At 69.5% G+C, this 56,037-nt stretch carries 54 protein-coding genes (1 of these 54 only partly in view); 27 read left to right on the top strand and 27 right to left on the bottom strand.

Features of this window, described 5'->3' with window-relative positions; translation table 11 throughout:
• Nucleotides 1–119 carry the 3' end of an iron-containing alcohol dehydrogenase gene (locus tag U5771_RS21985; protein ID WP_322025935.1) on the top strand. Its footprint begins 1,039 nt before the window's first position, so the window shows 119 of its 1,158 coding nt (coding positions 1,040–1,158); its start codon lies off the left edge, out of view; it ends in the stop codon at nt 117–119.
• 70 nt (nt 120–189) lie between these two features.
• On the opposite strand, the gene U5771_RS21980 is transcribed toward U5771_RS21985, so the two are convergent.
• Complete coding sequence (locus U5771_RS21980) at nt 190–1,098, bottom strand: LysR family transcriptional regulator (RefSeq protein ID WP_322025934.1); 909 nt, start codon at nt 1,096–1,098, stop codon at nt 190–192.
• A 181-nt stretch (nt 1,099–1,279) separates the two neighbouring features.
• Between U5771_RS21980 and U5771_RS21975 the strand changes: the two genes are divergently transcribed.
• Complete coding sequence (locus U5771_RS21975; protein WP_322025933.1) at nt 1,280–1,864, top strand: putative glycolipid-binding domain-containing protein; 585 nt, start codon at nt 1,280–1,282, stop codon at nt 1,862–1,864.
• A gap of 20 nt (nt 1,865–1,884) precedes the next feature.
• Here U5771_RS21975 and U5771_RS21970 read toward each other — a convergent pair whose 3' ends face one another.
• A complete protein-coding gene (locus tag U5771_RS21970) occupies nt 1,885–2,877 on the bottom strand; it encodes a sulfonate ABC transporter substrate-binding protein (RefSeq protein WP_322025932.1) in 993 nt (330 codons plus the stop codon).
• Between the two features lie 214 nt (nt 2,878–3,091).
• On the bottom strand, nt 3,092–3,499 hold the full coding sequence (locus tag U5771_RS21965; RefSeq protein ID WP_322025931.1) for a DUF427 domain-containing protein: 408 nt from the start codon (nt 3,497–3,499) through the stop codon (nt 3,092–3,094).
• A 369-nt stretch (nt 3,500–3,868) separates the two neighbouring features.
• On the opposite strand from U5771_RS21965, the gene U5771_RS21960 reads away from it, so the two are divergent.
• A complete protein-coding gene (locus tag U5771_RS21960) occupies nt 3,869–5,530 on the top strand; it encodes an ABC transporter substrate-binding protein (protein WP_322025930.1) in 1,662 nt (553 codons plus the stop codon).
• 43 nt (nt 5,531–5,573) lie between these two features.
• Here the strand turns inward: U5771_RS21960 and U5771_RS21955 are convergent, their stop codons facing one another.
• The 6 genes from U5771_RS21955 to U5771_RS21930 all read right to left on the bottom strand — a co-directional run bounded on the left by U5771_RS21955 (nt 5,574) and on the right by U5771_RS21930 (nt 11,498).
• Entirely contained in the window at nt 5,574–6,521 is a 948-nt protein-coding gene (locus U5771_RS21955) for a TauD/TfdA dioxygenase family protein (protein WP_322025929.1), read from the bottom strand.
• A 186-nt stretch (nt 6,522–6,707) separates the two neighbouring features.
• Nucleotides 6,708–7,664, bottom strand: coding sequence for a TauD/TfdA family dioxygenase (locus U5771_RS21950; protein ID WP_322025928.1), 957 nt, complete (start codon nt 7,662–7,664; stop codon nt 6,708–6,710).
• A gap of 162 nt (nt 7,665–7,826) precedes the next feature.
• Complete coding sequence (locus U5771_RS21945) at nt 7,827–8,678, bottom strand: ABC transporter ATP-binding protein (RefSeq protein ID WP_322025927.1); 852 nt, start codon at nt 8,676–8,678, stop codon at nt 7,827–7,829.
• Nucleotides 8,679–8,713: 35 nt separating this feature from the next.
• Nucleotides 8,714–9,538: an ABC transporter permease gene (locus U5771_RS21940; RefSeq protein ID WP_415859425.1), complete on the bottom strand. Its 825-nt coding sequence runs from the start codon at nt 9,536–9,538 to the stop codon at nt 8,714–8,716.
• A gap of 22 nt (nt 9,539–9,560) precedes the next feature.
• A complete protein-coding gene (locus U5771_RS21935) occupies nt 9,561–10,400 on the bottom strand; it encodes an ABC transporter permease (protein ID WP_322025926.1) in 840 nt (279 codons plus the stop codon).
• A 15-nt stretch (nt 10,401–10,415) separates the two neighbouring features.
• Entirely contained in the window at nt 10,416–11,498 is a 1,083-nt protein-coding gene (locus U5771_RS21930; protein WP_322025925.1) for an ABC transporter substrate-binding protein, read from the bottom strand.
• An 814-nt stretch (nt 11,499–12,312) separates the two neighbouring features.
• On the opposite strand from U5771_RS21930, the gene U5771_RS21925 reads away from it, so the two are divergent.
• The 12 genes from U5771_RS21925 (at nt 12,313) to U5771_RS21870 (ending at nt 22,832) form a co-directional block, all read left to right on the top strand.
• Entirely contained in the window at nt 12,313–12,495 is a 183-nt protein-coding gene (locus U5771_RS21925; protein ID WP_124450135.1) for a Flp family type IVb pilin, read from the top strand.
• A gap of 88 nt (nt 12,496–12,583) precedes the next feature.
• Nucleotides 12,584–13,063 carry a prepilin peptidase gene (locus U5771_RS21920; protein WP_322025924.1) on the top strand — a complete coding sequence of 160 codons (480 nt, stop codon included), beginning with the start codon at nt 12,584–12,586 and terminating at the stop codon, nt 13,061–13,063.
• A 20-nt stretch (nt 13,064–13,083) separates the two neighbouring features.
• On the top strand, nt 13,084–14,112 hold the full coding sequence (gene cpaB / locus U5771_RS21915) for a Flp pilus assembly protein CpaB (RefSeq protein WP_322025923.1): 1,029 nt from the start codon (nt 13,084–13,086) through the stop codon (nt 14,110–14,112).
• A gap of 54 nt (nt 14,113–14,166) precedes the next feature.
• Nucleotides 14,167–15,546, top strand: a complete 1,380-nt coding sequence (locus U5771_RS21910) for a type II and III secretion system protein family protein (RefSeq protein WP_322025922.1) — start codon at nt 14,167–14,169, stop codon at nt 15,544–15,546.
• 14 nt (nt 15,547–15,560) lie between these two features.
• Nucleotides 15,561–15,944, top strand: a complete 384-nt coding sequence (locus tag U5771_RS21905; protein ID WP_322025921.1) for a CpaD family pilus assembly lipoprotein — start codon at nt 15,561–15,563, stop codon at nt 15,942–15,944.
• 22 nt (nt 15,945–15,966) lie between these two features.
• On the top strand, nt 15,967–17,190 hold the full coding sequence (locus U5771_RS21900) for an AAA family ATPase (protein ID WP_322025920.1): 1,224 nt from the start codon (nt 15,967–15,969) through the stop codon (nt 17,188–17,190).
• Nucleotides 17,187–18,605: a CpaF family protein gene (locus tag U5771_RS21895; RefSeq protein WP_322025919.1), complete on the top strand. Its 1,419-nt coding sequence runs from the start codon at nt 17,187–17,189 to the stop codon at nt 18,603–18,605. The genes U5771_RS21900 and U5771_RS21895 overlap by 4 nt, the downstream gene beginning before the upstream one ends.
• Nucleotides 18,602–19,579, top strand: coding sequence for a type II secretion system F family protein (locus tag U5771_RS21890; protein ID WP_322025918.1), 978 nt, complete (start codon nt 18,602–18,604; stop codon nt 19,577–19,579). The genes U5771_RS21895 and U5771_RS21890 overlap by 4 nt, the downstream gene beginning before the upstream one ends.
• Entirely contained in the window at nt 19,576–20,520 is a 945-nt protein-coding gene (locus U5771_RS21885) for a type II secretion system F family protein (protein ID WP_322025917.1), read from the top strand. The genes U5771_RS21890 and U5771_RS21885 overlap by 4 nt, the downstream gene beginning before the upstream one ends.
• A complete protein-coding gene (locus U5771_RS21880) occupies nt 20,517–21,374 on the top strand; it encodes a tetratricopeptide repeat protein (protein ID WP_322025916.1) in 858 nt (285 codons plus the stop codon). The genes U5771_RS21885 and U5771_RS21880 overlap by 4 nt, the downstream gene beginning before the upstream one ends.
• Nucleotides 21,371–21,799: a TadE family protein gene (locus U5771_RS21875; protein WP_322025915.1), complete on the top strand. Its 429-nt coding sequence runs from the start codon at nt 21,371–21,373 to the stop codon at nt 21,797–21,799. The genes U5771_RS21880 and U5771_RS21875 overlap by 4 nt, the downstream gene beginning before the upstream one ends.
• Nucleotides 21,792–22,832 (top strand): TadG family pilus assembly protein, encoded by a 1,041-nt coding sequence (locus U5771_RS21870; RefSeq protein ID WP_322025914.1) that lies wholly within the window; start codon nt 21,792–21,794, stop codon nt 22,830–22,832. Before U5771_RS21875 ends, U5771_RS21870 begins: the two co-directional genes overlap by 8 nt.
• Here U5771_RS21870 and U5771_RS21865 read toward each other — a convergent pair.
• Nucleotides 22,796–24,058 carry a glycosyltransferase family 87 protein gene (locus tag U5771_RS21865; protein ID WP_322025913.1) on the bottom strand — a complete coding sequence of 421 codons (1,263 nt, stop codon included), beginning with the start codon at nt 24,056–24,058 and terminating at the stop codon, nt 22,796–22,798. The two genes, U5771_RS21870 and U5771_RS21865, sit on opposite strands and share 37 nt — an antisense overlap.
• Before the next feature lie 15 nt (nt 24,059–24,073).
• Complete coding sequence (locus U5771_RS21860; RefSeq protein ID WP_322025912.1) at nt 24,074–25,150, bottom strand: glycosyltransferase family 2 protein; 1,077 nt, start codon at nt 25,148–25,150, stop codon at nt 24,074–24,076.
• A 288-nt stretch (nt 25,151–25,438) separates the two neighbouring features.
• On the opposite strand from U5771_RS21860, the gene U5771_RS21855 reads away from it, so the two are divergent.
• Nucleotides 25,439–25,813, top strand: coding sequence for a phage protein NinX family protein (locus U5771_RS21855; protein ID WP_322025911.1), 375 nt, complete (start codon nt 25,439–25,441; stop codon nt 25,811–25,813).
• Between the two features lie 16 nt (nt 25,814–25,829).
• Here the strand turns inward: U5771_RS21855 and U5771_RS21850 are convergent, their stop codons facing one another.
• Both U5771_RS21850 and U5771_RS21845 read right to left on the bottom strand, forming a co-directional pair.
• On the bottom strand, nt 25,830–26,819 hold the full coding sequence (locus tag U5771_RS21850; RefSeq protein WP_322025910.1) for an ABC transporter substrate-binding protein: 990 nt from the start codon (nt 26,817–26,819) through the stop codon (nt 25,830–25,832).
• 334 nt (nt 26,820–27,153) lie between these two features.
• Nucleotides 27,154–28,032 carry a LysR family transcriptional regulator gene (locus U5771_RS21845; protein WP_322025909.1) on the bottom strand — a complete coding sequence of 293 codons (879 nt, stop codon included), beginning with the start codon at nt 28,030–28,032 and terminating at the stop codon, nt 27,154–27,156.
• Between the two features lie 100 nt (nt 28,033–28,132).
• Here U5771_RS21845 and U5771_RS21840 point away from each other — a divergent pair, with 100 nt between their 5' ends.
• Nucleotides 28,133–29,701 carry an MFS transporter gene (locus U5771_RS21840; protein ID WP_322025908.1) on the top strand — a complete coding sequence of 523 codons (1,569 nt, stop codon included), beginning with the start codon at nt 28,133–28,135 and terminating at the stop codon, nt 29,699–29,701.
• A gap of 46 nt (nt 29,702–29,747) precedes the next feature.
• Here the strand turns inward: U5771_RS21840 and U5771_RS21835 are convergent, their stop codons facing one another.
• The 3 genes from U5771_RS21835 to U5771_RS21825 are packed head-to-tail and all read right to left on the bottom strand — an operon-like array spanning nt 29,748 to nt 33,222.
• Complete coding sequence (locus U5771_RS21835; protein WP_322025907.1) at nt 29,748–30,914, bottom strand: LysR family transcriptional regulator; 1,167 nt, start codon at nt 30,912–30,914, stop codon at nt 29,748–29,750.
• Between the two features lie 24 nt (nt 30,915–30,938).
• Nucleotides 30,939–31,667: an aspartate/glutamate racemase family protein gene (locus tag U5771_RS21830; RefSeq protein ID WP_322025906.1), complete on the bottom strand. Its 729-nt coding sequence runs from the start codon at nt 31,665–31,667 to the stop codon at nt 30,939–30,941.
• Nucleotides 31,668–31,689: 22 nt separating this feature from the next.
• A complete protein-coding gene (locus U5771_RS21825; RefSeq protein WP_322025905.1) occupies nt 31,690–33,222 on the bottom strand; it encodes an NCS1 family nucleobase:cation symporter-1 in 1,533 nt (510 codons plus the stop codon).
• A gap of 246 nt (nt 33,223–33,468) precedes the next feature.
• Between U5771_RS21825 and U5771_RS21820 the strand changes: the two genes are divergently transcribed.
• Together U5771_RS21820 and U5771_RS21815 are read left to right on the top strand one after the other, a co-directional pair.
• A complete protein-coding gene (locus tag U5771_RS21820) occupies nt 33,469–33,735 on the top strand; it encodes a hypothetical protein (protein ID WP_322025904.1) in 267 nt (88 codons plus the stop codon).
• Between the two features lie 208 nt (nt 33,736–33,943).
• Entirely contained in the window at nt 33,944–34,492 is a 549-nt protein-coding gene (locus tag U5771_RS21815) for a DUF3005 domain-containing protein (RefSeq protein ID WP_322025903.1), read from the top strand.
• A gap of 54 nt (nt 34,493–34,546) precedes the next feature.
• Here the strand turns inward: U5771_RS21815 and U5771_RS21810 are convergent, their stop codons facing one another.
• Nucleotides 34,547–35,311, bottom strand: coding sequence for a DUF4397 domain-containing protein (locus U5771_RS21810; RefSeq protein ID WP_322025902.1), 765 nt, complete (start codon nt 35,309–35,311; stop codon nt 34,547–34,549).
• A 425-nt stretch (nt 35,312–35,736) separates the two neighbouring features.
• The gene (locus U5771_RS21805) at nt 35,737–37,044 is read right to left on the bottom strand and encodes an MFS transporter (RefSeq protein ID WP_322025901.1); all 1,308 of its coding nucleotides are present in this window, start codon (nt 37,042–37,044) and stop codon (nt 35,737–35,739) included.
• A 535-nt stretch (nt 37,045–37,579) separates the two neighbouring features.
• Here U5771_RS21805 and U5771_RS21800 point away from each other — a divergent pair.
• Nucleotides 37,580–38,026: a MarR family winged helix-turn-helix transcriptional regulator gene (locus U5771_RS21800; protein WP_124488416.1), complete on the top strand. Its 447-nt coding sequence runs from the start codon at nt 37,580–37,582 to the stop codon at nt 38,024–38,026.
• 36 nt (nt 38,027–38,062) lie between these two features.
• Here the strand turns inward: U5771_RS21800 and U5771_RS21795 are convergent, their stop codons facing one another.
• From U5771_RS21795 to U5771_RS21775, 5 genes are all read right to left on the bottom strand, one after another.
• Nucleotides 38,063–40,342, bottom strand: a complete 2,280-nt coding sequence (locus U5771_RS21795) for a xanthine dehydrogenase family protein molybdopterin-binding subunit (protein WP_322025900.1) — start codon at nt 40,340–40,342, stop codon at nt 38,063–38,065.
• Nucleotides 40,343–40,560: 218 nt separating this feature from the next.
• Entirely contained in the window at nt 40,561–41,208 is a 648-nt protein-coding gene (locus U5771_RS21790) for an isochorismatase family protein (RefSeq protein WP_322025899.1), read from the bottom strand.
• A 19-nt stretch (nt 41,209–41,227) separates the two neighbouring features.
• A complete protein-coding gene (locus tag U5771_RS21785; protein ID WP_322025898.1) occupies nt 41,228–42,268 on the bottom strand; it encodes a 2,5-dihydroxypyridine 5,6-dioxygenase in 1,041 nt (346 codons plus the stop codon).
• Nucleotides 42,269–42,312: 44 nt separating this feature from the next.
• Entirely contained in the window at nt 42,313–43,143 is an 831-nt protein-coding gene (locus tag U5771_RS21780; protein WP_322025897.1) for an alpha/beta hydrolase, read from the bottom strand.
• Nucleotides 43,144–43,170: 27 nt separating this feature from the next.
• Nucleotides 43,171–43,923: an Asp/Glu racemase gene (locus tag U5771_RS21775; protein WP_322025896.1), complete on the bottom strand. Its 753-nt coding sequence runs from the start codon at nt 43,921–43,923 to the stop codon at nt 43,171–43,173.
• A gap of 298 nt (nt 43,924–44,221) precedes the next feature.
• On the opposite strand from U5771_RS21775, the gene U5771_RS21770 reads away from it, so the two are divergent.
• From U5771_RS21770 to U5771_RS21755, 4 genes are all read left to right on the top strand, one after another.
• Nucleotides 44,222–45,385 (top strand): FAD-dependent monooxygenase, encoded by a 1,164-nt coding sequence (locus tag U5771_RS21770; RefSeq protein WP_322025895.1) that lies wholly within the window; start codon nt 44,222–44,224, stop codon nt 45,383–45,385.
• Nucleotides 45,386–45,581: 196 nt separating this feature from the next.
• Nucleotides 45,582–46,088 carry a (2Fe-2S)-binding protein gene (locus U5771_RS21765; RefSeq protein WP_322025894.1) on the top strand — a complete coding sequence of 169 codons (507 nt, stop codon included), beginning with the start codon at nt 45,582–45,584 and terminating at the stop codon, nt 46,086–46,088.
• Entirely contained in the window at nt 46,078–48,531 is a 2,454-nt protein-coding gene (locus tag U5771_RS21760; protein WP_322025893.1) for a c-type cytochrome, read from the top strand. The genes U5771_RS21765 and U5771_RS21760 overlap by 11 nt, the downstream gene beginning before the upstream one ends.
• A gap of 232 nt (nt 48,532–48,763) precedes the next feature.
• Nucleotides 48,764–49,096 (top strand): hypothetical protein, encoded by a 333-nt coding sequence (locus tag U5771_RS21755; RefSeq protein WP_322025892.1) that lies wholly within the window; start codon nt 48,764–48,766, stop codon nt 49,094–49,096.
• A gap of 112 nt (nt 49,097–49,208) precedes the next feature.
• Here the strand turns inward: U5771_RS21755 and mmsB are convergent, their stop codons facing one another.
• The 3 genes from mmsB to U5771_RS21740 all read right to left on the bottom strand — a co-directional run bounded on the left by mmsB (nt 49,209) and on the right by U5771_RS21740 (nt 53,076).
• The gene (mmsB, locus tag U5771_RS21750; protein WP_322025891.1) at nt 49,209–50,099 is read right to left on the bottom strand and encodes a 3-hydroxyisobutyrate dehydrogenase; all 891 of its coding nucleotides are present in this window, start codon (nt 50,097–50,099) and stop codon (nt 49,209–49,211) included.
• Between the two features lie 16 nt (nt 50,100–50,115).
• Nucleotides 50,116–51,642: a CoA-acylating methylmalonate-semialdehyde dehydrogenase gene (locus U5771_RS21745; RefSeq protein ID WP_322025890.1), complete on the bottom strand. Its 1,527-nt coding sequence runs from the start codon at nt 51,640–51,642 to the stop codon at nt 50,116–50,118.
• A 114-nt stretch (nt 51,643–51,756) separates the two neighbouring features.
• The gene (locus U5771_RS21740; protein WP_322025889.1) at nt 51,757–53,076 is read right to left on the bottom strand and encodes an MFS transporter; all 1,320 of its coding nucleotides are present in this window, start codon (nt 53,074–53,076) and stop codon (nt 51,757–51,759) included.
• A gap of 154 nt (nt 53,077–53,230) precedes the next feature.
• Between U5771_RS21740 and U5771_RS21735 the strand changes: the two genes are divergently transcribed.
• On the top strand, nt 53,231–54,184 hold the full coding sequence (locus U5771_RS21735; RefSeq protein ID WP_322025888.1) for a LysR family transcriptional regulator: 954 nt from the start codon (nt 53,231–53,233) through the stop codon (nt 54,182–54,184).
• A gap of 143 nt (nt 54,185–54,327) precedes the next feature.
• Nucleotides 54,328–54,603, top strand: a complete 276-nt coding sequence (locus tag U5771_RS21730; RefSeq protein WP_322025887.1) for a hypothetical protein — start codon at nt 54,328–54,330, stop codon at nt 54,601–54,603.
• A gap of 25 nt (nt 54,604–54,628) precedes the next feature.
• Here U5771_RS21730 and U5771_RS21725 read toward each other — a convergent pair whose 3' ends face one another.
• On the bottom strand, nt 54,629–55,351 hold the full coding sequence (locus U5771_RS21725; RefSeq protein WP_322025886.1) for a haloacid dehalogenase type II: 723 nt from the start codon (nt 55,349–55,351) through the stop codon (nt 54,629–54,631).
• Between the two features lie 306 nt (nt 55,352–55,657).
• Here U5771_RS21725 and U5771_RS21720 point away from each other — a divergent pair, with 306 nt between their 5' ends.
• Complete coding sequence (locus U5771_RS21720) at nt 55,658–55,885, top strand: hypothetical protein (RefSeq protein ID WP_322025885.1); 228 nt, start codon at nt 55,658–55,660, stop codon at nt 55,883–55,885.
• The last annotated feature ends 152 nt before the right edge of the window (nt 55,886–56,037 follow it).

Below are 56,037 nucleotides of genomic sequence, written 5' to 3'. Positions count from 1 at the left end.
GCGAGGGCGACCTGCCGAGGATGGCATCGGATGCGATGCTGCAGACGCGCCTGCTCGTGAACAATCCGCGCGAGGTGACGGAAGCCGACGCGCTGGCGATCTATCGGCAGGCGTGGTGATGCGGCGCGCGTGACCGCGCGGCGGTCGACGGCGTGACGCCGCCGGCCGCTGCCACGCGTGACGCCGCGCTCAGGGCTTGCGCCGGTTCAGCAGTGCGGGGATTTCCTGCTTGAGCAGATCGACGACGACCCGCACGCGCGGCGGCAGCGGCCGTTGCGCCTGGACCAGCGCGTTGAGCGCGAACTCGGGGATCGTGTACTGCGGCAGGATTTCGACGAGCTTGCCGTGCGCGAACGCATCGACGCAGGCCGGCGCCTGCACGACGCCGATGCCGCCGCCGGCCAGGATCGTGTCGAACATCGGGCGCCAGTGGCTCGTCGTCATCACCGTCCGGATCCGTGCGTATTCGAGCGTCTGGTCTTCGCTTTGCAGCGGCAGTTGCTCGTTCGCGAAGATGCCCTTGACGCGGATGAACGGGTGGTTCACCAGATCGGCCTTGGTTGCGATCGGGCCGTAGCGGTCGAGATAGGCGGGGGCGGCCACGAGCACGCGGCCGACCTTGCCGAGCGGATGCGCGACGAAGCCGCCGTCGCCGAGCTGGCCGACGCGGATCGAGATGTCGACCCCTTCCGTGACCGGATCGACGATGTTGTCGTTCAGTACCAGGTCGATGCGCAGGTCGGGATAGACGGTGCGGATCCGTACCAGCGCGGCCGGCATGACGACTTCGCCGAAGCACTGCGGCGCCGCGAGCCGGATCGTGCCGTCGAGCGCGTTCCCCGTGTTCGATACCGATGCGATCGACGCTTCGGCCGCTTCGAGCAGCGCCTTGCTGTGTTCGTAGAAAATGCGGCCTTCGTCGGTGCACGTGAGCGTGCGCGCGCTGCGCATCAGCAGACGTGTGCCGAGACGTTTCTCGAGCTTGTCGACGCGCTCGCTGACGGCCGGCTGGCCCATGCCGAGATCCCGGGCGGCACCGGACATCGTTCCGCGCTCCACGACCCTCACGTAGATGCGCATCGTCGCCAGCAAATCCATGGAATCTCGCCCCTTGTCCGGTTCGGGTGATGCCGAACGACGATGGTACCAAAGCAGGATCGGTACCGAAGGTGCGCGACGAACCGATACTCGGTATCGGTACGGAGGCACGCGCCAAACGCCCATGAGATCATCGGCGCCATGAGCGAACATCCGGCTCATGCGATCGACGGGAGACGACATGACGCAACGGGACGAAGCGGCGCACACGCGCTGCGTTGCATGGCAGATCGCGCAGACCTGGCAGGCGGCCGAATGGTGCCGGCTCGCCGAGACGCGCGCGGGCATCGACCTGTCGGGGGCGGTAGCGGGCGCGATCGACGGCACGCCGTTTCGCGTCGACTATGCAATCGCTTGCGGCGCCGACTGGCTGACGCGCTCGGTGCGCGTGACGCATTGGCTCGGCACGTCGCCGCCCCGGCAACGCGAGATCGAATGCGACGCGGGGCGCTGGACGGTCGACGGCGTCGACGCGCCGGCCCTCGCGGGCGCAACCGACATCGATCTCGGCTTCAGTCCGTCGACCAATACGCTGCCGATCCGGCGTCTCGGGCTGGCGGTCGGCGAATCGGCCGTCATCCATACCGCGTGGCTGCGTTTTCCGGCGTTCGAGTTCGTGCGCGGCGAGCAGCGCTATACGCGCACTGCGGAACACGTGTACCGCTACGAGAGCGGCACCTATGCGGCCGATATCGCGGTCGACGATGCGGGCCTCGTCACCGATTACGACGAATGGCGGCGAATCGGCGCGATGTGTTCGCCGTAACGCGTCGCAGCGGCGGCGCGTCAGCGCGCGTTGGCGACCGTCACCTTGCCGGGAATCAGTTTCAGCGTGCTGAACGCGTCGGCGATGTTCTGCTGATACGCGAGCGTCGCATCGGTGACGGGCTGCACGCCGTAGCCGGCGCGCTTGAGCGCGACCTCGAGCGTCTGCGCGTCGAGGCCGACGAGCGGCGACAGTTGCGCGGCGACTTCCGGAACATGGTCGCGTCCCCAGCGATCGACCGCGTCGACTTCCTCGAGCAGCGTGCGCAGCACCTGCGGCTGCGCGGCCGCATACTTGCGCGCGGCGAGGTAGTACTGCGTGTTGCGGACGAGCCCGTCGCCGTTCGCGACCACGCGCGCGCCGAGCTGCCGTTCGGCGGCCGCCAGGTACGGATCCCAGATGACCCACGCGTCGACGTTGCGCTGCACGAACGCGGCGCGCGCGTCGGCGGGCGTCAGGTAGATCGGCTGGATGTCGGTATACGCGAGGCCCGCATGCTCCAGCGCCTTCACGAGCAGGTAGTGGACGTTCGAACCCTTGTTGAGCGCGACCTTCTTGCCGCGCAGCTGCGCGACGGTGCGGATCGGCGAATCGGGCAGCACGACGATCGCCTCGCCGTGCGGCGCGGGCGGTTCGTTGCCGATATAGACGAAATCGACGCCTGCGGCCTGCGCGAAAATCGGCGGCGTTTCGCCGACCGTGCCGACGTCGATCGCGCCGGCGTTCAGCCCCTCGAGCAGTTGCGGGCCAGCCGGGAACTCGAGCCATTGGACCGTCACGCCCTGGCTCGCGAGCCGCTTCTCGAGCGTGCCGCGTGCCTTGAGCACGACGAAGTTGCCGTATTTCTGGAAACCGATGCGCAGCCGCTTGTCGCTGCCCTGGGCCCGTGCAGGCACGCCCGCGAGCGGGCCGAGCGCGAGCCCGGCCAGTCCGGCGGCCGCGCCGTGCAGCCATTGGCGGCGGCGCGGGTTTGCCGGGGTCGTTTCAAGGTTTGCGTGCGGTGTGTCGTTCATCGAGGCGTCCTGCTGGCGGGTTCACGGGTCGCGCGGGCTGGCGGCGCGATCGGCACGGGACGCAGCCGGATGCGGGCGATGCGCGCGGCCGGCCGGCCCGCGCCGGACTCACGACGATACGGCCGCGCGGGTCGGCGGCCAACCAATGAATCCGCATATGCAAATCAGCGGCGCGGCGATACGTGAACGACGGGCCGGCAGTGCGCCGCCGCGCTCAATCGGTGCCGAGCGGGCTTTCCTCGATCGAGTCGACGCGATCCGGATAGAACGCGAGGTGCGCGCGAATCGATTCGACGGCCGGGTATGGATGCTCGTACGTCCACACCGCGTTGGTCGCGCGTTCGCCGCCTGCGGGAATCGAGTAATACGCGCAATCGCCCTTGTACGGGCAGTAGGTTGCATGGTCGGTGCGTTGCAGCAGCGCCATGTCGGCGTCCTCGCGCGGAATGTACAGCACGGCCGGATAGCTGGCCTCGCGCAGCGCCAGCGCGCGGCGCGAATCGGCGACGACCCTGCCGGCCACCTTGACCACGACGCGCGACGGATGCGCTTCGATCGTGATCGGGTGATCGGGGCCCGGCGACTTCACGGGACGGGTGGGCGTATCGGGACTGATCGACATCGTGGGTCCTCCAGGAAGGGGCGGCGCGCCGGCAGGCACGCCGGGCCGGAACGTGCGCGCCGGGAGAATCCCCGCGCGCCGGTGCAGGCGTTGACCAACCGATACGATGCGCTAATTCCGGAGAACCTGCAGGGGGCCGGAAGACGGTGCGCAACGGTGCCGCGAACGGCGTCGATGCATGACGCTGGGCGGGCCGCTGCAGCATCTGCGCGGGCATGTCCCCGCCGCTCGCGTGGACATTTTCATGCAGCGGCAGCGGGATGCGTTCACCGCGATAAGCAACGCGGAATTAATTGGTAAGCGATCGGCGGGCGGCGCGCGAAGATCGGCGGTCGTCATTCGCATGACAGTCCTTCCCTGACCGCCACCATGAAGATTCCATTCGTTTCATCGGCCGCGCATCGCGCGCGGCGCACCTCCGTTGCCGTTGCAGCGCTGCGTGGCATGGCCGCGTCGCTGCTGCTCGCCGGCGCGGTCACGCACGTGTTCGCGGCGCCGGCCGGCAAGACGCTCGTGTACTGCACCGAAGGCAGCCCGGCCGGCTTCGACCCGGGCCAGCACACGACCAGCACCGATTTCGACGCGAGCACGTACACGGTCTACAACGGGCTCGTGCAGTTCAAGCGCGGCACGCTCGATCTCGTGCCGTCGCTCGCGACGCGCTGGGACGTGTCGCCCGATCAGCGCGTCTACACGTTCCACCTGCGGCGCGGCGTGGAGTTCCAGACGACCGCGTGGTTCAAGCCGACGCGCCCGTTCCAGGCGGACGACGTGGTGTTCACGTTCCGCCGGATGCTCGATCCCGCCGATCCGTTCCGCAAGGCCTATCCGGTCAGCTTTCCGTACTTCAGCGATCTCGGTTTCGATCGCAACATCGAGCGCATCGACAAGGTCGACGACGACACGGTGCGCTTCGTGCTGAAGTCGCCCGACGTCGTGTTCGTGCGCAATCTCGCGATGGCGTTCGCGTCGATCCTGTCGGCCGAATATGCGTCGCAGCTGACGGCACGCCATCGCGAGGCCGACATCAACCAGTTCCCGGTCGGCACGGGGCCGTTCCAGCTGCGCGCGTACCAGAAGGACGCGGTGATCCGCTACGACGCGAACCCCGACTACTGGAAGCCGGACGACGTGAAGCTCGCGCATCTGGTGTTCGCGATCACACCCGATCCGGCCGCGCGCCTGCAGAAACTCACGGCCGGCGAGTGCCAGGTGTCGGTGTTCCCGCGGCCGGCCGATCTCGAGACGGTGCGGCGCGATCCGAAGCTGACGCTGTTTTCGGGAACGGGCTTCAACGTCGGCTTCGTCGCGTACAACACGCAGCATCCGCCGCTCGATCGCGTCGACGTGCGGCGCGCGCTCGACATCGCGATCGACAAGACGGCGATCATCAAGACCGTGTTCAACGGCGACGCGACGATCGCGACGAACCCGATGCCGCCCGCGCAATGGTCGTACAACCCGCGCCTGAAGGACGCGCCACGCGATCCGGCCGCCGCGAAGGCGCTGCTCGCGCAGGCGGGATTCCCGAACGGCTTCGACCTGACGCTGTGGGCGATGCCGGTGCAGCGCCCGTACAACCCGAACGCGCAGTTGATGGCGCAACTGATCCAGCAGGACTGGGCGAAGATCGGCGTGCGCGCGAAGATCGTCAGCTACGAGTGGGGCGAATACAACCGCCGCGCGAAACGCGACGGGCAGCACGACGCGATCCTGTACGGCTGGTCGGGCGACAACGGCGACCCCGACAACTGGCTCGGCACGCTGCTCGGCTGCGAGGCGGTGCACGGCAGCAATCTCGCGAAGTGGTGCAACGCGGATTTCGAGCGGCTCGTCAGCGCGGCGCGCACGAACGCGGACGTCGCGAAGCGCACGTCGCTCTACGAGCAGGCACAGGTCGTGTTCAAGGATCAGGTGCCGTTCACGCCGATCGCGACGTCGATCGTGTCGCTGCCGGTCTCGAAGCGCGTGCACGGGCTGACGTTCTCGCCGCTCGGCGGGCACCGGTTCGACGGCGTGTGGCTGGATTGAGGCAGGGAGGCCGGCGCGCGTGCGCCGGCTGTCGGCGCGGTGGTCAGTTCAGCGCGACCGCGGCCGCTGTTTCGACCGGCGAACCTTCGAGCGCGACGGAGGCCCGGCCGTCGGGGCCGACCGGCACGTCGCCGACGAGCGTCGTGCGGTAGAGCTGGCGATCGAAGTCGAGATCGAAGATGTCGACCGGCGCGAGATGCGCGGTCGCGCGGTTGTCCCAGAACGCGATGCTGCGCGGCTCCCACTTGAAGCGGATCGTGAATTCCGGCCGCGTCACGTGTTCCCACAGCAGTTCGAGCAAGGCCTGGCTCTCGCGCGGCGACAGCCCGACGATCGACTTCAGGAAACTCGGGCTCACGTACAGCGCGCGTTCGCCGGTCTCCGGATGCACGCGCACCAGCGGATGCTCGGTCACGAGCGGGCGGCGCTCGACGGCTTCGTCGAACGCACCGGTGGCACGGACACCGGCCGGCGGCGTGAAACGATGGATGCCGCGCAAGCTGTCGACGAAGCCGCGCAGCGGCGCCGACAGCGTTTCGTACGCCCGCACGAGGTTGGTCCAGTGCGTGTCGCCGCCGTACGGCGGAATCGTCACCCCGCGCAGGATCGACGCCCACGGTGGATTGACGGCGGCCGTCACGTCGGTGTGCCAGCCGGTCCACGGCCGGCGCACCGGCTCGCCTTCGAAACGCGTCGCCTTGCGATGCTTCGCGATCGAATAGACGGCCGGATGACCGTCGACGTGGCCGAACACCGGGTGGCCGACGGTCGGCTCGCCGAACTGCGCGGTGAACGCGACATGCTGCTCGTGCGTGAGGAACTGCTCGCGGAAGAAGATCACGCGCCATTTCAGCAGCGCGGCGCGAATCGCGGCGATCTGCGGCGTGGTCAACGGCTGGGTGAGGTCGATGCCGCGGATCTCCGCGCCGATGTGGGCGGACAGCGGAATCACATCGACCGGCTGGGCCGCGGGTTCGGGTAGGGCGCTCATGCGACGCTCCTGGCGGAAGTGAACGGGATGGACGGCCGGCGACATCGTGGCGCATGCACGCGTCGGCCGGGTGGCGGGAAGGTTATGGTCGGATCCTCCGGTCGGGAAGGCAGGAATGCGAGAGTGCGGGCGTACGGAAATGGCGCCGGCACGGCGGCGGCCGAAGCCGCCACCGTGCGGCGAACGTCATTGCAGCGTCGCGCCCGGCCCCTTCAGCACGACGCTGCGGCGGCCGTCGATGCCGACCGGCACGTCGCCGTGAACGGTCGCGCGACGCACGACGCGGCGCGCATCGCCGTAGTCGTTGATCGCGTAGTGCTGCGTCGCGCGGTTGTCCCAGATCGCGACGTCGCCTTGCTGCCAGTTCCAGCGCACGGTGTTCTCGAGGCGCGTCACGTGTTCGTGCAGGACCTGCAGCAGATGCGCGGAATCCTGCGACGACAGCCCCTTGATCTTCTGCACGAAATGTCCGAGCACGAGCGTGCGTTCGCCGGTCTCCGGGTGCACGCGCACGACCGGGTGTTCGGTTTCGTAGACGGTCGACGTGAACACTTCGCGATAGCGCTTCAGTTGCGTGTCGTCGGCGTGCGCGTGCGTCGACGCGTAGTCGTAGGCGTTCGTGTGCACCGCCCACAGCGTGTCGGCGAGCGCACGCAGCGGGTCGGGAAGATGCGTGTATGCGGCCGCCGTGTTGGCCCACACCGTGTCGCCGCCGAACGGCGGAATCACGACCGCGCGCAGGATCGACACCTTCGGGTACGCGTCGACGAAGGTCACGTCGGTGTGCCACGAATTGGCGCGCGCGCCGTGCGCGGAATCGAGTTCGAGCAGGTGCGCGCTGCCGTCGACGGAGGGCACGGTCGGGTGTGCGACCGTCTCGCCGAAGCGGCGCGCGAATGCTTCCTGCGCGGTGTCGTCGAGATGGCCCTGGTTGCGGAAGAACAGCACCTTGTGGCGCAGCAGGGCGGCGTGGATGGCGTCGAAGGTCGCGTCGTCGAGCGTGTTCGACAGCCGGACGCCGGCGATCTCGGCGCCGATCCGGCCGGCGACCTGGCGAAGCTGAAGCGGAACGGCGGCCGTGCGCGGCGCGGCGGCGTGCGAAGCATGCGATGACGGGTGAGCGGCGTGCTGGACTTCGGACATCGGGAGTCTCCTGGGTCGGGTCGGTCGAGTCTCCATTCAAGCAGGGACCGCGCGGAACCGGAACCGATGAATCGTCACAACCTTAGCGCGTGCGGCGATGATCGATATGTGTCGTCATGCTGAGCGATTGGTGAACGGCATCGGGCCGGCCGCGTTACTGCGTTACCACGCGAGACGCCATTGGCCGATCCGGTGCGTCGCGGCCGCATCGACGCGTCTTGCACTGCCGCCCCTGTCGCCGTCGCCCGGCGGATCGCGATCGTCGAAACCGGCGAGCACCGTGTCGCGCAGCCGCGCAAATTGGGGCGAGTCGCGCCGACGCGGCCGCGGCAACGCAACGTCGACGATGCGCTCGATGCGCCCCGGGCGCGGCGCCATCGTGACGACGCGATCGCCGAGATAGACGGCTTCGTCGACATCGTGCGTGACGAGCACCATCGTGATGCGTTCCTGCTCCCAGATGCGCAGCAGTTCGTTCTGCATCCGCGCGCGCGTTTGCGCATCGAGTGCGCCGAACGGTTCGTCGAGCAGCAGCACGCGCGGCCGGTTCACGAGGCCGCGCGCGATCGCGACGCGTTGCGCCATCCCGCCCGACAGCTGGTTCGGGTACGCATGCTCGAAGCCGTTCAGTCCGACGAGCGCGATGTGCTCGGCCACTGCACGCCGCTTGGCCGGCGCGTCGAGCGGCGCGTTGCGCAGCGCGGCCTCGACGTTCTGCGCAACCGTCAGCCACGGGAACAACCGATGATCCTGGAACACGATCCCGCGCTGCAGCGACGTGTCGCGCACCGGTTCGTCCCCGGCGCGGATCTCGCCGGCGTAATCGGTATCGAGCCCGGCGATCAGCCGCAGCAACGTCGATTTGCCGCAGCCGCTCGCGCCGACGATCGTGACGAACTCGCCGGCACGCACGTGCAGCGACACGTCGTCGAGCACGGCGAGCGATGTGCCGCGTTGCGCATAGCGCTTGCTCACGTGGAGGATATCGAGCGAATCGGAAGCGAAGGTCGTCATGGCGGGAAGGGCAGCAACGGGAAAGAAGAGGGCGATCAGCGGCGCAGGTCGCCGCGCCGGGCCAGCACCTTGCGTTCGATCGCACGCGCGATCGCGTTCAGCGCCCAGCCGGTCACGCCGACGACGATGATCCCGAACAGCACGAGGTCCATCCGGAACTGCTCGCTGCCGTCGATCAGCGTGTTGCCGATCCCGCTGCCCGCGACGAGCAGGTACTCGGCGCCGAGCGTCGCGAGCCACGAGTAGATGAGGCCGAGATAGAGCCCGGTGAAGATCGACGGCAAGGCGGCGGGCAGGATCACGTGACGCACCAGCTGAAGCCGCGAATAACGCAGCGCGCGGGCCACGTCGACATACGTGCGCGGTACCGCATGAATGCCGTCGCACGTATGCGCGGCGACCGGCAGCAGCGCGGCGAGCGACAGGAACACGACCTTGGCGACGTCGCCGAGGCCGAACCAGACGGAAATCAGCGGAATCCACGCGAACAGCGAGATCTGCTTGAACGTGTCGAAGCTCGGGCCGATCACGCGCGCGGCGATGCGCGACAGTCCGAGCGCTGTGCCGAGCAGCAGGCCGCCGGTCGCGCCGATCGCGAAGCCGCACGCTTCGCGTGCGAGCGATGCCGACAGGGCACGCGCCAGCGCGCCGCTGGTCGTTTGGGCCCACGCGGTGTGCAGCACGTCGGCCGGGCCGACCAGCAGCCCGCTCCTGACGAGGTGCGCGGACGAGACGGCCCACCAGAGTGCGAGCACGGCCAGCGGCAGGACGAAACCGCGCCAGTCGGGCAGCGGAAGGCGACGGGCGATCGCGCCGGCGGGCGATGGTGGGGCGGGTGTCGACGTGGCGGTGAGCGGCACGGCAAGGCTCCTTGAATCGGGTTCAGCCGCGGAACGCGGACGGCACGCCGCGGCGCAGCCGTGCTTCGAGCGCGTCGAGCAGCCGGTTGATCACGAGGCCGACCGCGCCGACCACGATCACCGCGGCCATCACGAGATCGAGCTGGAACAGCTGGCGGCCGTACACGATCAGGTAGCCGAGCCCTTCCGACGACGCGACGAGTTCGACGACGACGAGCGCGAGCCACGATTTCGTGAACGCGAGCCGCACGCCGGTCGCGAGCGTCGGGATCGCGGCCGGCAGCACGACGTGGACGATGCGCTGGCGGCGCGTGTAGCCGAACACGCGCGCGGCTTCGTCGAGTGCGGGCGGCGTCTGGCGGAACCCCTGCAGCGTGCTCATCGTCACGGGGACGAGCGCCGCGTGCGCGATCAGCAGGTATTTCAGCGGCTCGCCGACGCCGACGAGCAGCAGCAGGAACGGCAGCCAGCCGAGCACGGGAATCTGCACGAGCGCGTTGAAGCCGGGCAGCACGTAGGCTTCCAGCGTGCGCGACAGGCCGAGCGCCGTACCGGTCGCGAAACCGAGCAGCGTACCGGCCGCGAAGCCGACCAACACGCGCTGCAGGCTGATCAGCGTGTGGCGCGCGAGATCGCCGCTGGCCGCGAGTTCGGCAAGCGAGTCGGCGACTTGCGCGGGCGGCGGCAGGATCTGCGGTGCGATCCAGCCGCGCGCGCTGCCCACGGTCCACAGCACGAACAGCAATGCGGGCAGCGCCCACGGCGCGAGCCGCCACGCCACGCGCTTCGCGGTCGCCGCGCGGGACGGCGCGGCAAGCGCGTGCGGATCGGACGACGGAATCGGGATCGCGGTGTCGCTCATCGGGGCGGGTCCGGGTCAGGAGAGGGGCTTGCCGGCCGCGTCGTAGCGCGGCCAGTACTGCTCGAGCTTCTGCGTGCGCAACGCGTTGTCGAGATACTTCGGCTCGAACCAGCCGTCGACGTCGACCGGCTGGCGGATCAGTTTCAGCTTCAGTGCGTCCTGCGCGACGGCCTTGTAGCGTGCGATCACGAACGGATCGATCAGCGGCGACAGACGGTCCTTCAGGCGCTGGTTCGCATAGTCGGCCTGCCACGACGCATACGGCACGCCGCTTTTCGCCCACAGCTTGAACAGCGCATCGCGGTTCGCCTCGTCGGACGACCATTGCGCCCCCTTCACGAACGCGTTGACGACGCGCTGCACGAGGTCCGGATGCGCGCGGTCGAAGTCGTCGAGCACGAGCAGGTGGGTCTGGCGCGTGAGCTGCGGGCCGTCGTTCTGCGATTCGTAGATGATCTTCGCGAGGCCCGCGTCGCGCAGCTTGTACAGCTGATAGTCGCCGACCGATGCGTCGATGCCCTTCGACGCGAGCGCGGCGAGCGAACTCGCGGAGTCGAGGTTGATCACGCGCAGGTCGCGTTCGCTCAGGCTGTTCTTCGCGAGTGCGTTGTCGGCGACGAGCTGCAGGTTGGTGCCGCGGAAGATCGACACGCGGCGGCCTTTCAGGTCCGAGATCGAGCGGATGCCGGAATCGGGCGGCACCGCGATCTTGATGCCCGAGCGCACGCTGGCCGCGAGCAGCAGGCGCGTCTTGATCCCGTTCGCGCGCGCGAGCACCGCCGGCAGGTCGCCCTGGTACGCGAAGTCGAGCGCCTTGTCGGCGATCGCCTCGTTGACGGCCGGGCCCGCGCCCTTGAAGAACAGCCACTGCACCGTGATGCCGTCGGCCGCGAATTCCTTTTCGACGAGCTGCTGAAGCTGCACGGTGGCCGCGCTCGACCCGCCGAAGGTCGGCGGATCGCCGGCGCCCTGCTGGGCGACGCCGATGCGGATGGTGGCGGGCTTGTCGGCATGCGCGGCGGCAGCGGGCAACGCTACGAGGGACGCGATCAGCAGCGATCGCAGCAGGCGCAGTGGAGACGGGAATCGGTCGATCATGGCGCGTCGGATGGTGAGGAGTGGAAATTGGGCCGGGGGTGTCGGACCATTCTGGAGGACGCCTCCGGTGCGGAACAAGCAACGATTTGAACTATGCTTATCGCCGCATTTCGGGTTGGCAAATCACGCGTGTCGCCGATTGGACATGGCGATACGCGCGAGCGCGGAGCGCGGAGGGCGGATTCCGCATGCCGACCGGCGGCGAATCGAGCGTCGATGACGGCGACGCCAATTCGAATCGCGCAATGCGATCGAGGGCGCAAAATTTTCCGGGTCATGCCGGCGTGCATGAAAAAATCGCCGGGCAACGCACACGGGAGTCTGTTTTAAATTCGGACAGGAATATCAGGCGGAATATCGGGAAGTTGAATAAAAATCATCGAACTGCACGGAGGCGGAAACGCGGCCCTCCGATATTGACATTCTTACTGCGCGCCGCGCCGGGCCCCCGGTATGATGCTGAAAAAGCGGTAAACGACATGCGCGTATTTCATCGTTGAAGGGCGCCGACCATAAATGCACTCTGACGCTAAATAATTTGAAATCGCCGAAAGAATTGGCTATACACTAGACAAACTGGCGTGATCCGCATTGTGCCAATGCAGTTACGCAACAAGCACGCAGGTGGCGGCAGATTCCGTTGCCGACCACCGCGCGTTGCAGCGATCGAATGGATTCCGGGGGATGCGCATGGTCCGATACCAGGGCCGCCGCATGAGTCATGAATGGGCGAAAACGCCGTGCGTGCCACCGAAGCAGCGCCGCTTCTTTTCACTCAACGGTCGATCACCGACCCCGTCACACGGAGGTTGTCATGCTGCAATACGTCAAGACCCTGCTGCGCGATGAACGCGGCGTCAGCTCGCTCGAATACGCGGTCCTGGCCGGCATCGTCGTGGTCGCACTGGCGGCGGTCGGGGTGATTCTCAGCAGCACGTCAGGCGGCTTGCCGGCCGTGTTCACCTCGCTGATCAACAAGGTCACGGCGCTGATCTGATCTCCTGAACCCGCGCGCCGCCGACGAACACACGGATCCGCAGCGGTACGACGTATCCAGCCGGGGCGCGCCGACGGACGGCTCTCCGATGCTCTTTCTCGTACAGTCGGCGGCGACGCTCGTGCTGGTGTCGCTCGCGACGCAGGATGTGCGTGCGCGGCGCCTGTCCAATCGCGCGGTGCTGGCGTTCGCGATGCTGTATTTCGTCGCGGCGGCACTCGCGAGCGAAGGGCTCGCGCAACTCGCCGGTCACGTCGCGACCGCCGCGGCGATGCTGCTGCTGTTCGCCGGCCTGCGTCACGCGGGCTGGATCGCCGGCGGCGACGTCAAGCTGGCGGCGGCGGTGTTCCTGTGGGCCGGCCCGACGCTCGCGTTCCCGGTGTTGACGATCGTCGGTGCGAGCGGTGCCGCGTACGGCCTCGCCGCGCTCGCGGCCGTCGCATGGCAGCGTCGCGCCGCGCCGGCGCGTACGCTCGCGACGCGCGGCGTGCCGTACGGGATCGCGCTCGCGCTCGGTGGTGCGCTGGCCGTCTGGGCACCGTTTCCTCGCGCGGTTTCGCTTATCTAGACCGGGGGACGCACGCCGCCATGCCCAAACCCCTGAGAATGATCGTGCTGATCATCGCTGCCGCGATCGGCGCGTTCATCCTGCGCCAGCTGTATGTCGCCGCGGCGACGCCGTCGGTGCCCGGCGAGGCGGCCGAGGTCCGCGTGCGCGTCGCGGCGGCGGACCTGCCCGAAGGGCTGCTGCTGCGCGACAACGATCTCGCGTGGAAGCGCATGCCGCGCACGCAGGTGCCGACCGGTGCGTTCGTCGAGTCGCAACCGGGCGCGGACCTGAAAGGCGCGCTGCTGCGCAACCGTGTCGACGCCGGTGCGCCGATCCGCGCGGACAACGTGATTCCGGCCGGCGCGCCGGATTTTCTCGCGGCCGCGCTGCAGCCCGGCATGCGCGCGATCTCGGTGCCGGTCGACGACGTGTCCGGCAACGCGGGGCTGATCCAGCCGGGCGACTTCGTCGACGTGGTGCTCACGCAGGAGATCGGTGGTTCCGCGACGACGCCCGGCACGTTCGAGGCGGAGACGGTCGTGCGGCGCGCGCGCGTGCTCGCGGTCGGCTCGGAATTCCAGCGTGCGAAGACGCCTGCGAGTGCGCCGGACGTGCCGGCCCGCGCGCGCACGGTCACGCTCGAGGTCGCGCCGCGCACCGCGCAGGTCGTGCTGGTCGCGACGCGCCTCGGCTCGCTGTCGCTGGCGTTGCGCAGCTTTGCGACGAGCGATCGCCGGCAGGCGGCGGGCGGCGACGAACCGGAGCCCGATACGCCGCCGGTGTGGGCCGGCGACGTGTCGCGCGCGGCGCGCGGCGCGGAGCGGGCACCGTCCGCGAGAACGGACGCCGGCACGCGGCCGGCGTCGCAGGGCAATACGGTCGTGATCTATCGCGGCTCGTCGGTCGACGATGGGTCGCGCGGCAGTGGCGGCGGCACCGGCATGCCGGGTGTGCCGCCGCTGCCATCCGGTTGGCCGGGCATGCCGGTTGCGCCGGCTGCGCCCTCGGGCGGCCATGTCGCCGCGGATGCGACGACGCAGGCGCCACGGATGGCGGCGCCGCAGTGACGCAGTGACGATTCGGGCCGGCCGCCCGGCGGCCGGCATTTGACGGGAACACGCATGGTGCGCATGGTTCGTTGGATCGCTTTCTGGTGCCTGGCCTGCATCGTCGCGCCGGGCGTCGCGCTCGCGCAGCGCGCGCAGGCGGCGGACGCCGGCGCGGCGTTGTCGATCGCGACCGGCAAGGGCGAGATGCTGTCGCTGTCCGAACCCGCGACCGCGATGTTCGTCGCGGACCCGAGCATCGCGGACATCCAGGTGCCGTCGCCGCGCACCGTGTTCGTGTTCGGCAAGAAGGCCGGCACCACCACGCTGATCGCGCTCGGCGCGAACCATCGGCCGATCCTGCGCCGGACGGTGATCGTGCAGGTCGACACCGCGTCGCTGCAGGCGGTGCTCGACAGCCGTTTTCCGCAATTGAAGCTGTCGGTATCCGGCGCGCCGGGCTCGCTGATGGTGTCGGGCAAGGTACCGAGCGCGGCCGACGCGGACGCCGTGATGCAGTCGCTCACGCCTTACATCAACGACAAGGAAAAGATCGTCAACCGGCTCACGCTGTCGCGCCCGATCCAGGTGAACCTGCGCGTGCGCGTGACCGAGGTGAGCCGCAATGTCACGCAGCAGCTCGGCATCAACTGGAGTTCGCTCGGCGCGGCCGGCAACTTCATCGGCGGGCTGTTCAACGGGCGCACGCTGATCGATCCGACGACCAAGCTGTTCAACCTGTCGCCGACCGGCGCGTATTCGGTGCTCGGCGGCTTTCACGCGGGGCGCTGGTCGATCGACGTCGTGCTCGACGCGCTCGATCAGGAAGGCCTGATCACGATGCTCGCGGAGCCGAACCTCACCGCGATGTCCGGGCAGACCGCGAGCTTCCTCGCCGGCGGCGAGATTCCGATTCCGGTCGCGCAGGCCGGCAACACCGGCGCGATCACGGTCGAGTTCAAGCCGTTCGGCGTGTCGCTCGACTTCACGCCGACCGTGCTCGCCGACAACCGGATCAGCCTGAAGGTGCGGCCGGAGGTGAGCGAGGTCGATTCGAGCAACAGCGTGACGACCGGCGGCGTCACGGTGCCGGGACTCTCGGTGCGGCGCGTCGAGACGACGGTCGAGCTGTCGAGCGGACAGAGCTTCGCGATCGGCGGGCTGCTGCAGAGCCAGACGGCGGATACCGTGTCGCAGGTTCCGGGCCTCGGCCGGCTGCCGATCATCGGCCGGCTGTTTTCGTCGAAGAACTTCCAGGACAACAAGACCGAGGTCGTCGTGATCGTGACGCCGTACATCGTGCAGCCGACCGGCCCTGGCCAGCTCGAGCAGGCGCTCGATACCGTCGCGCGGCCGAGCAGCGATCTGGAATTCGCGATCCAGCGCAATCTCGGGATCGACCTGCTGTCGGGCGACACGCCGCGTCTCGTCGGCGCTGCGGGCTTCGTGTACTGACCGGAGGAGCGCGCATGCGACTTCGAACCTTCACATCCGCCCTGGTGCCGCTGGCGCTGGCAGGCTGCCTGTCGGCGCCGCCGCCGCTCAACCTGCCCGATGCGCGCGCGATCGGCTTCGACGGCGTGCGCGCGGTGCCGCCCGACTGCGCGAAGCTGATGCAGCCGTCGCATCTCGTCGATGCGGGGTTCGGGCGGCCCGGCGTGCCGTTCGGCTGCGCGACCTACACGAATCTCGCGACGATGCTCGCGCGGCCGGAAGATCTCGTCGCGCCCGTGCCGTACGGCGGCGCCGATGCGCAAGTCGCGGCCGACGCGGTGCGCCGCTACGTCGAGGATCGCGTGAAGCAGCCGGCGCCGGACAAGACGCTGACGACGACCGGCTCGCCCGGCCACTGACCCGCTTCCGATGCCCATCGCGATGCCGCCCATGAACGTCCTCGATCGCCAGAATGCCAAGCGCGCCGCCTCCGCCGGAGCGGCGGATCTCATCGCGGTCGTGTCCGATGCCGGCAGCGAGGACGTGATCCGCCGCGTCGCCCAGGACCTGTCGATCACGCGCGCCCACGTGCAGCCGGGCAACTGCGACGACGCGATCCGGCTGCTGCAGCATCACGAGCGCTCGCCGCGCCAGCTGATCGTCGACGTGTCGGATTCGGTGCTGCCGGTGTCCGACCTGATGCGGCTCGCCGACGTGTGCGATCCGTCCGTGAGGGTGGTCGCGATCGGTACGCACAACGACGTCGGGCTGTTCCGCAACCTGCTCGGCATCGGTGTGCAGGACTACATCGTGAAGCCGCTGACCGTCGAGCTGATGCGGCGCGCGTTGACCGCGACGGAATCGGTCGTGCAGGTGCGCACCGGCAAGATCGTCAGCTTCGTCGGCGCGCGCGGCGGTGTCGGCACGACGACGGTGGCGGTGAGTCTCGCGCGCTGCCTGACGGGCGAGAAACGCCGCCGCGTGGCCTACGTCGACCTGAACCTGCATGGCGGCGGCGCGAACTCGCGGCTCGGGCTGTCGAGCAACAACGGGCTGATCGAATTGCTGAGCATGGAGCAGCGTCCCGACGACGCGTTGTTCGACCGCATGTTCGTCACCAAGGGCGACCGCCTGCACGTGCTCTCGGCCGAACTGGCGTATGGCGAAGACGCGCCGCTGCGCGACGATGCGATCGCGATGCTGGTCGACATGCTGAAGGACCGCTTCCACTACGTGCTGTTCGACGTGGGCAACCGCGCCGGCAAACTGTTCGGGGACGCCCTGGCGGTGTCCGATCTCGTCTATATCGTCGCCGATCGCTCGGTGCATGCCGCGTACGAAGCCGCACGGCTTGCGCGCTTCGTGCGGGAGCTGCCCGGCGAGCGGCTGCTGTCGATGATGCTGAACAACGCGCTCGAGCCGGTCAAGGGACGCGTCGCGCAGACCGACTTCGAGGATGCCTTCGGCGGCGTGAGGCTGCGCGAACTGCCGCACGAGCCGCAGACGCTCGCGGTTGCCGAGAACCTCGGCGAGCCGATCGACGGCGCGAAACGCCGTGGCTTCCTGGACGAGATCCGGCTGCTCGCGAACGGCATCACCGGCGAATCGATGGCCGTTGCGGAGCCGTGGTACGCGCGCTTCGTGAAATGGAGGAAAGGATCGTGACGTTCGGTACCCGCAAACGGCCTGCGTCGGAGCCGGCGCCGGCGCCCGCGGCTTACCCTGCCGCGCCGCGCGACGGCGCACCCGCGCCGGCCCCGACGGCGAGCCCGGCGCCCGCATCCGCGCGCGGGCTTGCGCTGGCCGATACCCAGGAGGCACTCATTCGCTCCGGCAAGTTCGACGCGATTCGCACGGCGGTGTTCTCGTCGATGAACATGTCGGCGGCGCTGATGAAGACGCGCGACGAAGTGCGCGCGGGCATCGAGCAGGTGGCCGCGCACACGGTCGAGCGCGAGCGCCTGAAGATCACGGCGGGCGAGCAGGTGCTGATCGTCGACGCGATCCTGAACGACATGTTCGGCGTCGGGCCGATCGAGCCGCTGCTCGCCGACGACACCGTCTCCGACATTCTAGTGAACGGCCCCGACCAGGTGTACGTCGAGCGCGCGGGCCGGCTCGAACTCACGACGCTGAAGTTTCGCGACAACGCGCACGTGACGAGCGTCGCGCAGCGGATCGCGGCGGCGGTCGGGCGCCGCGTCGACGAGAGCAGCCCGATGGTCGACGCGCGGCTTGCCGACGGCAGCCGCGTGAACGTGGTCCTGCCGCCGATCGCGATGCGCGGCGCGTCGATCTCGATCCGCAAGTTCGCGAAACGCGACATCACGCTCGCGCGGATGGCGCATCAGGGGAACATTTCACACGGGATGCTGCAGGTGCTGAAGATCGCGTGCGCGTGCCGGCTGAACATCGTGATCTCGGGCGGTACCGGTTCGGGCAAGACGACGCTGCTCAACGCACTGTCGCAACACATCGAGGAGCACGAGCGGATCGTGACGATCGAGGATGCGGCCGAGCTGCAACTGCTGCAGCCGCACGTCGTCAGCCTCGAGACGCGGCCGGAGAATACGGAAGGGCTCGGCGGGATCTCGCAGCGCGACCTCGTGCGCAACGCGCTGCGGATGCGGCCCGACCGCATCATCCTCGGCGAAATCCGCGGGGCGGAGGCATTCGACGTGCTGCAGGCGATGAATACGGGTCACGACGGCTCGATGACGACGATCCATGCGAATTCGCCCCGCGACGCGATCAGCCGGCTCGAAAGCATGGTCATGATGGCGAACGCGAACCTGCAGCTGCTGTCGATCCGGCGCCAGATCGCGAGCGCCGTGCACCTGTTCGTGCAGGTCGAGCGGATGCGCGACGGCGTGCGTCGCGTGACCCGGATCACCGAGATCGTCGGGATGGAGGGCGAGGTGGTGATCACGCAGGACCTGTTCGCGTTCCGCCAGGACGGCGACACGACGCGGGATGTGGTGAAAGGCGTGTTCGAGGCGTCGTCGCTGCGGCCCGCGTTCGCGCCGCGCGCCGCCTACTACGGCGTCGAGGACGCGCTTTCCGAGGTATTCCGGCAATGACGGCCGCTGACCTGTTCGCGCTCGGCGCATTCGTCGTGATCCTCGCGGCGGGCCTCGCGCTGTCCGCGTGGCTGGATCGGGCGCGCCACACGCCGGAGCAGCGCATTCGTGCGCGGATGCAGCATCTTGCGCCATCGCTGGCGGGCCGGGAAGCCGGTGCGGCCGCCGCACCCGGCGTCGCGCTGTTCAACCTGCCGCGGCGGCAAAGCCGCGCGCGTGCGTGGCTGCAGCGTTACGTGACACGCGTGCGGGCGGTTGGCGGTGAACGCGGGATGCGGATCGTGGTCGCCAGCACGATCGCCGGCGCGATTGCCGCGATCGTGGTGGTGGAGCTCGTCGCGTTGCCGCACGTACTCCATCCGCTGATCTATGTCGGGCTGCCGCTGGTGGCGATGCGCGCCAGCTACCGCGCGCTGGTCGAGCGGTTCCGGCTGCGCTTTCTCGAAGCGTTCCCGGACGCAATCGACCTGATCGTGCGGGCGGTGCGCGCGGGCATTCCGGTCACGCAGGCGATCAGCACGGTGGGCGACAGCGCGGCGGAGCCGGTGCGCTCGACCTTCCGCACGATGGGCGACAGCCTGCGCGTCGGCGCGGATCTGAAGGACGTGCTGACGCACGCGGCAGACCGGCTGATGATCGCGGATTTCTCGTTCTTTACCGTTTACCTGCTGCTGCAGCGCGAGACCGGCGGCAGCCTCGGCGAGACGCTCGACGAGTTGTCGAGCATCATCCGCACGCGCCGCGACATCCGCCTGAAGACACGCGCGTTGACCGCCGAGGGGCGGATCACGACGAAGATCATTTCGGCGGTGCCGTTCGTGATGATCGGCGCACTGTTCCTCGTGAACCGCGCGTACGTGATGCTGCTGTTCGACACGCATGCCGGACGCGTGATGCTGACGATCGCCGCGGTGCTGCTGACGATCGGACTGCTGACGATTCACAAGATCTCGAAACTGGATACCGCGCGATGACGCTGTCGATGCTGGCCGCCCGCGGCCTCGAACTGTTGCTGTTGCTCGCGTGCGTCGCGGTGGCGCTCGGGACGCCCGGCGGCGGCCCGCGCCGGCGGATCGCCGTGCGCGTGCAGCAGGCGGCCGGACAGCGCCCGCTGTCGCTGGTGCCGGGGCGGCTGCAGCCGGGCGAGGTGCGTCAGGACCTGACGCGGCGGCTCGCGCAGCTCGGCGAGCGGTTGCCCGTGCTCGACCCGATGCAGCGCGCGAAGCTCGGGCTGCAGCTGACGCGCGCGGGCTTCCGCGAACGGCGTGCGGTGTCGTCGATGATCGGCATCAAGCTGAGCTGCGGCGTGCTGCTCGCGGGCGTCGCGATCGTGTTCAGCCCGTACATTCCGCGATTCGGCGAATACGTCGTGATCCGGGCGTTGGCGATGGTCGCCGCGTTCGTGATCGGCGTGATCGTGCCGGAATACGTGCTCGGCGCGATGATCCGGCGGCGCCGGCGGATCATCGCCGCGTGCTTTCCCGATGCGCTCGACCTGCTCGTGATCTGCACGATGGCCGGCAACAGCCTCGTATCGGGCGTGCGGCGCGTCGCGCGCGAACTCGAGCGGATCTGCCCGCCGCTCGCCGACGAGCTGACGGTATGCGCGGACGAGCTGACGCTGAGCGGCAACGTAGCCGAGGCGCTCGCGCATTTCGCGCTGCGGGTCGACTTCGCGTCGGCACGCTCGCTTGCCACGACGCTCACGCAATCGCAGCGCTTCGGCACGCCGATCACGCAGGCGCTGCGCACCCTGTCGCGCAGCGAGCGCACCGAGCAGATCGTCGCGCTCGAGGAGCAGGCCGCGAAGCTCGCGCCGAAGATCACGCTGCCGATGATGCTGTTCATCCTGCCGACGGTCGGCCTGATCGCGGCGGGCCCGGCGGCGATCCGCCTCCTCGAGGTGTTCAAATGACACGATCCGTCATCCGTGCGCTCGCGTTCGCGGCGGTGTTGCCGGTGCTGGCCGGCGGCTGCGCGCCGGGTATCCAGACGCGGCCGGCGCTGTCGCACAAGAGCGACGACCCGCAGGCCGAACTGCGCATTGCCGACAGCGCGCTTGCCGGCGGCAACGTCGATCTTGCATCGACGCTGTACGGGAAGGTGCTCGCCCGGCATCCCGACTCGCTCGCGGCGCAACTGGGGCTCGCCGACGTCAACTACCGCGCCGGCGATCTGGAGCGCGCACGCATTCTCTACGAGCAGGCACGGCAGCAGGCGCCCGCGGAACTCGGGCCGCAGCTCGGGCTCGCGCGCGTCGCGTTGCGGCAGCGTCGGCTCGACGAGGCCGCCCAGCGCTACCGCGACCTGCTGGCCGCGCAGCCGAACCTGCCGCTCGCGGCGGAAGGACTCGGCACGGTGCTCGACCTGCAGGGCCGCCACGAGGACGCGCAGGCCGTGTACCGGGACGCGCTGCGCGCGCATCCGGATGCGCAGGGGCTGCGCGTCGACCTCGGGCTGTCGCTCGTGCTGGGCAACCGGCCGCGCGAAGGCGTGAACGTGCTGCTCGACGTTGCAGGGCTGCCCGACGCGCCGTGGCAGGCGCGCCAGAACCTCGCGTTCGCGTATGGCGTGCTCGGCAACACCGATTCGGCGAAGAAGCTGCTGGCGGCGGATCTGCCCGCGTCGGCGGTGGCCGACAATCTGCGCGTCTACCAGGCGGTGCGTGCGCAGCTCGCGTCGCGCCCGGCGCCCGCTGCGGCACGACCGTCGACGGGCGCCGCGCTCGCGCCGCGCGCCGTGCCGCCCGCCGAGGGGGCCGCACGATGACACGCGGGGCGATGGGCGCCCGCCACGCGCGCGGCGTCGTATCCCTCGAGTTCGTGCTGATGCTGCCGTTCCTGCTGATGGTGCTGATCGGCATCATCGACACGAGCCTGCTCCTGTGCGACAAGGCCGTCATCACGAACGCGAGCCGCGAGGCCGCGCGTGCGGGCGTCGTGCTGCGCGTGCCGATGCTGACCACGACGCAGATCGCCAACGTCGCGACGACCTATACGCAGAACAGCCTCATCACCGGCGGCACCGCGACGACGCCGACCGTGACCGTGACGCAGGCGAACGGCACGACATCGGGCACCGCGCTGACGGTGACGGTGACCTACACGTATGTCGGGCTGGTGCTGGGTTCGGCATTCAGCGCGCTGACCGGCCCCGTCACGATCTCGGCCAGCTCGGTGATGCTCTATGAATGACGCGGCCGGCACGCCATGCCTCGGCACCGCGCGCGAGCGCGGCTCCGTCGCGCTGTTCTTCCTGCTGTTCCTGATTCCGCTGCTGTCGTTCGGCGCGCTGGCGATCGACATCGCGTGGGTGGCCACGGTGCGCAACCAGTTGCAGAACGCCGCCGACGCGGCCGCGCTCGCGGCGGCCGACGCGATGATGTCGCCGACGGGCGGCGCGCTGAACTGGTCGCAGGCCGCGCCGGCGGCGAACGGCGCGATCGCGCGGAATTCGGCGGCGGGCGCTCCGCTGGCGACCGGCACGGTGACGACCGGGTACTGGAACGTGACGCGCAATCCCGCGTCGATGCAGGCGACCACCATCACGCCCGGCACCTACGACGTGCCGGCGGTGCAGGTGACGGTGTCGCGCGCGCCGGGCGTGAACGGCGGCTCGATTCCGCTGCTGCTCGGCGGGCTGCTGGGCATCCCCGGCGCGTCCGGCAGCGCGACCGCGATCGCAGTGCTCGCCGCGCCGGGCGGGGTGGCGGCGGGCGGGCTCTTTCCGGTCGCGATCGACCAGTGCGTGTACAACCAGTACTGGAATGCGCAGACCAACCAGCCGCTGATCAATCCGCTGACCAACCTGCCGTACGAATTCTCGATCACGAACGGCCAGACCTACGGCGCGCTGTGCATGGGCGGCCAGTGGACGTCGTTCCAGTCGACCGCGACCGACACGACGACGATGGGCGGCCTGATGGTGACCGGCAACCCGACGACGCTCAATATCGGCGACAGCATCTATCTCGCGACCGGCGTGAAGGCGACGCTCTATACGTCGGTGCCGGTCGGCACGACGGTCGTGCTGCCTGTCGTCACGCAGACGGCGAGCAGCACCTACGTGCCGATCGTCGCGTTCGCGGCGTTCCATATCGACGTGTCGCTCGGCGGCACGTACAAGTACATCCAGGGGCACTTCGTCGCCGGCGTGAAGATGACCGGCGTCGCGACGGGCGTCGGGCCGTACTACGGCGTGTACGTGCCGCCGCGGCTCGCATTGTGAGCGTCGTGCCGTGCGCGGCGCAGCAGCACGAGCAGTGCGAAGAGCGTCACGGCCGGGCCGATCTGCGGCATCAGCAGCCACGGGTTCAGGTATTCCGCGACCGGCAGCGCCCACATCAGCGCGATCGCGGCCTGTTCGCCGCGCAGCCAGCCGTCGCGCCAGCCGATCGACAGCATGCACGCGATCGCGATGGCGAGCCACGCGAGTTCGTAGTGCCACACGTACGGGTTCGCCACGAGCGTCGCGACCGTCAGCACGGCGGCACGCACGCGGGTATCGCGCGATTGCGTCCACGCGATGCACGCGGCGGCGATCGCGATCGCCGCGATACACGCCTGCGCGGCATACGCGGCGCCGAGCGGCACGCCCGCAAGCCGGAGCGCCGCGAACGGCGTCGGCGACGCGAGCCAGAACACGACACCGTGTTCGAGGACGATCGATCGTGCGAGTCCGGTGCTGGCGACGAACAGGCGCAGCGACTCGATGCCGCAAATCAGGACGCTCAGCGCGACGAACGCGCCGGTGGCGAGCGCGGCCCATGCGATCGTGCGCCATGCGCGCACCGCGATCAGCACGAACGGGAACAGCAGCGCCATCTGCGGCTTGACCGACAGCAGGCCGATGCAGAGGCCCGCCAACCATGGCCGCCGATCGGCCCAGTGAACGGCCAGTGCCGCGCACGACGCGGTCAGGAACGCGTTTTGTCCAAGCGTCGCGGTGACGAACACGCAAGGCGCGGCGGCCAGCGCGAGCGGGCCGACGCGCCATGCGCCGGGAAGCGTGCCGAGACGGGAAACGCGCCACGCGACGAGACCGAGCACGACGACGCCGATCGTGACGAACAACGGATAACCGAGCGCGAAGGGCAGTAGTGCCAGCGGTGTCACGAGCAGCAGATAGGTGGGCGGATACAGCCACGGGGCGAAGACGTCGCGGCGAAGGTTCGTGAACAGCTCGGCCGACAGCCGCGAGAATGCGGAGAAGTCGTACGCCTGCGCCGGCGAGCCGTGCAGCATCAGGTACGAGGCCGACCAGAACACCGAGAAGTCGGCACCGGGGCGTGCCACGACGCTTCCGGGCCCGTGACGCACGACGGTCGTCCAGATCGTGATGAACAGCGCGTCGAGCACGAGCATCAGCACGCTGTACAGGATGGCGCGTCGCGGCGTGAGCCATCCGCCGACGCGGCGCTCCGCCGAGCGTATCGATTGCCGGGAAACGTCCAATTGCCGCGCCCGGTTCTACTTGAACGACGCCTTGCGGGCGGCGAAACTGGCGGCCGCCGGCATCGCCGTCCGGCGGCGGGTCGCGTGCGCACGCTTCAGCGGGAACTGCAGCAGCTTCGATGCCGGCTGTGCGGCGGCATCGCGCTCGGCACGGTAGCGCCGCCGCACGAGATAGACGGGGCGCTGCTTGGACTCGTGATAGATCCGGCCGAGGTATTCGCCGATCACGCCGATGCCGATCAGCTGGATGCCGCCGACGAACAGCACGACGGAAATCAGCGACGGGTAGCCGTGCACCGGATTGCCGTACAGCAGCGTCCGCACCACGATGAAGGCGCCATACACGAGCGACAGCATCGCGAACGTGAGACCGACGTAGGTCCACACGCGCAGCGGCACGGTGCTGAAGCTCGTGATGCCCTCGAGCGCGAAGTTCCAGCGTCGCCATCCGGAGAACTTCGAGCGGCCGCCGCTGCGCGGCGCACGCGTGTATTCGACGATCGCGGTGCGAAAGCCGACCCACGCGAACAGCCCCTTCATGAACCGTCGCCGCTCCGGCAGCGCGCGCAGCGCTTCGACGACCTCGCGATCCATCAGGCGGAAATCGCCGACGTTTTCCGGCATCTCCACCTCGGACAGCGCATTGTGCACGCGATAGTAGAGCGCCGCCGCCACGCGCTGCAGGTACGGGTCGCACATCCGGTCGGTGCGTTTCGCCGCGACGACCTCGGCGCCGGCGCGCCAGTGTTCGATCATCGCGGGAATCAGCGCGGGAGGGTCCTGCAGGTCAGCGTCGATCAGGATCACCGCGGCGCCGGCCGCCTCGTCGAGACCCGCGGTGAGCGCCGCTTCCTTGCCGAAGCGGCGCGTGAGATCCACGACGTGCACGCGCGGGTCGCGGGCGGCGATCGCGAGCAGCCGGTCGAGCGTGCGATCGCGGCTGCCGTCGTTGATGCAGATGAACTCGAAGCGGACCCCGGCGACCGACTCGAGAACGGGCAGCGTTTCGGCAAAGAACGCGCCGATCGTTTCCTCTTCGTCATGAAACGGCACGACGAGCGATATCAGCGGCTTCCTGGCTTGCGTGGACATGCTGCGATCTCCCGAGAGATTCGGCCGGCGCTGCACCGTATGGTTCCGATTGTCGTCTGCCGAACAGGTGCTGCCCGGTTCGGCGTGAATGCGGTTCCGGGATGCTTGTCCACCGCAGCCCCGGGCGATACGTGTGGCGTTCATTGTACGCAGGAATCGGTGATTCGTAACACGTATCGGCGCTTTTGCACGACGGTCGGCTTGCGGGGGAAAACCCCGGCCGGCGGTTGTCGGCGAACCGCGCGCGGCGGCGCTAGGATGGCGTTTTCAAGAACGCTGGAGGGCGCGATGCAAGTTCAGGACCTGACCGGTGCGCCGCTCGATTTCTGGGTGGCGTTGGCGGAAGGCCTCGGCGCGCCGCGTGTCGACGCCGCGCGGTGCACGATCGTTTCCGAACCGGGCGGCGCGCCGGTGCCGTACGCACCGTCGTCGTCGTGGGCGGACGGCGGCCCGCTCGTCGAGCGCTTGCCGTTCGGCGCGTTCGAGCGCGACGGCGGGCACGGCGCGTGGCGCGCGGTGCTGCATCGGGCGGTGCCGGCGGCGGGCGAGCGCTGCACGTTCAACCAGTCGGGGCCGACGCTGCTGGTCGCCGCGATGCGTACGCGGGTCGCGTCGACGTTCGGCGACGACGTGCCGGATCTCGACATGTCGACGCCGCGCTGAGCCCGTGCGAAGCCGGTTACGCGGCCGACAGGTTGCGCACCGCGATCGCGGCGACGTCGACGCGCTTCGGCAGGATCGCGTCCGCGGCCGCGCGATCGGCGACCCGCTGCAGCACGTCGATGTCCGCGCCGGTGACGCCGCGCTGCGCGAGCGCCGCCCGGCGCGCGATGTCGGCAGCCGCCTCGCGCGGCAGGCGCGTGAGCGACGCATAGACGGTCGCGTAATCGGCCGGATGCGCGAGCGCCCACTGGCCGGCTCGGGTGAGCCGCGCGAGCACGTCGGACAGCGCCGCGCGCTTCGATCGATCGTCGAGCGTGTCGACCGGCGACGTGAGGAACGCGAGCCCGGAATTGATCCCGCTGCCGTCGCGCACGATGCGCGCACCGCGCCGCACCACGTTGCCGTAATACGGATCGAAGGTTGCCCAGATACCGATCTGCTTCGCCTCGAACGCGGCGAACGCGTCGACCGGCAGCACGAAGCGCACGTCGACGTCGCCCGGCGCGAGGCCGTGTTCGCGCAGCGCGCCGTAGAGCTGGTATTGCGAGATGCTGCCGCGTGCCGACGACACGACGACGGTGCGCCCCTTCAGGTCGGCGACGGTGCGCACCGGCGATTCGGGCTGCACGACGATGCCGAGCGACGTCGGCGAGCCGACGCGCGTCGCGACGATCCGCAGCGCCGGATCGCCGAGCGCGGCCGTCAGCACCGGCAGGTCGCCGGCCGGCGCGAGATCGATCGCGCCCGCGCGCTGCGCTTCGAACAGCGGCGCGGCACCCTGGAAATTCGCCCAGCGAAACCGGTACGGCACGCCGTCGAGCACGTGCGCGGCTTCGGCCAGTGCGCGCAGGCCGCCCGCCTGGTCGCCGAGCACCAGCGTGACGTTCGACAGGTCGGGGCCGGCCGCGCGGGCCGGCAGGGCGGCGGTGCCGGCAAGCGGTGCGGCGGCCAGGGCGGCCACACGCAGCAGTGCGCGGCGGCGGGCCGGGGCGGAGGGCGAAGTCATCGGCGGCGGGTCCTCGGTGATCCGCGCGAGAGGCCGCGCGGCTGCCGGGCAGATTACGGAATCGGTTTCGCGCCGGCAAACATCGAATCGCGAAATGCTTATTCGCTTATTCGCGCGAGCGTGGTGAAGGGTAGAGGGGAGAAGCCAAGACGGTAGCTGTCTCGGCGAACAGCCGGCAACGCAGGTTCCCCGGTTTGAACAGCTTCGTTCGTGGGGCAGGCCGCCGGAAGGACCGAGCGTTGGGGCGTGCCCGTCGCGAATGCGTTGCGTATTTGCTTTGCGCACGCGTTGCGCCTGGCCCTTCCGGTGGCTTGCGCAAGTCCGCTATTGGCCGCTAGCCTGCGGCAGCGACGGTGCGCAGGAACGCGCGTACCGCGGGCGCCTTCTCGAAGCGCCGGTGCGCAAGCGCGAGTTCGGACGTGATCGGCTTGCCGGCGATCGGCCGGTACACGACGCCCGGCAACGACACGCAGCCGGCGAGTGCGTCCGGGATCACGGCGACCCAGCCGTTCACCGACACGCACGCGAGCACCGCGAGCAATCCGCCCGGCCGCGCGGCGATCACCGGCGCGAAGCGGCCGCGTCGTGCGACTTCGAGCGTGCCGCGTTCCTGTTCGGGCACCGCGAAGCGTGCGTCGGCGAGATCGGCGGCACGCACGGCGGTCATCGCCGCGTAACGCGACTCGGCCGGCACGGCCGCGACGAATACGTCGCGCTGCAGCGTGACGATCCGCAGCCCGCCCGGCAGCGGCATCGGCGGGCGCACGTATGCGAGGTCGAGCCGGCCCGTGTCGAGCTGCTTCGCGACGTCGTCCATCGGCACCTCGCGCAGGTTCAGTTCGATACGCGGATGCGCGGCGCGGAACGCGCCGACCGTGCGCTGCAGCGTGCCCGAATAGACGGCCGACGACACGTAGCCGATCTCGATCCGGCCGAGCTCGCCGCGCTCGGCGAGCGTCGCGAGTTCGCGGCCGCGCTGCAGATGTTCGACCGCGGCGGTGGCTTCGGCGAGAAACGCCTCGCCTGCCGCCGTCAGCGAGACCTCCCGGCGCGACCGCTGGAACAGCCGCACGCCGAGCAGCCGTTCGGCTTCCTGGATCTGCCGCGTGAGCGCGGGCGGCGCCAGGTCGAGCGCGTCGGCCGCGCGCGCGAAATGCAGGTGTTGCGCGACGCTCAGGAACGCGCGCACGTGACGGAATTCGAGCGGATTCATGATTGCAATTTTCGTCAATGAAACTGCATGGGTATGTCAATGACAGGCAATACGAGGCCAGCCTAGCATACGGCTCGTCCCTCTTGCTCCGGAGCTGCCGATGTCCCAGTCTTCCCCCGCCCCGCGCGCAGGCGCGCCTGGCGCCGTGCGCACGGGCACCCGCCTGCCGCCCGCCGCGACGCTCGCGGTCGCATCCGCGACGTGCTCGCTGATCGTGCTCGACACGAACGTCGTTGCCGTGTCGCTGCCGAGCATCGCGCGCAGCTTTCATGCGAGTTTCGCCGACATCGAATGGGTCGTGAGCGCCTACATGACCGCGTTCGCCGCATGCCTGTTGCCGGCCGGCGGGCTGGCCGACCGCTTCGGGCGCAAGCGCATGCTCGGCGCGGGGCTCGCGCTCTTTTCGCTCGCGTCGCTCGGGTGCGGGATCGCACCGTCGGCCGGCTGGCTGATCGCCGCGCGCGCGGTGAAGGGCGGCGGGGCCGCGCTGTTGCTGACGGCCGCGCTCGCGGTGATCGCGAACCGCTTTCCGGACGGACGCGAACGGGCCCGTGCGTGGGCGATCTGGGGGATGTGCATGGGGCTCGCGACGGCCGTCGCGCCGCTGGTCGGCGGTGCGATCACGCAGTGGATCGGCTGGCGCTGGGTGTTCCTGCTGAACCTGCCGGTGTGCGCGCTGCTCGCGGCCGGCGCGCGCGTCGCGATCGACGAGTCGCGCGATCCGCATGCGAAACGCGTGGACGCCGCCGGCAGCCTGCTGTTCGGCGCGGCGCTCGCGTGCGCGATCGCGGCGCTGATCGGCGCGCCGTCGCACGGCTGGCTGTCGGCCGCGACGCTCGGCCGGTTCGCGCTCGCCGCCGCGCTGCTGGCCGCGTTCGTCGGCGCGGAGCGCTGGCAGGCGCGGCCGATGATCGATCTCGCGCTGTTCCGCCAGCCGCGCTTCGTCGGCGCGGTGCTCGCGATGTTCGGCTATGCGGCGTGCGCGCAGGTGATGATGACGTTCCTGCCGCTGTACCTGCAGAACGCGTTCGGGATGTCCGCGATCGACGCGGGGCTCGGGATGCTGCCGTTCGCGTTCGCGATGATCGCCGGGCCGTCGCTCGGCGGCATGCTCGCGGCGCGCGTGTCGTCCGGCGGCGTGCTGGCCGGCGGGCTCGCGCTGATCGGCGCCGGCAATCTCGCGACCGCGGCGCTGACGGCCGGCGGCGACTACCGGCTCGTCGCGTTCGGCATGTTCGTGACGGGCTGCGGCGCCGGCATCATGAACGGCGACACGCAGAAGGCGATCATGGCGTGCGTGCCGCCGGACCGTACCGGGATGGCGTCGGGCATCAGCACGACCACCCGCTTCTCGGCGATCGTGACGGCCGTCGGCGTGCTCGGCGCGGTGCTGGCCGCCAGTACGCGCACGCACCTCGACCGGCTGCTGTCCGCGGCACCGGGGGCGCGGGCATTCGTCGATGCGCCGTTCATGTCGAGCCTGCTGGCCGGCGATCCCGCGCAGGCGCTCGCGCACGTGCCGCCGTCGGCCGCCCGCACGCTTGCCGACGCGGCGCCCGCGGCCTTCGCGAGCGGATTCGCCGCCGCGCTGACGGTGAGCGGCGTGCTCGCGCTCGCTGCCGCCGTCGTTGCATACAAGTTGCTTGCGCAACCGATGCGCGACGCGTGATGCGCGCGGCGCTCCATGCGCCGCCCATTGCGCGCGGCGACACGACTCAGCGCGATTTCGTCACGATGCGATGAATCCGCGCCGCACGCGCGACGCGCGGCTGTTGCGACGCACCGCAATGCGTCGCCTGCCGGCCGCGTGTGCGTCGCGTCGGTTCGGGCGGGGCGTCGGCGAGCGGCACATTCGTCCGCGCATCCGCATGCGCGGCAACCGCCGCGACGGCCGGCTGTGCGGCCTCGGCGTCGAGCCAGCTGCGCGTCGCCTCGGCGATCAGCCCGCGCAGCCAGCGCACGCCGTCGATGCACGATCCCGATTCGTTCCACGTCATCCGGTACACGATATCGGGCGGTTCCGCCGGCAGCGCCACCGCGCCGAGCGGCAGCAGCTTCGCGTAGTGGCGTGCGAGCCGGTACGTGGTGGTCAGGATCAGGTCGGAGCGCACCAGCGCATGCGCGGCGAGTTCGAAATGCGGCAGCGTGACGACGATCCGCCGCTGCAGGCCGACGCGTTCGAGCTGCCGGTCGATCGCGCCGGATGCTTCGAGCCACGACGGCGTCGGACACAGCTGCGCGGCGCGCGCGAATTCGGCGGCCGTCATCGCGCCGCGCCGCGCGAGCGGATGCGTCGCGCGCATCAGGCACACGACGCGATCGTCGAACAGGTCGTCCTGCCGGAAGCGCGACAGGCGGGCAGGGCGGTTGTCGATCACGACGTCGAGCTCGCCGTCGGCGAGTGCGCGTTCGTCGTCGTAGCCGTCGCCGAGCGGATGGAACACGAGCTGCGCGTTCGGCGCGCGTTCGCGGAACAGCGCGACGAGCCTCGGCACGAACAGCACGTTCAGGTAGTCGGGACAGCCGATCCGGTAGGTGCGCACCGACGTGCGCGCGTCGAAGGTCGGCTGCTGGATGCGGATGAAGTCGATCACGCGCAGCGCATTGCGCAGCGGCTCGATCAGTCGCGCGCCGAACTCGGTCGGCACCATCCCGTAGCGGCTGCGCACCAGCAGCGGATCGCCGAGCAGCGTGCGCAGGCGCTTGAGCGCGGCGCTCGTCGCGGGCTGCGACATGTTCAGCCGCACGGCCGCGCGCGACACGGTGCGCTCGGTCAGCAGCACGAGCAGGATGCGCATCAGCCGCGCATCCAGCACGTCGAGCGCACCCGTCGCATCGGACGCGTCGAGGGAACGGCCGTTCGGCCCCGGTGCGTCCCGCATGTCGCTACGCGTTCCCGCGGCCCGTCATTTGACGAAGGTGCCCGGCCAGCCGACGATCCGCTTCGGACGCGGCGGCGCATAGGTGCGGACCTTCGACGTCTTCAGCTTCAGGCGCACCAGCGATTCGGCGAGCGCGACCGCGGCCGACACGCCGTCGACGACGGGCACGCCCGTGCATTCCTCGATCTGCCGGTCGAGGCCGGCCATCCCGCCGCAGCCGAGGCAGATCACTTCCGCGTGATCGTCCTTCACCGCGCGCTCGGCCTGGCCGACGATCGACTCGATCGCGCGGGCCGGGTTCTCCTCGAGCTCGAGCACCGCGAGACCGCTCGCGCGCACCGACGCGCAGCGCGCGTCGAGCCCGGCGAGCTTCAGGCGATCCTCGATCAGCGGCACCGTTCGGTCGAGCGTCGTGACGACCGAATAGCGGTGGCCGAGCAGCATCGCGACGCTCGCGGCCGCTTCGGTGATGTCGACGACGGGCACCGTCAGCAGTTCCTGCAGCCCTTCGCGGCCATGTTCGCCGTAGCCGGCCTGGATCACCGCGTCGTACGGCTCGTCGTAGCTCAACACGCGGTCCATCACGGCGATCGCCGCGAGATAGCTCTCGAAGTTGCCTTCGATCGACTCCGCGCCGAAGCGCGGCGTGAGCCCGACGATCTCCGTGCCGGGCGCCGCCGCGGCCTGCGCCTGCGCGGCGATGGCGTCGGTGATCGACTCGGTCGTGTTGACGTTGACTACCAGTATTCTCATCGGTGTACTCCGTATGCTGCGTTCAGTGTTGGGCGCAGGCGACCGCGATGGGTTCGCCCGAGCGCTCTTCGTATTGGCGTTTGCGATCGGCCGTCAGCCAGTACACGCTGCCCGCGATGGCCGCGCCGAGCAGCCAGGAGAACGGCGTCAGCGCGCCGAAGGCCGGCACGACGGCGAGCGTGATCGAGATCAGCGCGGACGGCACGAGGGCCGCGAGCGCCTTGCGGTTCACGCCGCGCGTATAGAAATAGGCGCCAGTCGGCGCTTCGGTATAGAGATCCGGCACGTTCACGCGCTGCTTGCGCACGAGCCAGTAGTCGACCGTGATGATCCCGTACAGCGGGCCGAGCAGCGCCCCGAGGCCGGACAGGAAGTAGACGATCACGATCGGGCTGTTGTACAGGTTCCACGGCAGGATCAGCACCGCGACCGTCGCGCTGATCAGGCCCGCGCGGCGAAACGTCAGGCGGTGCGGCGCGAGGCTCGTCAGCACGAAGGCCGGCGCGACGAAGTTCGCCATGATGTTCACCGCGACCGTCACGATCAGGAATGCGAGGCAGCCGAGCACGAGGAACAGCTTGTTCGGCACCGTCGCGATGATTTCCGTCGGGCTGTGGATGATCTGGCCGTTCAGCTTGAACTGCGCGCCCGCGAGCACGAAGCTGATCGTCGCGAACACCAGGATGTTCACCGGCAGGCCCCAGAAGTTGCCGACCCGCACCGTCTTCGCGCTCGGCGACGAGCGCGCGAAATCGCAGAAGTTGAGCACCAGCGTGCCGTAGATCGCGAGCCACAGCGCGCCACCCGCGAACACTTCGGTCCACATCTTCAGGCCGGTCATCGGCTTGCCGACCGACATCGCGAGATGGCCGCCGGTGCGGCTGAACATCCACGCGGCGAGCGACAGCGTCGTGACGAGGATGATCGGGCCGGCGAGCCCTTCGTACTTGCGGACCATCTCCATCCCGTAGGTGAGGATGCCGATCTGCACGAGCCAGATCGCGACGAACGTGATCCAGCCGAGCGTCGACAGCCCGAGGATCGCGTTCCGGTCGAACGCGGCGAGACCCGGCCAGATCGCGGTGAGCAGCACGCGCAGCACGACCGACGCGAGATAGGTCTGGATTCCGAACCATGCGATCGCGATCACCGCGCGGATCATCGCGGGCAGGAGCGCACCGTAGATGCCGAAGCTCATCCGGCTGATCACCGGGAACGGCACGCCGGTCTTCTGGCCCATGTAGCCGGTGAGGTTCATGAAGCCGTACACGAGCACCGCGCCGATCGCGAGCGATGCGAGCATCTGCCAGCCCGACAGGCCGAGCGCGAACAGGCCGATCGCGAACGAGTAGTTCGCGATGTTGTGCACGTCGTTGGTCCACAGCGCAAAGATGCTGTAGCGGCCCCAGGTCCGGCCTTCGGCCTTGGTCGGCGCGAGGTCGGGATTGTGCAGCCGCGGGCTCGGCGCGGGATCGCGCGCGGCCGTATCGGTGCGATGCAATGCGTCGTCCGCGCCGAGCACGATGCCCGCGCGGTGGGTGGCTTCCAGTTGCACGCCTTGTCTCCTTCCATGTGCGGGGCGCGAACCGGCAGCGTGTGCACGCAGCGCAGGCCCGGCCGCCGTGGACGTTATGTCTCGGATTTGTTCGCGAGTATGGGTGGCGGCCGCGACGATGGGAAATTAAATATTCGGCTGGGTGTCATTTGAAAAATGAATGGACCGGGTCGCCGGCGGTGGCGATGGGCGGCACGCAAATTGCTCGTCAGAGGTCTCCATCCAATCGACATCAGCGGAGGTGTCATGCAGCGATATTCCATTCGTCACGTATCGCGAGCCGTCTTCGCCGGCATCCTGATCGCCGGCCTGGCGGCGGGTGCGGGTTGCCAGAAGAAGAGCGAGAGCGACACCGGCGGGAGTTCAACGAGCGCCACCGGCGGCATGGCGCCGGCGCCGTCCACCGCGCCGGCGGGCACGCCGGGCAGCGGCGCGGCAGGCAGCGGCATGAGCGGCGGCCCAGCGAGCATGCCGGGCGCTGCTTCCGCGCCCGCGGGCGCAAGCGGCGGCTGACCGTCGGCGCGGGCGGCGTGCGCGGGTCCGTCGCCCGCGTGCCGGTCGCCCGCGCGCCGCCGGGACGGCTGCCGGCGCGGCACGCGTGTCGCAGGGCGCGCGTGGGCGACGCCGTGCCCGTGAAAGATTTGCAAGGACCGTTGTAGCGATTCCCGGACCGGCGCCGGCTGCATCCCGCCGGCGCACGCCGTCCGGAACAGGAGGTGCGATGCAGAAGGCGGAATCGAACCCAACCCCGAAACAGCAGCGCGAACCGATCGCGAAGCGTCCGGTGAAGACGCCGGCGGCCGGCGGCATGCCCGATGCGGCGACCCGGGCCGCCAAGGTCACGAAGCGGCCGCTGACGCCGGAGGCCGTCGCGGCGAAAACGCCGACCGGCCTGCCGCCGATCGACGTCGGCGCGCATGCGGTCGACAGCGGCGATCCGGTGCGTCGCGCCAGCGGCAGGATCGTGACGCTCGACAACGCGAACATGGCGATGACCGACAACACGGTCGACGTCGACGGCAAGGGCATGGAGGCGCGCAGCGGCGCGACCGAATGGCACGACAACGTGATCTACTCGAATGCGTCGCTCGACGACGCGGTTGAGACGCCCGACGAAGGGCTCGGCGGCATCGAGAGCCGGCCGGGTGGCAACGTGCCGCAGATTGCGACCCGGCCGGGCTGGCGCGTCCGGCATGTCGGCGATGTCGATGTCGAGCACGGCGACGGCACGCGGGTCGAGCACGTGATCCGCCTCGAGCGGAGCGACTGACGACGTATCGAGGGTTGCCGGGCGGACCGCCGGCCGTCGGTCCGCCGAGGGCCGTTATTGCGGGCCGAGTTCCTGCGCGGACGTATCCGCATCGTTGCCCTGCGCGACGAGTACGTGGATGTCGTTCGGCGTCACGTCGCCGATGCCGCCCGACGGAATCGTCACCAGCAGCCAGTCGGCGTTGTTGTTGATCGCGACCGGCGCGGTCTTCAGGATCGGCGACTTGCTGCCGGCTGTCGTCACGATCACCTGGTAGTTGCCGCCGTTCAGGTAGACGGAATCCTGTCCGGAAGCCGGCACGGCGTTCTGGTACGCGGCGCCCGCCAGCGTCGGGCTTTGCGTGTTGATGTCGGTGCCCGGCGGCACGACGTACACGTCGACGTTCTGCGTGTTCGGCGACGCGTTGAAGCTGCGCACGCGCGCCTTGTCGGACAGCAGGCCCTTGGCGTACGGATCGTCGATCACGGAGATCGCCGACGACGTGCTCGGCAAGGCGATCGTCGTGTAGTGATGGCCGTTCGCCGCACCGAACGATTGCGACGCGACGGTCGCGGTCGTGCCCGAAACGTCGTAGCTCGTCGTCTGCGTGCCTGAGTCGATGTCGTGATAGCGGGTCACGCCCTTGTACGCGACGCCCGATGCATCCACCTTCGCATTCAGGTAGTAGTCGAGATTCGGGCCGGCCGGCACCGCGTTGATGAAGCGCGCCTGCGGCTTCGAGATGCCGAGCTCGGTGCCGACGTCGTTGCCGTCTCCGCCGCATGCCGTGAGTACGGAAATGACCGAGCACAGGGCCACTATCGTTCGTATGGATTTCATGTCGTCCTCGCGTTCAGGGGAACCTGCTTGCGATGCGGGATCGCCGCGCGAGGAGTCGCGCGGTGCGCAGCGCCGGTTGAGGGAAGGATTGCCGTCCGCCGGGGTGGCGGGCGCGTGGTTGCCGCAAGCGATGTGCCCGCGCGGCGCGATCGGCGCGGGCACCCATGGGGCGGCGGATGCGGCGCACGGAGGGAACTGCATGCCGTGCCGGATCGCGCGAGTCGGGTGACGTGCTTGTAAAAACGCGGTGCGGCGAGCGCGCGAGCGACGCGTGCCGGAAAGGCGTTTCAAACGGCAACCGGTGTGCGCTGCGGTTGAGGCGGGAAGGCGAGGAGAGGCTTTCGCGAATATCGTTGCGCGCGCGTCGAGATGCGGAGAGTCGTAGATCGCGCGCGACGACACGGCGTCGTCGCGCGCATGAAAAATCAACGGTTCACGAGCTTCGCCGGATACGCGAGCGCGAGCGCGCAACCGACCAGCATGCACGCGGCGAAGCCGTACAGCCCCGCGCTTTGCGAATGGAACGTGTCGCGCAGCCAGCCGATGAAGTAGGTGCTGCCGAAGCCGCCGAGGTTCGCGATCGAGCACGCGAACGCGATCCCGCCGGCCGCGGCCGAGCCCTTCAGGAACGTGGACGGCAGCGCCCAGACGACCGGCATCGCGGCGGCCGCGCCCGCGTTGATCAGCGAGAACAGCAGCACGGTCGCGAGCGTGCCGTGCGACGACGCGGCGGCAAATGCGAGCGCGACGGCCGACACGAGGAACGGCACGACGATATGCCAGCGGCGCTCGCGCGCACGATCGGAGCTCGCGCCGCAATACAGCGTCGCGAGCACGGCCGCGGCGTTCGGGATCACCATCAGCCAGCCGATGTGATACGCGTCCTTCACGCCGGTATCGCGCAGGATCGTCGGCAACCAGAAGCTCACCGCGTACAGCCCGAGCAGCACGCACAGGTCGATGAGGCCGAGCGCCCACACCTTCGGATCGGAAAACGCGCGGCCGAGCGCGTGGCTCTTGTTGCCCGACGGGTCGGCGTCGAGGTTCGCGCGCAGCGTGCGCTTCTCGTCGGCGTTCAGCCAGTGCGCGGTCTCGATGCTGTTGGGCAGCCAGCGCAGCACCGCGAAGCCGAGCAGGACCGACGGCAATGCCTCGAGCAGGAACAGCCACTGCCAGCCGCCGAGCCCGTGCGCGCCGTCGAACGCACGCATGATCCAGCCGGAGATCGGGCTGCCGATCATGCTCGACAGCGGCAGGCCGACCATGAACAGCGCGACGATCCGCGCGCGGCGCGCATCGGGATACCACTGCGTCAGGTACAGCAGCACGCCGGGCAGGAAGCCGGCTTCGGCGGCGCCGAGCAGGAAGCGCACGATGTAGAACTGCATCGGCGTGTGCACGAACATCGTCGCGCCCGACAGCAGGCCCCACGTGATCATGATCCGCGCGATCCACAGTTTCGCGCCGACGCGCTGCAGCACCAGGTTGCTCGGGACTTCGAACAGGATGTAGCCGCCGAAGAACAGGCCCGCGCCGAGCCCGTACACGGTGTCGCTGAACTTCAGCGCGTCGAGCATCTGCAGCTTCGCGAGCCCGATGTTGATGCGGTCGAGATAGGCCGCGAAATAGCACAGGCAGAACAGCGTGATCAGGCGCAGCGTGACCTTGCGGTAGAGCGCGCCGTGCAGCGTGTCGTCGGCGGAGACGGCGGCGCTCGGGTGTGCGGTAGACATGGGATTGCCCCTGTTCGAATGTGACGGATGAAGTGGGTGGCCGTTCGACGCGAGCGAAGGTTCGCCGCGCGCTGGAGTCTGTATAGCACGCCAATTACATAGCGTACACACTAGAAAATACGGAATCGCACAGGCATGAAAATGGATGCTCGAGAGTCGACCGATAAACCGGGTAAGTCACGTATTTTTTAGGAATTCATCTGGAAATATACGCATACCTGAATGGTCGTCTCGCGTTCGGTGGATGCACGAAATTCGTGCGTATACGCTCAAAAGTGGAGTGTATGCATGCCAGTGATTCGACCGTGGGAAAGCCTGCGTCCGGCAGCCCGCCCGATGGCGGGCACCGCGGGCGCTGCAGGGGCGATGTCCGTGAGCAGGCCAGCACAGTCAGGCGATCGTCAGGCGTGACGCGGGAAGGGCGCGACGAACCCTGACGTACCGCAATGAAGCGGCGGCCGCGCGACCGATCGCGTCGATTTGAGGGTGTACACTGCATGCCTTTCCCATTCATGCCGCGCGAGCCTTCATCTTCATGGCGTCTTCCAAGGATTCCTACGACTTTCACGACCAGGTCGGGCACCTGCTGCGCCGCGCCTATCAGCGGCACGTTGCGATCTTCCAGGAAGCGATCCCCGATTCGGACCTGACGGCCGCACAGTTCGTCGCGCTGTGCGCGGTCAAGGAAAAGCAGGCGTGTTCGCTGAACGACATCGTGAAGGCGACCGCGATCGACCAGGCGACCATTCGCGGCGTCGTCGAGCGGTTGAAGACACGCGCGCTGATCGAGGTGCTGCCCGACCCGAACGACGGCCGCAAGCTGATCGTACGCGCGACCGCGGCGGGCCTCGCGCTGATCGACCGCACGGTGCCGTTCGCGCGGCAGGTGACCGAGCGCACGTACGGGCCGCTCAATCCGGGCGAACGCGTCGCATTGCAGTACCTGCTGCGCAAGATGATGGAGGCCGACGGCGACGCGTGACGCGCAGCGCCGTCCAGCACGCGACCCCAACCAGCCTTATACGGCGCTTGCCGCGGCAGGCGCTGCGGCGCCGAGAAGCCGGCCGGCCTCGCGCAGCGCGGCGCGCACCGTCTCGGGCGTGAACGGTGGCGCATGGAAGCGCACGCCGGTCGCATCGAACAGCGCATTCGCGACGGCGGCGGGCCCCGGTACCGACGCCGATTCGCCCGCACCGAGCGGCGGCTCGCCTTGCCGCGGCATCAACACCACGTCGACGTCCGGCACTTCGTCGAACGTCAGGATCGGATAGCTCGCCCATTCGCGCGATGCAACCTTGCCGTCGGCAAACCGCACGCGCTCCTTCAGCGTGCGGCTCAATACCTGGATCACGTTGCCGTGGATCTGATGGCGCACGCCGTCGGGGTTGATCATCGTGCCGGTGTCCTGGCCGACCGTCACGCGCTCGATGCGGATTTCGCCCGACACGCGATCGACGCTCAGGTCGACGATCCATGCGGACCAGGCCGCGCCGAAACCGGGGAAGCGGCTGTGGACGTAGCGCGCGTAGGCGATGCCGCGTCCACGGACGACGCGCGACGCTTCAGGTTCATTCCCGCGGCCCGCGCGCGGCGTCCAGCCCGCGCGATCGGCCACGGCCCGCAGCAGTTCGATCGCGCGCGTGTCCTGGAGATGCCGAAGCCGGAACGCGAGCGGATCGATGCCGGCCAGCACCGCGCATTCGTCGACGAATGCGTCGTGCGCGAACGAGTTCGGCAACGCCGACACGCCGCGCAGCCACGATGCACGCACGAGCGGCGCCAGATCCTCGCAGACGAAGCGGCGGTTCGGGCTTTCGTAAGGCGATACGGCCGTGCGGTCGCCCATCTCGAACACGCGCGGTTCGGGCGCGATCGCGCCGGTCAGGAGCGTCGCGAGCAGCGGTGCGTCGTTCGACGGGTAGCGCGTCGTGAAGTCGTAGCCGAGCAGGCGGCCGTCGCGCGTCACGGTGCCCGTCACCTGCATCAGCTGCCCGGCGCCCTTCGGTTCCCACAGATGCTCGTCCGCGCGCGACAGCTGCACGCGCACCGGGCGGCCGACCGCGCGCGACAGCAGCAGCGCGTCGCCGCATACGTCGTCCGCGCCGTTGCGGCCGTAGCAGCCGGCTGCTTCCATTCGCACGATGTCGAAATCGGCTTCGTCGCGTGCCACGAGCGTCGCGAGGTCATAGCGCAGCGACACGGGGTTCTGCGTGCCGGACCATACGGTGATGCGGCCGTCGCCGGGCGCGCGGTAGTCGGCGAGCGCGCACGACGGGCCGATCGAGCCGTGCATCTGGAACGGCCACGCATAGGTGCGCGACAGCGTGATGGTGTCGGGTTGCGTGCGGGCCGCTTCGACGTCGCCTTCGTCCAGTAGCACGCGGCGTCGCGCGGGCGCGGCGGCGATCGCGGCCGCAGGCGTGTCGAGCGGCGGCAGCGCGGGATGCGGCCGCCACGTGACGCGCAGCTGGCGTGCCGCGCGGATCGCGTGTTCCTCGCGCTCGGCGACGACGCCGACGAAGTCGCCGATCGCCACGACCGCCACCAGCCCCGGCACGTCGGCGACCGACGCGCGATCGACGTCGACCAGCGACGTGCCGACGAACGCACCGCTGTCGTGGCCCGCATACGGCGGCCGCACGACGCGGCCGTGCAGCATGCCCGGCACGCGCATGTCGTGCACGAACGTGAGCTGGCCGGTGGCCTTCGCGGGCAGGTCGACGCGCGGCGACGATCGGCCGACGATCCGGTAGCGGGCGGGGTCCTTCGTGCGGGCGTTCAGGTCGAGCGTCAGCGCGATGCGGCGCGCCGCGACGAGCGCGGCGAATGTCGCTGTGTGTCCGTATGCCGGCGCGGAGATCGTTCCGTCGTCGATGCTCAGTTGCGCGAGGTCGACGCCGAAGCGCTCGGCGGCCAGCGCCAGCAGCGCGTGGCGCGCCTGCGCGGCCGCGCAGCGCAGCGGCGTCGCCGAAATCTGGATCGTCGCGCTCGCGATGGTCGGACCCTGGTTCGGCGTCGCGGCCGTATCGCCGAGCACCATCGTCACGCGCGCGGCCGGCACGTCGAGTTCCTCGGCCACGATCTGCGCGAGCGACGTGCGAATGCCGGTGCCGAGGTCGACGTGGCCGTTGAACGCGAGGATGCGTCCGTCGTCGAGAATCGCGACGAACACTTCGGGCAGCGTCGGCACGTACGACGACAGGCTGCCCGGCTGGCCGGGCGCCGGCTTGATGGGCGGCGCGGGCGGCCGGATCACGGTCAGGCAGCCGTCGCGCGCAAGCAGTTCGGAGCGGTTCACGGTTCAGGTGTCCTGTCGGGGAGGGCGCGACCCGCGGCCGGCGGCCGGCGGCCGGTCACACCGGCTGCGGCGCGCGGGCGCCGCTGGCCGCGCACGGGGCGACGGCTCGAGCGAGCGCGATGGCGCACGCGGTCAATCTAGGTCGCCAAAAGCGCAGCGTCAATCGCGCGCCGGCGCGGGTACGGCTGCCGTTCGTCCCACCCGCGCGGCGCGGCGGCTCAGCGCGGGTGCACGGCATTGATCGCCGCGATCGCATCGTCGAGCGGCATCACGGCTGCGTATTTCTGCTGCATGTCGAACAGGTTCGCGTCGTGCGGCGCGATCGCGCGATCGCCGACGCAATCGGCGAGCACGAGCGGACGGAACCCGTGCGACATCGCGTCGACCACGCTCGCGCGCACGCAGCCGCTCGTCACCGCGCCGGCGACGAGCAGCGTCTGCACCGCGCGCTGCGCGAGCCACGGCGCGAGCTGTGTGCCGAAGAACGCCGACGGCACGGTCTTGCGCACGACGAGTTCGCCGGCGGCCGGCGTGAGTTCGGGCACGATCGCGCTGTTCGGATGGTGCTCGGTCAGTGTCGCCATGCCGGGCACCTTCAGCGAGAACACGTTGTCGTCGCTGCCGTCGTCCGCGTACACGATGCGGCTGTGCGCGACGGGCCAGCCGCGTTCGCGCGCGAGCGCGAGCGCCCGCGTCGTGCGCGCGATCGCCGGCGCGATGTTGCCGCCGCCGAACGTCGCGGGATCGGCGAAGCCGACCACGAAGTCGACGATCAGCAGCCCGATGTTGCCGTGCGGCGGCAGCGGCGTGCCGAAACCCTGCTGACGGTAGACGTTCGCTTCGGCGTGGCGGGAAAGATCGGTCATGGTGTCGGGCACTCGTCTATCAGGCAGGTTGGTCGGTCACGCGGCCGTCGCGCACGACGGTCTCGCCGTCGAGCTCGACCGTGCAGCGGCGCAGCGGGATGTCGATGTGGCAGGTGGTCGTGCGGCTGCCGCCGCCTTCGTTGTTCGGGCCGAGCGAGAACAGGAAGTTGCCTTCGAACGCGCGCGCATCCATCCCGATCGTCGCCTCGCGGTCGTACAGGCCGAGCGTCGACCAGCGCGCACGCGGCTGCAGCCCCCAGCCGATGTGCGAGATCGCATAGCCTTCCGGGTCCGCGAAGGTTTCCATGTAGTCGCGCAGCAGGTCGGCATCGACGCCGCCTTCGATGCGCGTCGCATAACCGCCTTCGACGGTCAGCGCGATCGGCTCGCTCACGTAGTGCTTCTGCGGCAGCAGGATGTCGCCGCGATCGATCACGATCGTGCCGCGCGCGGTGCGGTCGTTCGGGAAGGTCAGCGCGAAACCGCTCGGCCAGTGGTCCCAGCGGCCCGGCGCGTCGACGAAGCCGTATTCGGCGGTCGGCGGGAAATCGCCCAGCGGGCACACGAGCGCGGTGCCGGCCGCCGAGGTCACGCGCATCTCGCGCGCGGCGGCGATTTTCTTCGCGGCGCCGAGCACGCGCGTGCGGTCGGCCAGCGTCGGCACCATCCGCACCAGCACCTCGGGCGGCTCGACCGCGAGCAGGATCTTCGTGCCGGACTTCAGGATGTCGTGCTGCTCGGGCGAGAACAGCAGTGTCATCAGGTCCAGCACGAGGTCGCTCTCGCGCAATGCGGCGATTGCGGCGCGGTTGCCGGTCAGCGGCGTCGTGCCGAGATAGGCGAGCGGGTCGCGGCTGAAGGCCTTTTCGCCGTTCACCGGCGGCAGGTCGAGCCGGTTGACGACCGCGCCCATCGATTGCGTTGCGATCAGCGCGCACGACAGCGTCTGCGGGTGAGTGGCCGCGCTCGTCAGGATCGTGACGGTCTGGCCCGGTTCGAGGCGCGACAGCGTGAGCACCTGCTTCCACGCGTCGATCAGTTGATAGTCGCTGACTGGCATCGTCGGCTCCGGTAAAGGCGTGAAGGAAAAGGGGCGAGGCGGCGTCAGGCCGCGAGCGGCGCGCCGAGGAAGTCGCCGAACGCCGCGTAGAAGCCCGCCGCGTTGTCCCACGGAATCATGTGGCCGGCATCGGGCACGCGCACGTGCCGCATCGACGGCGTCGCGCGCTGCAGTTCGGCGACGTCGTCGTCGCGCACCACGTCGCCGCGCTCGGCCGTGATCAGCAGCGACGGCACGGCCAGTTGCGCGGCGTCCGCGTGGAAGTCGTCGGTGTGGAAGCCTTCGTAGGAGGCGCGCACCGCGCGCTCGTCGCAGGTATGCAGCCATTCGGCGCGCAGTTGCCGCTCGGCATCGGTCCAGGTCGGGCAGAACGCGCGCATCCCTTCGGCATCGGTGCCGGCGCGCGCGAGCGCCATCGAGTCGATGTACCACGGCAGCTTGCCCGGATAGTCGCGGCGGTTCGGGCCCGACACGGGCGGATCGACGAGCACGACCGATTCGAGCCCGCGGATGTCGCGCCGCGCCGCACGCGCGGCGATCCGTGCGCCCATCGAATGGCCGACGAGGCTCGTGCGCGGCAGGCCGAGTGCGGCGACGAGCGCCGCGATGTCGTCGGCCTGCGCATCGAGGCCATAGTCGAGCGACGCCGACGCGTCGGACAGCCCGCGCCCGCGCACGTCGAGCACATAGATGTCGAACGCCGCGCCGAAGATTTCGCCGACGAAGCCCCATGTGATCGCGGGGCTCGTGATGCCGGGAATCAGCACGATGGCCGGGCGTGACGCGCGTGCGCCCGACGCGCCGCCGTAGCGCAGATAGTGCTGACGGATGCCGTTGGCGCGGACGTTCGCGCCGTACAGGAAAGTCGAGGACATGGAGAGGCTCCGAAGTGGCGGCGGCGCTCAGTACGCGCCGGACAGCAGCGCGCCGGCGCCGGGCACGATCGGTTCGAGATCGAGTTCGCGCAGCATCGCGTAGGTCGTCGCGATCGCGGCGGTGATCACGGGCTTGCCCGTCATCGCCTCGACCTTCGCGACGGCCGGCAGCGACGGCATCTGCACGCACGCGGACAGCACGATCGCATCGGCGTCCTGGTACGGCAGCGTCTTCACGATGTCGGGCAGGCGCGCCGGGTCGTGACGGCCGACGTCGAGGTTGTCGGGAATCTCGAGCGCGCGGTACGCGATCACTTCATAGCCTTCGTTGCGGATGTAGTCGACCACGAGCTCGGTCAGCGGCAGCATGTACGGCGCGACCACCACGATGCGCTTCGCGCCGATCACCTTCAGCGCATCGACGAGCGCGCCCGCGCTCGTCAGCACTGGCGCCTGCGCGCCGTTGTCGGCCGTGTGCTTCGTGAGGCGCGCCTGCGATACGCGGTGATAGCCGTGGCCCATCGCCATGATCGCGACGAGGCACGCGTAGCCGAGCACGTCGACGCGCGCATCGCTCAGTTCCACCGCGCAGCGGTCGGATTCGGCGTCCATCGCCGCGAGTTCTTCCTTGACCACCTTCTTCATCCGCATCCGGCTCGAGTGATACGTGAAGCGCTCGGGGCGGATCGCCTCGCGCAACCGCAGCATCGCGGGAATCTCGGTTTCCATCGTCGTGTTGGAACTCGGCACGATCTGGCCGATGCGGTAGGTCTTGCTCATGACGGGAGGCTCCGTGTCGGTAAGGGTGGGGCGGCCCGCTGGCGCGGGATCGCCTGGTTTCGAGCAAAGTCTAGTGTGTACATTTGAAAATGACAATGGGTCAAAATGATTTCATCCGGATGCGTATCGTTTTTGTACGGGTGTTATTCAGGATTTATTGGTGTTTTCCCGAATGAGGCGGCGACCGGGAATAATCCCCTTGTCCTGAATAAATGGAGTGTGTACGCTACATAAACGCCATTCAATCCGCCCGTTCTCGTGCCGTGTTCGGCGACGGGCCCACGATCAGGAGATCCGCATGAGCAAACCCCGTATCGCAATCATCGGCGCCGGCCTCGGCGGCACGGCCGCCGCGGCGCTGCTGCAGCGCGGCGGCTACGACGTCGCGCTGTACGAGCAGGCGCCGGCGTTCTCGCGCCTCGGCGCGGGCATTCATCTCGGCCCGAACGTGATGAAGATCATGCGGCGCATCGGCTGCGAGGACGCGCTGGAGACCATGGGTTCGCACCCGGATTGCTGGTACAGCCGCGACTGGCAGACGGCCGACGTGCTGTCGCAAATTCCGCTCGGCGACTACGCGCGCCAGCACTACGGCGCGAGCTACCTGACCGTGCATCGCGGCGACTTCCATGCGCTGATGACGCAGGCGGTGACGCCCGGCACGATCCGCTTCGGCAAGCGACTCGCGTCGGTGGAGGACACGGGCGACGCGGTGCGCCTGACGTTCACCGACGGCAGCGTCGAGACGGCCGACATCGTGATCGGCGCGGACGGCGTGAATTCGCGGATCCGCGAGCACCTGCTCGGCGCGGAGCCGCCGCGCTATACGGGCTACGTCGCGCATCGCGCGGTGTTCCCGGCATCGCTGCTCGGCAACAAGCCGTACGACATGTGCGTGAAGTGGTGGTCGGAGGATCGCCACATGATGGTCTACTACGTGACCGAGAAGCGCGACGAGTACTACTACGTGACCGGCGTGCCGCAGGCCGAGTGGCCGGAAGGCGTGTCGATGGTCGACAGCAGCCGCGATGAAATGCGCGAGGCGTTCGCCGGTTTCCACGCCGACATCCAGCATCTGATCGACGTGTCGCCGTCGATCACCAAGTGGCCGTTGCTCGAACGCGATCCGCTGCCGCTGTGGAGCCGCGGCCGTCTCGTATTGCTCGGCGATGCATGCCATCCGATGAAGCCGCACATGGCGCAGGGCGCGGCGATGGCAATCGAGGATGCGGCGATGCTCGCGCGCTGTCTCGACGAAGTCGGCATCGGCGATTACGCGGGCGCGTTCGCGCTGTACGAGGCGAACCGCGCGGCGCGCGCGTCGAAGGTGCAGCGCGTGTCGCACAACAACACGTGGCTGCGCACCAACGAGGATCCGGCATGGGTGTTCGGCTACGACGTGTTCGACGTGCCGCTCGTGTCGCCGTCGCCGTCGCGCGGCGGCGTGGCGGCCGTCGCCTGACGCGCACGCGGTGTCCGCGCCGGATGCCGCGCCGCCGTATCGGGGATCGACGCGGCGGTACGCGCGCATTTCGGCGTGTTATACGTGAGCGGTGTGCGCGACGCCGGCCGTCGCGAGCCGGCGGCCGTGCCCGCCGCCGGTCCCAGGTCCCGGCCCGCCGGTCTTCCGGCCCGCGCCCCGCATTCCGGATCCATTCATGTCCCATCCCGCTTCCCCGTCGCGGCCGCTCGCATTTCGCGTGAACGGCACGCCGCACACGTTCGCCGCTGCCGCGCCCGACGCGCCGCTGTTGCTGGTCCTGCGCAACGACTGCGCGCTCAACGGCCCGAAGTACGGCTGCGGGTTCGGGCAGTGCGGCGCCTGCACGGTGCTGGTCGACGGACAGGCGACGCGTGCGTGCGTCGTGCCGGCCGCCGCCGCGAACGGCCGCGACGTGACGACCCTCGAAGGGCTCGGCGCGCGCGACGCGCCGCATCCGATCCAGCGTGCGTTCATCGACGAGCAGGCCGCGCAGTGCGGCTATTGCCTGAACGGGATGATCATGAGCACGAAGGCGCTGCTCGACCGCAACCCGTCGCCGGACGACGCGGCGATCCGCGACGCGCTGCGCTTCAATCTTTGCCGCTGCGGCACGCATCTGGAGATCCTCCGCGCGGTGCATCGGGCCGCGCGCTATCTGCGGGACGACGGCGATGAAGCATGACCCGAGCGTGCCCGCGCAGCCCGAAGCCGCTGCGAACGAGGTGCGGCGCGATGACGTGACGGCCGGTTCGGCGCGGCGTGCGGACGACGCGGCGCACATGCACCGCGCGCGCTACGCATGGCCGCTCGGCGATGCGCGTGCGCAGGCGTCGTTCGATGTCGAAACACGGACCGCCGCCGATGGGCGGATGACGACGTGGCGCTATCGCGCGCAGGCCGGCGCGACACCCGCGACACCCGATGCGCAGCGTCCGGCGGCGGCGGGTGGAGCATCGATTGCGTCGTCGTCGCCGTTCGTCTATCGACATGCGCGGACGTCGATCGAGATGGCCGACGTCCACCACGCGATTCCCGGCCATGCACACGCATTCGCGCGCGAATCGTTCGTCGACGAACTGGCCGGTACGCTGAAGCGCGATCCGGTCGCATTGCGTCTGCAGCATCTCGATGCGTCGCACGATGCGGGGCCGCGCGAGATCATCCGGATGGTCAGCCAGCGCGCCGCGTGGGGCGAACCGGCCGCGGCCCGTGCGCCGGCGCACGACCGCCTCAGCGGGCGCGGCTTTGCATTCGACGGTGCGGGTGCGCTCGATGCGCCGTCCGCGGACGAACACCCGCAAGCCGATGCGGACCGTGACGTCCCCCCGCACTGGTCCGCGTGGGTCGTCGATCTCGACGTCGATCGCACGACGGGCGACGTCGCGGTGCGCCGCGTCGTCGCCGGGCAGGGCGCGGGCGAGCCCGGGCACGCGTCGATGGCGGGCTTGCCCGCGTGGCAGATCGAGGCGGCGATTTCACGCGTGATGGGCGCGCGGCTGTCCGCGCGGCCGGCGCATGACGAGACCGGCGGCGATGCCGCGCCGGACGCGCTCGCGCATGAACTCGTTGCGTTCGACGACGCAGCGCCAAACGCCGGTCACGCCCGGTCGCTGTCGGCATATGACGCACAACGGATCGAACAGGCGGCCGCGCCGGCCGCGGCCGCGATCGCGAATGCGCTGTATGACGCGACGGGCGTGCGTTTTCGCGCACCGCCGTTCGACCCCGCGCGCATTCGCGACGCGCTGGCCCGGCCGGAGCCGGTTGCTTCAGGTGAGCGCCGTTCCGGCACGCCGCGCCGTGCGTCGTCGCGCTGGCGCCGCTGGCTGGCCGGCGGTGGCGTGGGCGGGGTGGTCGGCGGGCTGATCGGGCTGGCCTGCGCGATCCTGCCGGGCCCGGCGTCGATCGCACCCATCGCACCCGGCGGCGCGGACAGCGCGATGTGGAGCGCGGCGACGCTCGCGCGCGGCCGCCTGATCGCGCTCGCCGGCGATTGCGCGGTCTGCCATACCGCACCCGGCGGCGCGACCAACGCGGGCGGTCTCGCGCTCGACACGCCGTTCGGCACGATCTACACGACCAACATCACACCCGATCCGGAAACCGGTATCGGCGCATGGTCGTATCCGGCGTTCGCGCGCGCGATGCGCGAAGGCATCGGCCGCGACGGCTCGCATCTGTATCCGGCGTTTCCGTACACCGCGTTCGCGAAGCTGAGCGAGCCCGACCTGCTCGCGCTCTACGCGTACCTGATGTCGCAGCCGCCGGTGAAGCATGCGCCGCCGAAGACGAAGCTGCCGTTTCCGCTCGACCAGCGGCGCCTCGTCGCCGGATGGAACGGGCTGTTTCACGACGCGCGGCCGTTCGCGCCGGACCCGGCGCGCTCCGCGATGTGGAATCGCGGCAAATATCTGGTCGACGGCGCCGGACACTGCGGCGCGTGCCATACGCCGCGCAACGCGCTCGGCGCGGAACGGGGCGGGCGCGCGTACCTGGCCGGCGGCGAGGCCGAGGGCTGGGTCGCGCCGCCGCTCGTCGCGTCGCCGGCGTCGCCGGTGCCGTGGACCGAAGGCGCATTGTTCGACTACCTGCGCACCGGCTTCTCCGCGCAGCACGGCGTCGCGGCCGGGCCGATGGCGCCGGTCGTCGCGGGGCTCGCGGCGCTGCCGGTATCCGATGTCCGGGCGATTGCCCACTATCTGACCTCGCTGTCGCCGCCCGTCGATGCGGCCGCGGCCGCCGACGCGGCGACCCGCCATGCGCACGGTGCGGAAGCCGTCGCGACGCTCGGCCTCGAGAGCGGCCGGCGCGCGTTCGACGCCGCGTGCGCGGTCTGTCACGCGGAATCGGGCGGGGTCGGGCATTTCGGCGTGCGTCCGCTGATGGGGCTGAACACGAGCGTCAGCCAGGCGGCGCCCGACAACCTGCTGCGCGTGCTGCACGACGGGATCGACCATCCGGCCACCGACGGGCTCGGCTACATGCCGGGCTTCCGCGACGCGTTCGACGATCGGCAGATGGCCGAGCTCGCCGCGTACATCCGCGCGCGCTATGCGCCCGGCCAACCGACGTGGCGGAATCTGGAGGACGCATCGGCGAGAATCCGGCACGCGCGCGCGCACTGACCGGCGCACCGGCGATGCCGATGGATGGCCCGATACCGCGCGGCAACCGGGAAAAGCGACACGTGGCGCAACGGCGGGCGCGCCGCAGGCCGTAAATCTTGCCGGTGGCGCGTCATCGTTTAACCATTCGAAACAATGTGTTCATCGAAAAGGGCATGATCTCCGGCGATCGGGCAGGCATACTGTCGCCTATGTTGCTCAATGCCGTCGAATCGACGTGCGCTTGCCCCCCATGTCCATCCCTGTACCTTTTCGATCCCTGCGAGGGTTGACCATCGCTGCTGCTGCATGCTTGCTCGCCGCGTGTTCGACCGCTTCCGACGTGACCACGACGTCGAACCCGAACGTCTTCACCGTGACGACGCGCACGCTCGGCGTGTCGACGACGTGGGCCGACGCCCATGAAAAAGCCGTCAACGAAGCCGCCAGCTACTGCACTCAGCGCGGCATGCGCGCGAGCCTGAAGCAGGAGTCGGTGACCGCTGGCCGTCGCGTCGACGCGCGCTCCGAACTCGCGTTCGAGTGTCATCCGACCTTCGAGACGGCGTCGAACCCGCGCGGGTAAGCGCCGCGTCGCCCGCGCGGCCGTCGTCTCCGCGCCCGCGCTGCTCCGGATGTGAACCGACCCGCGATGCCGTTGACGGGCATCGCGGGTCGGCGCACGTCCGTCGGCTGCGTTACGCGGGCTGCGCTTCGTACAGCTTCACGCACGCGGAGAAGTCGAGCGTGCCGAGCCCCTGCTGGCTCATCGACTGATAGAGCTGCTGCGCGAGCGCGCCCATCCACACCGGCTGCCGTGCATTGCGCGCGGCTTCGGTCGCGAGTCCGAGATCCTTCAGCATCAGGTTCGCGGCGAAACCGCCCGCGTAGCCGCGCGCGGCGGGCGCCGCGTCGTTCACGCCCGGGTACGGGTTGTACGTGTCCGAACTCCAGCAGCGGCCGGTCGACGTGTTGATGATGCCGGCCAGCACGGCCGGATCGATGCCGAGCGCGGCGCCGAGCGCCATCGCTTCCGACACGCCCATCATCGAGATCCCGAGCAGCAGGTTGTTGCAGATCTTCGCGATCTGCCCGGTGCCCGTGCCGCCGCAGTGCACGACGTTCTTCCCCATGTCGAGCAGCACCGGACGGATGCGTTCGAACAACGCGCCTGCCGCGCCGACCATGAAGGTCAGCGTGCCGGCCTGCGCGCCGCCGGTGCCGCCCGACACCGGCGCGTCGGCGAGCGGGAAGTCGCGCTGCGCGGCGGCCTCGGCCACCGCGCGCACGGTGCCCGGGTCGATCGTGCTGCAGTCGACGAACGTCGCGCCGGCGCGTGCGCCGGCCAGCACGCCGTCGTCGCCGAGGTAGACCGCGCGCACGTGCTGCGCGGCCGGCAGCATCGTGATGACCAGCGATGCGCGGGCGGCCGCGTCACGTGGCGACGCCGCCGCCGTCGCGCCCGCGCGCACCGCGGCGTCGACCGCCTGTGCGTCGAGGTCGAACACCGTCAGCGCGTGACCGGCCTTGAGCAAGTTGGCGGCCATGGGGCCGCCCATGTTGCCGAGCCCGATGAATGCGATTTCCATGTGCAGGCTTCCTGTATCAGCGCAGCGCGATCGTCGTGTTCACGCCGCCGGCTGTCGCATCGTCGTCGAACCAGCGCGCGGTGACCGTCTTGGTCTGCGTATAGAACTGCACGACCTGCTTGCCGTACGGACCGAGATCGCCGAGCTTCGAGCCGCGCGAGCCGGTGAAGCTGAAGTAGGGGACCGGCACCGGGATCGGGATGTTGATGCCGACCTGGCCGACGTCGATCTCGCTCTGGAACTTGCGCGCGGCCGCGCCGCTCTGCGTGAACAGACCCACGCCGTTGCCCATCGGGTTGCGGTTGACGAGCGCGATCGCGTCGTCGAGCGTGTCGGCTTCGAGCACGACCACCACCGGCCCGAAGATTTCTTCCGTATAGATCGACATGTCGGTCGTCACGCCCGAGAAGATCGTCGGGCCGACGAAGTTGCCGTGCTCGTAGCCCGGCACCGCCACGTCGCGGCCGTCGAGCAGCAGCGTCGCGCCTTCCTTCACGCCCGCGTCGATCAGCGACAGGATGCGTGCCTTCGCGGCCTTCGACACGACCGGGCCGACGTCGGTGCCGGCCTCGGCGCCCGCATTAACCTTCAGCGCCTTCGCCTTCTCGACCAGATCGGGCAGCCAGTCGCGCGCGCGGCCGACCAGCACGACGACCGAGGTCGCCATGCAGCGCTGGCCGGCCGCGCCGAAGCCCGCGCCGACCAGCGCGTTGATCGACTGCTCGCGGTGCGCATCGGGCAGCACGACCGCGTGGTTCTTCGCGCCCATCATCGACTGCACGCGCTTGCCGTGCTGGCTGCCGAGGTTGTACACGTGCGTGCCGACGCGCGTCGAGCCGACGAACGAGATCGCCTTGATGTCCGGGTGCGTGCAGAGACGATCGACCACGGCCTTGCCGCCGTGCACGACGTTCAGCACGCCCTGCGGCACGCCGGCCTCGATCGCGAGCTCGACGAGCTGCATCGTCGACAGCGGATCCTGCTCCGACGGCTTCAGCACGAACGTGTTGCCGCACACGATCGCCATCGGGAACATCCACAGCGGGATCATGCCGGGGAAGTTGAACGGCGTGATGCCCGCGCACACGCCGATCGGCTGGCGCAGCGTGTAGGTATCGACGCCGCCCGCGACGTTCTCCGCGAATTCGCCTTGCTGCAGCGTGCCGATCGAGCACGCATGCTCGACCACTTCGAGGCCGCGGAAGATGTCGCCCTGCGCGTCGGGCAGCGTCTTGCCTTGCTCGGCCGTCAGCGTGTGCGCGATCCGTTCGAGATTGCGGCGCACCAGGTCCTGGAACTTCAGCATGATGCGCAGCCGCGCGCCGATCGGCGTCGTCTTCCAGGTCTGGAACGCGCGCTGCGCGGATGCGATCGCGGCATCGACCTCGTCGAGCGTCGCGTACGGCACGCGGCCGATCGTTTCCTGCGTCGCGGGGTTGACGATGTCGCCCCATTCGGTGCTTTGCGATTCGACGAACGCGCCGTCGATCAGCAGCTTGGCGGTGGGCAGGGCGAGGGTGGTCTGGGGAACTGCGGCGTTCATGGAATTCTCCGGGAAACGGTGTGGCGAAGAAAAAGGGGGACTCGCGTCCGCCGCGCGTTCAGCCACGGCGGACGGCAGGTCGAAGAGGAATCGGCGCGATGCGGGCCGGTGCGCTCATGCGCGCGCCGGCCGCATCAGCGCGGTACAGGCGAGCGCGAACACGCCGAAGCCGACGAGGTACGCGATCACGTAGTGCGGCTGGCCGCCGCCGGCCTTGAGCAGCGACGTCGCGATCATCGGCGCGAAGCCGCCGCCGATCACGCCGGCGAGCTGCACCGACAGCGAGATGCCGCTGTAGCGGATCTCCGCCGGGAACTGCTGCGCGAACAGCAGCGACTCCGGCGCATAGAGAATCGGGAACACGACGCCGAGGCCGAGCACGATCGCCCACCATGCGTACGAGGTCTGCTGCGTGCCGAGCATCATGAAGAACGGCGCGGCGAACGCGCACATCAGCACGAGGCCGATCGCGAACATCCGGCGCTGGCCGATGCGGTCGCTCAGATGCCCGCACAGCGGCATCGTGACGAGCGACAGCGCGGCGCCGGCCGTGATCGCGTGCAGCATGTCGGCCTTCGGCAGATGCAGCTGCTGCGTCGCATACGCGAGCGCGAACGTGACCACCATGTAGAACCACGTGTTCTCGGCGGCGCGCGCGCCGACGATCGTCAGCACCTCGCGCGGATGGCGGCGCAGCGCGGCCGTTACCGGCGACTTCTCGGCCTTGCCCTGGCGCTGCATCTTCTCGAAGTCCGGCGATTCCGGCACCTTCGCGCGGATGAACCAGCCGAGGCCGACCAGCGCGATGCTCGCGAGGAACGGCACGCGCCAGCCCCACGACAGCATGTCGGCGTCCGGCAGCGCGGCCACCGCGGCCATCGCGACCGACGACAGGATCAGCCCGAGCCCGACGCCCGTCTGCGGCAGGCTGCCGAACAGCCCCTTGCGGCCCTGCGGCGCGTGCTCGACGGCCATCAGCACCGCGCCGCCCCATTCGCCGCCGACCGCCATCCCCTGCAGGAAGCGCATCGCGATCAGCAGTGCGGCGGCCCAGTAGCCGATCCGGTCGTACGACGGAATCAGCCCGATGATCATGCTCGGCACGCCCATCAGCAGCAGCGTGATCATCAGCATCGACTTGCGGCCGATGCGGTCGCCGAAGTGGCCGAACACGATGCCGCCCATCGGCCGGCCGATGAAGCCGACCGCGAACGTGCCGAACGCGGCGAGCGTGCCGACGACCGGGTCCAGCGACGGGAAGAAGATGCGGTTGAACACGAGCGCGGCGGCGGTGCCGTAGAGGAAGAAGTCGTACCACTCGATCGTGGTGCCGGCCATGCTGGCCCAGCCGGCCAGCAGGTAGTGCCTCGCGGTGCGGGCGGGCGCCGGCGTCGCGATGGCTGCATGCTCATCGAGGGTGGATCGCGTCTGCATGGTGTCTCCGAATTTATTGCCCGCGGCTCATGGTCCGCAGGTCACGGTCGAGTATAGTTATGCGCGGATCCATGATGTACCGACAAGAAAACCGGTTGGATGTGCATTTATGCATATCGACGGCCGGCCCCGAGACGCCTGCTTTTTCCCGCCGATGCGACACGCCACCGAGCCGGTTTCCGGCAACCTGAACTGGGACGACCTGCGCTTCTTCCTCGAAGTCGCCCGCACGCAGCGCGCGAGCGGGGCGGCGAAGCGGCTCGGGGTCGACTACACGACCGTCGCGCGGCGCATTCGCGCGCTCGAGACCGCGATGGGCACGCTGCTGTTCGACAAGTCGCGTTCCGGCGGCTTCACGCTGACGGCCGAGGGGCAGCGCCTCGTCGCGTATGCGGACGCGATGGAGACGACCGTGCAGTCTGCGTGCGACCAGGTCGCGAACACCGGCGAGGCGCTGTCGGGCCACGTGCGGATCGGGTCGACCGAAGGGTTCGGCTGCTTTTTCCTCGCGCCGCAGCTCGCGCGGTTTCGCGTCGCGCACCCGCACGTGACGGTCGACCTGCTGCCGGTCCCGCATTTCGTCAACCTGCCGAAGCGCGAGGCCGACCTCGCGATCACGCTCGAGCGGCCCGAACGCGGGCCCTACGTGGTCACGAAGCTGTGCGACTACCAGTTGCGGCTCTACGCGACGCGCGACTATCTGGCGAACCATCCACCGATCGACTGCACCGACGATCTCGCGCGGCATGCGTTCATCAGCTACGTCGACGATCTCGCGTTCAGCAGCGAGTTGTTGTACCTGGAGCGCGCGGTGCCCGGCGCGACGGCCGGGCTGCGCACGACGAGCGTGATCGCGCAGGTGTTCGCGGCGCTGCAGGGCGGCGCGCTCGCGATCCTGCCGTGCTTCATGGCGGCCACGCAGCCGGCGCTGGTGCCGGTGCTGCCGGACGACGTGGTGGTCACGCGCTGCTTCTGGCTGACGTGTCGCGAGGACCTGCGCAAGCTGCGGCGCGTGACGGCGCTGTGGGATTACCTGCGCGCGGCGGCGGACGCGAACCGGGCGTTGCTGATGGGGGAGTCGGAGGCGTTGCGATTCGTCGGGGATTGAGCGCAGCGGTGTGTCACGGGCGATTCGTCCCGTGTCGCTTGATGGATTTCGTGCCGCGTGCCGGTTTGACATAGTGACTTCGCGGGGCGGGCGCGCATGTGGCGGCCCGGTGTCCCGCGTTTCCCGTCATCCGGAGGTGTGCCATGAAAAAGAAGACAGCAATCCTGATCATCGCGGCCGACGCCGACCCCACGGGGCTCGCGGTCGGCCAGACCATCAGCGGAAGCGGCAGCATGGGCCGTGTCGGCATGAAGATCACGAGCGTGAAGCAACAGACTGGCTTTGCCGACCGGCCCTATGTCATCGAAGTCGCGACACTCGCGCCGACGTGGTTCGACGACGCCAATCCGATCACGACGATCAGCTACAACAACGAACGCAATCGGGCCGCGGTGACGACCTGCACGTTCACGTCGTGACCGCCATCCGCGCACGCGGTCGGCGTCAACGCGCGCAACCGAGCCGGTCCGCGAGCGCGTGGAGATCCTCGACGTCGAAGTCCCACGCGTCGTCGGCTTTCAGGTCCGTCGTCTGGTTCGGCCCATGCTCGGTCGGCCGCAGCACGAACGCGGTCGCGAGCCCGAGTTGCCGCGCGGCGGCCAGATCGCCGTTGTGCGCGGCGACCAGGCACAGCTCGGCCGGCTCGAGACCGAGAATCTCGACCGCTTCGGTATAGACCTTCGGCGACGGCTTGTATGCGTGCGCGACTTCGGCGCCGAGAATCGCGTCCCACGGCAGGCCCCCGTGCTTCGCGACGTCGACCATCAGCCGGATATTGCCGTTCGACAGCGGTGCGATCACGTAGCGCCGTTTCAGCCGCTGCAGCGCCGCGACGGAATCGGGCCACGGATCGAGCCGGTGCCACGCAAGGTTGAGCGCGTCGATCTCCGCGTCGGGCACGCCGTCGATCCCGTAGCGGTCGAGCGTGCGCACGAGGTTCTCGCGATGCAGCACGTCGAGCCGCACGTAGCGCCGGCGCCCGCTGCGGATTTCCTCCATCGACGGCGCATATTCGCGGCGCCACGTATCGGCGAATTCGAACGGATCGCGATCCGGCGCATGGCGCGCCAGGAACTCGGTGGCTTCGCGCGCGACGCCGTTTCTCCAGTCGACGATCGTTCCGAACACGTCGAAAACGAGCGCCTTGATGTCGGCAGGGTTCGTCATGGGATTCCGTGAAGGTCGGTCGAGGGGGACGCGACGCGCACCGTGGCGGCTACGCGCGACGCCGGTTCGAATGACATTGAATCACGTATCCGCGAAGGCGGCTCGCTGCGTCGTCGCGCTGGCGGCGCGCGGTGCGGCATCGAGGGTGCATGACGGGGAGGGCGGGGGAAGCCGGTGTTGCAGCGCCAGTCACGGGCCTTCGGCCATGACCTTCGGCACATTCCGGCCCGCGTGCGCGGCGCCTACGCTGGGCAGGTCGCCGGTGCGTGCCGGCGGCGTTCCTCAACCAACCGACAAGGACATGCCATGCCGACCATTTCAGTCTACGGGTTCAATCCGGACGGCGGCCCGAGCGCGCTCAGCGCGCAAGCCACGCGCGACAACCTCAACGAGGACCATCCGACGTGGGCCGTGACGCTGGCCTACACCGCGAGCACCACGACGGCCGCCTTCACGTCGGCCACGGCGTCCGACGCGGATCTCAGGGCCGCGCTGGAGACGGCGTATCCGTCGGCAAGCTACCACGTGGTCTAGGTAGCGTCGTCGCCCGCCCGGGCCGGGCGGCTCGGGCGGGTCATGTCGCGCAGCTCGCATGGGTCGGACCGGGCACACCGGTCGCGATTCCGGCGTCGATGCGTGTCGCGTTCGCACCGGAATCGCTGCCCGTGCGGGCGGGCAGGCCGCAA

The sequence above is a fragment of the Burkholderia sp. BCC1977 genome (genome assembly GCF_905339595.1).
In the GTDB taxonomy this organism is placed as follows: Bacteria; Pseudomonadota; Gammaproteobacteria; order Burkholderiales; family Burkholderiaceae; genus Burkholderia.
This window is presented reverse-complemented; position numbering and strand designations above follow the sequence as displayed.

Coding starts and splice junctions, on each gene's coding strand:
- U5771_RS21955 (WP_322025929.1), bottom strand. CDS start 6,521: ATGAGCGCCCTACCCGAACCCGCGGCCCAGCCGGTCGATGTGATTCCG.
- U5771_RS21780 (WP_322025897.1), bottom strand. CDS start 43,143: ATGTCCTCGACTTTCCTGTACGGCGCGAACGTCCGCGCCAACGGCATC.
- U5771_RS21930 (WP_322025925.1), bottom strand. CDS start 11,498: ATGATCGACCGATTCCCGTCTCCACTGCGCCTGCTGCGATCGCTGCTG.
- U5771_RS21830 (WP_322025906.1), bottom strand. CDS start 31,667: ATGAGAATACTGGTAGTCAACGTCAACACGACCGAGTCGATCACCGAC.
- U5771_RS21810 (WP_322025902.1), bottom strand. CDS start 35,311: ATGAAATCCATACGAACGATAGTGGCCCTGTGCTCGGTCATTTCCGTA.
- U5771_RS21950 (WP_322025928.1), bottom strand. CDS start 7,664: ATGTCCGAAGTCCAGCACGCCGCTCACCCGTCATCGCATGCTTCGCAC.
- U5771_RS21860 (WP_322025912.1), bottom strand. CDS start 25,150: ATGTCCACGCAAGCCAGGAAGCCGCTGATATCGCTCGTCGTGCCGTTT.
- U5771_RS21890 (WP_322025918.1), top strand. CDS start 18,602: ATGACGGCCGCTGACCTGTTCGCGCTCGGCGCATTCGTCGTGATCCTC.
- U5771_RS21720 (WP_322025885.1), top strand. CDS start 55,658: ATGCCGACCATTTCAGTCTACGGGTTCAATCCGGACGGCGGCCCGAGC.
- U5771_RS21970 (WP_322025932.1), bottom strand. CDS start 2,877: ATGAACGACACACCGCACGCAAACCTTGAAACGACCCCGGCAAACCCG.
- U5771_RS21790 (WP_322025899.1), bottom strand. CDS start 41,208: ATGACCGATCTTTCCCGCCACGCCGAAGCGAACGTCTACCGTCAGCAG.
- U5771_RS21770 (WP_322025895.1), top strand. CDS start 44,222: ATGAGCAAACCCCGTATCGCAATCATCGGCGCCGGCCTCGGCGGCACG.
- U5771_RS21850 (WP_322025910.1), bottom strand. CDS start 26,819: ATGACTTCGCCCTCCGCCCCGGCCCGCCGCCGCGCACTGCTGCGTGTG.
- U5771_RS21855 (WP_322025911.1), top strand. CDS start 25,439: ATGCAAGTTCAGGACCTGACCGGTGCGCCGCTCGATTTCTGGGTGGCG.
- U5771_RS21785 (WP_322025898.1), bottom strand. CDS start 42,268: ATGCCAGTCAGCGACTATCAACTGATCGACGCGTGGAAGCAGGTGCTC.
- U5771_RS21800 (WP_124488416.1), top strand. CDS start 37,580: ATGGCGTCTTCCAAGGATTCCTACGACTTTCACGACCAGGTCGGGCAC.
- U5771_RS21935 (WP_322025926.1), bottom strand. CDS start 10,400: ATGAGCGACACCGCGATCCCGATTCCGTCGTCCGATCCGCACGCGCTT.
- U5771_RS21775 (WP_322025896.1), bottom strand. CDS start 43,923: ATGAGCAAGACCTACCGCATCGGCCAGATCGTGCCGAGTTCCAACACG.
- U5771_RS21885 (WP_322025917.1), top strand. CDS start 19,576: ATGACGCTGTCGATGCTGGCCGCCCGCGGCCTCGAACTGTTGCTGTTG.
- U5771_RS21960 (WP_322025930.1), top strand. CDS start 3,869: ATGAAGATTCCATTCGTTTCATCGGCCGCGCATCGCGCGCGGCGCACC.
- U5771_RS21870 (WP_322025914.1), top strand. CDS start 21,792: ATGAATGACGCGGCCGGCACGCCATGCCTCGGCACCGCGCGCGAGCGC.
- U5771_RS21965 (WP_322025931.1), bottom strand. CDS start 3,499: ATGTCGATCAGTCCCGATACGCCCACCCGTCCCGTGAAGTCGCCGGGC.
- U5771_RS21840 (WP_322025908.1), top strand. CDS start 28,133: ATGTCCCAGTCTTCCCCCGCCCCGCGCGCAGGCGCGCCTGGCGCCGTG.
- U5771_RS21875 (WP_322025915.1), top strand. CDS start 21,371: ATGACACGCGGGGCGATGGGCGCCCGCCACGCGCGCGGCGTCGTATCC.
- U5771_RS21765 (WP_322025894.1), top strand. CDS start 45,582: ATGTCCCATCCCGCTTCCCCGTCGCGGCCGCTCGCATTTCGCGTGAAC.
- U5771_RS21975 (WP_322025933.1), top strand. CDS start 1,280: ATGACGCAACGGGACGAAGCGGCGCACACGCGCTGCGTTGCATGGCAG.
- U5771_RS21925 (WP_124450135.1), top strand. CDS start 12,313: ATGCTGCAATACGTCAAGACCCTGCTGCGCGATGAACGCGGCGTCAGC.
- cpaB (WP_322025923.1), top strand. CDS start 13,084: ATGCCCAAACCCCTGAGAATGATCGTGCTGATCATCGCTGCCGCGATC.
- U5771_RS21740 (WP_322025889.1), bottom strand. CDS start 53,076: ATGCAGACGCGATCCACCCTCGATGAGCATGCAGCCATCGCGACGCCG.
- U5771_RS21905 (WP_322025921.1), top strand. CDS start 15,561: ATGCGACTTCGAACCTTCACATCCGCCCTGGTGCCGCTGGCGCTGGCA.
- U5771_RS21755 (WP_322025892.1), top strand. CDS start 48,764: ATGTCCATCCCTGTACCTTTTCGATCCCTGCGAGGGTTGACCATCGCT.
- U5771_RS21735 (WP_322025888.1), top strand. CDS start 53,231: ATGCGACACGCCACCGAGCCGGTTTCCGGCAACCTGAACTGGGACGAC.
- U5771_RS21815 (WP_322025903.1), top strand. CDS start 33,944: ATGCAGAAGGCGGAATCGAACCCAACCCCGAAACAGCAGCGCGAACCG.
- U5771_RS21835 (WP_322025907.1), bottom strand. CDS start 30,914: ATGCGGGACGCACCGGGGCCGAACGGCCGTTCCCTCGACGCGTCCGAT.
- U5771_RS21945 (WP_322025927.1), bottom strand. CDS start 8,678: ATGACGACCTTCGCTTCCGATTCGCTCGATATCCTCCACGTGAGCAAG.
- U5771_RS21805 (WP_322025901.1), bottom strand. CDS start 37,044: ATGTCTACCGCACACCCGAGCGCCGCCGTCTCCGCCGACGACACGCTG.
- U5771_RS21910 (WP_322025922.1), top strand. CDS start 14,167: ATGGTGCGCATGGTTCGTTGGATCGCTTTCTGGTGCCTGGCCTGCATC.
- U5771_RS21845 (WP_322025909.1), bottom strand. CDS start 28,032: ATGAATCCGCTCGAATTCCGTCACGTGCGCGCGTTCCTGAGCGTCGCG.
- U5771_RS21920 (WP_322025924.1), top strand. CDS start 12,584: ATGCTCTTTCTCGTACAGTCGGCGGCGACGCTCGTGCTGGTGTCGCTC.
- U5771_RS21820 (WP_322025904.1), top strand. CDS start 33,469: ATGCAGCGATATTCCATTCGTCACGTATCGCGAGCCGTCTTCGCCGGC.
- U5771_RS21760 (WP_322025893.1), top strand. CDS start 46,078: ATGAAGCATGACCCGAGCGTGCCCGCGCAGCCCGAAGCCGCTGCGAAC.
- U5771_RS21980 (WP_322025934.1), bottom strand. CDS start 1,098: ATGGATTTGCTGGCGACGATGCGCATCTACGTGAGGGTCGTGGAGCGC.
- U5771_RS21730 (WP_322025887.1), top strand. CDS start 54,328: ATGAAAAAGAAGACAGCAATCCTGATCATCGCGGCCGACGCCGACCCC.
- mmsB (WP_322025891.1), bottom strand. CDS start 50,099: ATGGAAATCGCATTCATCGGGCTCGGCAACATGGGCGGCCCCATGGCC.
- U5771_RS21880 (WP_322025916.1), top strand. CDS start 20,517: ATGACACGATCCGTCATCCGTGCGCTCGCGTTCGCGGCGGTGTTGCCG.
- U5771_RS21900 (WP_322025920.1), top strand. CDS start 15,967: ATGCCGCCCATGAACGTCCTCGATCGCCAGAATGCCAAGCGCGCCGCC.
- U5771_RS21725 (WP_322025886.1), bottom strand. CDS start 55,351: ATGACGAACCCTGCCGACATCAAGGCGCTCGTTTTCGACGTGTTCGGA.
- U5771_RS21745 (WP_322025890.1), bottom strand. CDS start 51,642: ATGAACGCCGCAGTTCCCCAGACCACCCTCGCCCTGCCCACCGCCAAG.